This window comes from Bradyrhizobium forestalis, from assembly GCF_002795245.1.
Classification (GTDB): Bacteria; Pseudomonadota; Alphaproteobacteria; order Rhizobiales; family Xanthobacteraceae; genus Bradyrhizobium; species Bradyrhizobium forestalis.
The window spans coordinates 1-41,932 of record NZ_PGVG01000053.1 but is presented as its reverse complement, the minus strand read 5'-3'; the positions used below and the strand labels follow the sequence as shown (position 1 = coordinate 41,932).

Sequence of the window (41,932 nt, the reverse complement as noted above, 5' to 3'; positions counted from 1 at the left end):
CGGCGAGCTGAACCAGCTCGTGCTTCATATTGATGATTTGGTCCAGCCTGGCCCGAAACAGATCGCCCGATCCCGTCGTCCTGTGCTTCTTCGGTCGCATCGCCACCTCCGATGCGATCACGGAATCATGGTTGGCGATTCGACGGAATCTGGAAAATGAAATTGCAAGGTTCCGACGCCCGAAGCATCAAACCCCTGCAAACGCAAAACAGTCCCCAACGACAAATCCGATTCTAGCTCAATCGCTTAGCCACTCTTCACGGACGACTAAGTCGTCCAAAATTTGCAAGTACCGATGCCGTGGCGGTCCTGCGGAAATCGAAGGTTCGATCGCCTACCTGGAAACGGTCGCACCAAAATCCGACGAGGCGCGGCAGGCGCCTATCAGAGCTGCACTGGAACTGGCGCACCACAAGCTGCATCACCGGTTACAGTAACACGGTGCGAGTCATACGCATACGCCAGTTCACTCTGTTCACACTGAGCGCGATCACTGACCCAACTCGGGTCGCCTGCTCTCTTCGAAGACGGGGGCCTCACGAGGCTGATTCGCCGCTGCCGTAGCATGACGTGGAGGTCAGCGCCGGATTTCAGCTCGGCAAATACTCTCGGCTCCAGCTCTCGCTAATTTCACCCGCTGCAACAAGCTCGTCGATGTCGGTCTCGGTGTACCCCAGTGACCGGAGAACCTTGCGAGTCGACGCGCCATATTTTTCGGCCGGAGAAAGTGCATAAATTTTTGCGACTGCCGGTCGAACGGCGTACGGATCAAGTTGCACGACCGTATATCCGCTGGGATGGTCAGTATATCTGGAGAAAGAGAAGCTCCCTCGATCGATTCCCGGCTTCGCATCCGCTGGTCGGATGTTTTCCGCACGGATATCACTGATGTTCTTGCAGATTGCCACGCCAATATCGGCCGCCTTCAATTTCGACACCCAGTCCTCTGCGGAGAGCTTTCCGATGGCGGCGGCAAGGAACATGGCGCGGTCCCGCGCCGGTATTTCACAAAGCCCCTGCAAACCATCGACACGAGCGAGGCTGGGCAAGTCACTCTCGAGACCATTCAACATGATGCTGTGGCCACAGCCGGCTACGTACAGCTGCGCCAGAGCGTTGAAGCCCCTGGCATCGGGACCGGCGGGTTCATCAAAGGGCCCGCGCCCGGAATAGTCATAGCAGTAGGGAATCTGCAGCAGGCCCGAGAGTGCAGCCAGAGATGTCCTCGGTCGGCCCGCACGGCCACCTTTTGACTTTTGGTACAGCGCGGCAGCCACGCCCAGAGCGAGGCTGTATGCGCCCAAGGCGTCGATCGTCCCCGTATGAGCGTGCTCTTCGGGGGTCTCCGGGGAGCCGCCAAATCTCACCATGATTCCGCTCACCGCTTGCGCGACGTCGTCATAGCCGATGTCGTCGCTGCGCGGACCGCGACGCGCGCCGCCAAAGCAATCCACCTGACAGTAGATTGCATTCGGATTGAGCGCCCCCACGCTCTCCCGGTCGAGCCCCCTGCGCTTGGCATCCCTTTCGGTCGCGTTCCAGACAATGACATCGGCCGATTTGACCAATTTCTCGAACACCTCACGGCCGCCCGCAGAAGTGATGTCCACCAGAGTCGACTGCTTTCCCGCCATGTTAACGGTCGCCATGAACAGGTTGAATCCCGGGTGATACGCCGGAAACACCGGGTCGAGCTTGATCACCTCCGCGCCGAAGCGCGCGAGATAGAACGCTGTGTGCGGCCCCGCTATGACGTTCGCCATGTCGAGAACACGGACACCGTCGAGCCATCCTGACAGCTTTCGTGCCGTGCCGCGTGCCGGCCGCTGTGAAGGGATCGATGAAAGCGTAGCGAGTGCCTCGCCGAACGCGACCGATCGGCGGGGCGCGGGGTTCAACATCGCTTCCCCGCTCTCCTGCAGCCAGGTCATGGGTCCGGGCTGCGTCATAGGCCCATATTCCGAGTCATCGACCGTGACCATCAGGCCCGCAGACAAGGCGTGCTCATGCTGCATCCACTCTTGCAGGGAGTTCTGTCGCGTGCCCGCGATGCGGTGTTCCTGGAATATGCGTTCCCACTCCGCCGAGGTGCGAGTCAGGAATGCAGCCTTCATCCGCGCGAGGATCTTGTCGTGCCAGTGGCGCGGCAACGGGTACACGCTCAAAAGGTGATCCGACTTCCACTCCCGGATCGAGAGGTAGGGATCTCCTTCTTCAACCAACCCCTCGGCAATGAGACTGTCGTAGATGCCGAGGGCCTGCAGGCAACGCCTGGTGTGAACCTTGTGTCCGGCGCAAACGATCGCGAACATGCGTCCATCCTTGCACCTGTAGCCACCGGTGCGATAGAAAGGATCTTGCAAGTCCTGCACCGAGTGATAGGGCATATCCATCGGCAAGCTAGCTGCGAGTCGGCGCTTGATCTCGTCGCTGCGATAGTTTGTGTAGCGCCTGGGGAGGTTTTCGATCAGCTGCGAGTTATATGTAAGTCCCTCCATCAGGGCGCAGATGAGCGGTACCTCGATCTGGTCACCGATTCCCGTGCGCTCGCGGGCCTGGAGCGCCAGTACCGTGGCCGATGCAGCAATCATGGTCCCGTAGGCGGAAGCCAAGGGCAGCGCTGAAAAATAGGGAATCTTTCCCATCAACACGCGTGTCCGTCCCATATCGGTGAACACGCCCGCGGAAGCCGCGACGACCGACTCGAAGGCGCGCCACTCGCGGCGAAGCGCATCGTCCGAAGCAAAGCCCGGAATCGACACAGTCACCAGCTCGGGCTGCATCCTGCGCAAGGCAGAGAAGTCGATACCCAGGCGCGCCAACACACCGGGACGAAAATTTTCGATAACGATGTCGGCCTCGGCGATGAGCGCCTGTGCCTGTGCAAGCCCTTCTGCTGTCTTCAGGTTGATGCGGACGATCAGCTTGTTGCGATGGAGCGCTGCGTTGGCCGGGCTGGCCCACAGTGGACCGGAGGGAGGGTCGATGTGAACAACGGTGGCGCCCAGGTCGCCCAAAACCATCGCCGCGGCTGGGCCCGCGATGTACTGACCGAAGTCGATGACCTTAACGCCGTGAAGGGGCAGATTCGAGCTTTGCATAGTAAATCCCCAGAGGCCCGCCTATCCAACATACGAAGAAATGAATTGGTCGCAGCGTCCGCTCATGGCGGCAGATACTCCGTGGCCCAAGACTCGCTGACTTCTTGGCTGTCAAACATATCGCGCACTGTCTGTTCCGAGTATCCGAGTTCAGCCAGGACGGACCGGGTGTCCGCTGCCGGGTTGGGCGGTGCCGTTGACGACGTGATCCCCGCGCGCGCACACCGAACGGCGCACCGGCCGATCAATTCCACTGGGTGCCCGCTCGGATGGTGCTCGTCTCGCTCGAATACGAGGGTCATCGTCTCCTGCGTACCGTCTCCCATCGCCGTGGAGCGCGCGCACACCCGTTCAACGCTCTCCAGTCGCTGCGCCGCGACGCCGCGCGTGCGTAGTCGTGCCACGAGAGCGTCAACTCTCTCACCTGCAATCGCCCGCTCTATCGTTTGCTCGAGATGAGAATCCTCGAGAGTGACGTCTACACCTAGCGCGCTGGTCACTGCGCGCAGCTCATCAGCCTTGCAAGCCAGGAAAAGCCAACCGTCTGCTGCCTCATAACAGCGGTAAGCGGCCCCGTGCCGCGCGCGCCAGGGCCGCTAGGTTCGTTGAACGGTGCTCGCTCGGGGCCGTCGCACATGAATGGCAGCTGGATCAGCTGGGAAAAGTTCAGCACCTCCTCCTCGAAGATGTAGTGCTGCACGGGCGTCCACCCCGCGCCGCCGTACTCCTTGCGCCACGTGGGGATGCCCAGCTTGTTGAGAACGCGTGCGCCGATGCGCTTTTCCTCTTTGATCAGCTGCCTGTCTCCGGCCAGCTTGCGTGGAAGCTCCGTCGGCATGTTGTCGCGCAGGAATCTGCGCACTTTCTCGCGGAAGGCGCGCTCTTCTTTGGTAAACGAGAGGTCCATTCCAATATCCTCGGTACGGGCTTACTTGGCGGCCTGCGCGCGCAGCGCCTCTTCCCAGAGCGTGTAAGACCGCCCGGCGCCGAAGTCCGCGGCGCGCAGCGTCTGCAGGATCCCGACGAGGCATTCGTCGCGCTTGGCAAGAAGTTCGACGGAGGTTGACTTGTCCGTCCGCGCATCTTGCAGCGCGGCAAGCTTGTCGACGAACGCCTGGTCATGCTCGGGTGCGGGGAAATTCGTCCAGAGTCCACGGAGTTCGGGCGGCCAACTCTCCAGCCCCTTTCGCAACGCCTCCCCGCCGCCGCCGGAGTGGAAGGGTCCCTTGATCGCCAGCCGCAGCCCGAAGGAGTAGCTGATCGCGTCATCGCACTCCTCCGGCGTGGCGATGTCGTCTTTCACCAGCCAGAGGCACTCGCGCCAAATCGCTTCCTGGATGCGGTTGGCGATGAAGCCGCCGATTTCCTTGCGCATGATGAGCGTGTGCATGCCGATCGCGCGGAAAAACTCGGCCGCGCGCTGCAGCGCGCTGACGGGCGCGCGCGGCCCGCCGCAAAGTTCGACGAGCGGCAGCAGGTACACCGGGTTGAACGGATGCGCCACGATGACGCGCTCGGGATGCGCCACTCCGTCCTGCAGCTCCGAAGGCATGAAGCCCGAAGTCGAGGAGCAGATCAGGAGATCGGGCACGGCCGCGCGCGTAGCCTTCTGCAGCAGCTTGTGCTTCAGGTCGAGACGCTCCGGGATCGATTCTTGCACGAGGTCCACATCACGAACGGCTTCTTCGACCGTGTCGACAAGTGTCATAGTGCCTTCCCTGGCCGGCAGCGACATGCCCAGCTTCTTGTAGGCCCGCCTCGCGTCATTGACCATCTTGAGCACGGCATCGGCCGCGCCCGGTGCTGGGTCGTATAGCTTCACATTCACGCCGCTCAGGAGGAATCGTGCGGCCCAGGCGCCGCCTATCACGCCGCCGCCGAGCAGCCCGACGGCTTTCGGCAATTTCATGGAAGGCGGCATTGCATTCTTGGTCATTTTTTCTACTCCGTTGTCCTGATCAATTCCCGTGGCCCATCTCGCGCAGGTCACCATCCGATCGAGCCGCCCCGACCCAAGGCATTTTGATGCTTGCACCCGACTTCTCGGGTCGCGGAAGCTGCGCATGTAGACGTGCGAGCTCCATCAAGCGCTCGCGTATTGGGCTCTGCACCGGCGCGCTGCGCCTGGTTTTGGGATCGACGTGAATCAGCATCTGCTCTCCGGTCGCAGCCGGCTTGTCATCACCCTCGCGTTTGATGACATGGAAGAGATGTAGCCGCTTGTCGTCCGCGCCGAGCACCTGCGTGAGCACCTCGATACGTTCGCCGACCCGCAGTTCACCGAGGTGGCGCAGGTGCGTTTCGACCGTATAGTAGGTCGCGCTGTTCGCTATGTCCTCGCCGTTGCCGCGGATGTAACCCACCACCGTGCCGGTGCCGTCGCCGCAGAGCAGAAGATAGCTGCTTTCAGAGGCGTGTCCGTTGCCATCGATCCAGTTGTGCTGAACCTCTCGCAATGTACGTAGCGGGCGGGAATCCGGGGCGACCCGTTGTGGAGCCCGACTTCGGAGCCCTTGTTCCCAGCGAGCAAGGGTCTCGCCTGGTCCGTAACGCTGTGACCGCAGCGCCTGCAGAAGCGCCACGAGCAGGTCGTCGCGTTTCTCTGCGGGAGAAATGTCCAGCGGGTCGAGCTTGACCAGCGCATCCGCCTGCTCCGCCACCTTGTCCAGGAATGCCGGTCCCATGTCGGGCTTTTCGGTGAGCCTGGACCAAGGCCACTTGAATGACCATCGCAAGACGCTCTCTCGCATTCCGGCTCGGCCATTGGCCATTCGATAGGAGCCAATGGCCGCGCGGCGTAGTGCCCACGAGTAGCGCACCGCGTCATCGATCTCCTGCAGGCTCGCCACATCGTCGCGCGCCAGCCAAAGTGCCTCGCGGGCGACTGCTTCATGAAGGCGATTGGCGACAAATCCATCCACCTCCTTGCGAACGACGAGCGGGTGCATCCCGACGGCGCGGTAGATCGCGGCCGCACGCTCGAGCGCCTCCGGTGCCGTACGAGTCCCTGCGCAAAGTTCGACCAATGGCAGTAGGTACACGGGCTGAAACGGGTGCGCCACCAGCATGCACGCGGGGTCGTCCATTTCCGCCTGCATCAACGACGGCAGCAATCCCGAGGTCGAAGAACAGATCAGCGTGCAGGGCGCGGCCGCGCGACCAGCAGCCGCGAGCAGCTGTTGCTTGATCTCCAGATGCTCGGGCGCCGATTCCTGCACGAGGTCCACGTCGCGCACCGCATCCGCCAACGACTCGACCAGGTTCAACGAGCCTTCCGGCGGAAGCGTTACGAGCGTCAGCTGGCGATATGCCCGGCGCGCGTTCTTCAACGCCACCTCGACCTGCTCGAGCGCGTTCGGCGCGGGGTCGTACAGGCGCACGTTCACGCCATTGAGGATGAACCGCGCGGCCCAACCTCCTCCAATGACGCCTCCACCGACCAGGCCGACCGCTCGCGGGAGGTTCTCGGCGGGAGGCGATTTCTGCAGCATGAGGGTTGATGTGTCAGACATGAACTTTGAGCTTCAGCTTCTCGCGCATTTCATCCGGACTGAGCACGCGCACTCCGATGCGCTCGAGGATTTCGATTGCACGCTGGACAAGTTCGGCGTTCGTCGCCAAGCGGCTGCGGGAAAGGTACAGGTTGTCCTCAAGCCCGACGCGCACGTTCGCGCCGACCGAGGGGGCCAAAGCCGCGTACGGGAGCTGCTTCGAGCCGAGGGAGAAAGCGGAATAGATGGAGCCGGTGGGAAGCTGGTTCACCAACGCCATGAGCGTCGTCAGGTCGTCGGGCGCGCCATAGCTGAGGTTCATGCAAAGTTGGATCAGCGGCGCGTTGTCAATAAGTCCCTCCTTTACGAGATCGCGCACCATCATCAGGTGGCCCATGTCGAAAACCTCAAGCTCGGGCTTCACCCCGATCTCCTGCAGGCGCTTCGCCATCGCGCGCACGGCCCCATGGGTATTAGCCATGAGCCACTCGCCCCTGAAGCCCATCGATCCGCAATCCAGCGTGCAGATTTCGGGGCGCAGCTCCTCGATGTGCGCAAGACGATCGAGCGCGCCGAGCATATACGTCTCGGGGGAGAGCGGAAGCGGCTCGTTCGGGGACCCGAGGACGATGTAGCAGCCCTCTCCGCTGGTGAGGTTGATCACGGGATTGACATCGGAATCGCGGACGCGGTGCATAAGTTCCCGGTAAAGATCAAGATCGAGAACGCCTCTGCGGGTCTTGAGATCACGAACGTGGAGGTGAACTGCTGATGCACCGGCGCGCGCTGCCTCGATTGCGGAGTCAGCGATTTCCCGCGGGGTGATCGGAACGTTCTTATGCTTCGGCGCGCCGCCTCCGCCAGTCACTGCGCAGGTAATGAAGACCTCGGAAATCATTGCTGTTTGCCCTCTTTATGAAAGTCGATAGGAGTGATCGTCATGCTGTCGCGCCCAAGTCGATGGGGAGGCATACGCCGTTGATAGCGTAAGCGGCAGGGCTTGAAAGAAAGCCGATCGTTGCGGCGAATTCGCTTACGTCGACAAAGCGATCCCACGGCTGGTATGCGCGAACTGGGCAATGACCTCTTCGGTGCTGATCTCTTTTTTCGCCGCAACTTCGTCGAGCTGGCCGCGCATCAGGCCTGTGTCCATCCAGCCCGGCGGAACGGCATTGGCGGCGAGGCCATGCTGGACTCCTTCTTTCGCTGCGACGCGCACCAGGCCCATGACGCCGTGCTTTGCAGATGTATAGGCGACCTTCCCGACAGCCCCAGACACTGACGCTGTGACCGCGACGCGCCCGCCGGGTTGTTTCGTCAGCGACTCCCATGCTGCCTTCAAGGTATAGAAAGGACCGTCCAGCATGACCGACCGAAGCCGAACCCGGGCCTCGTCGGGAAATTGCGTGCAGGGGAGCGACAAATTGGCATCCTGCGTTTAACATCACGATGTCGAGTCGCCCGCTTGCCTCCAGGACGCGCGGAACCATTCGACGGCTTCCTTCCGAAGTGGAGGGTTCGACATGGAAAACGCCTCCTTTGCCCGCGATGTCCGCGCCATGGACGTCCGCATCGCCTGCACGCAGTTCGGTTGCGATCGCCGCACCTAGTCCGCCTGCCGCTCCCGTGACGAGTGCTACCCTACCATGCAGGGGCTCGTCAGCGGCAACGCTCATTGTGTCAACCACGCCAGCCACCGCTCTTCAATGTGTTCCGAGTTCATCTTGCCATCGGGGCGCCTTGCATTCATCCAGTCGTCATCCACGTAGACGACCTTCGATGCAGCCTCGGCACTTTGAAGCCCCCGCAACATCTCAGCAGCATCTGCTGTCAAGTACTTCAACTGATTTCGATTTTGTCCGACGTAGCCTAGAGCCGATGTGTATCTCGCAGTAACTTCGGCGCGGTTCTGGTACGCGATCAGCTTCTGCGCGTTGAGCGTGTTGGGCCCGCCTTTCAGAATTGCGTTGTAATTGGCATTGGAAGCCGCGACATCCCAAACAAATTTGAGCGGCGCGCCCTTTCGGATGGCCCTGATGGTGGCGCCGTCAAATGTGCTCGACACCGCGTATTCGCCTTGGATAAGGAGGTTATCCGGATTGGCAGACCACCACTTTGGAATGTGCGGTTTGAGTTCGTTCAGTTTCTTGAACGCGCGGTCGACTTTTTCGTCCGTCAGAGGAAACATATCCGCATGAGCGACGCCATCTGCGAGCAATGCGCTATAGAGGGATGTATAGGTCTGCCTGAGACCGCGTGGCCCAGGAAACTTCTTGATGTCCCAGAAATCCACCCAACTTGTCGGACCACCGTTCGGGAAGCTGCGTTCACCGTAAGTGAGCACAATGGAGGAACGGTACAAGACGACCCGGTCCTTGCCACGAGCCCGCGCCGGCACTCCTTCCAGCGATTCTTGATCCCAAAGAGTGTAATCGATCGGCAGAAGCATACCGTCGCCGCCCAACTCACTGTGTTCTGTGCCGTACAAGATAACAAGATCCCAATCGACGCGACCGGCTTTGAACATTGCTTTGGACTGAGGTCCAGCAACGTCCGCAGTCACTTCAACCACTTTGATTCCAGTCGCGTTCGTGAACGGATCGAAAATGTGTTCGCGTACTGCGGCGGCGTAGGAACCGCCGTAGCTAAAGACGACCACCTCGCCACTGCCGGCAAGCTTGTCCTGTCCAGCAGACTTGGCGCTTGTCGCGATCATCGGGAAGGTGAGTACAGCGGCTGCTGATTGCAGCAAGGAGCGGCGCGTCGGCCCGTCCGGCGCGGCAGTATTGAACTTCTGATCGGTCATACGGGTCTCCTCTCGCGAAAGGTGTTCGCTATGGGAGGATCAACATCGGTAATGCAGATCCCGTTATCGCTAATTCACTGGATGAATTTCTTTATTCATGCTGGCTGATATTATTTGACGCACTGCGCAGTTCCTCAGCTTTTATGAGGGTCTGGCGCAGACTATCTGCAGTGACGGCGATGAAGTGAGCGCATTTCGGCGCGCTCAGCCGGCAAGACGCTCGACCGCAGGTCGATCATCTTTCTTCGAACAGGAACCGGGTCCGGAATGCGACTGCAATCCTGTCCTGGAGCGGATTCGACAACGCAGACCCGAGTACCCTCGCGAGATCAATTAGGTTGGGTGCGATTTGGTTTTCGAATCGCACTGCGGAAAGCATTCCTCTACATTCCTCTAGGGCAGCTGCAACCGATGACAAGCACTTGGGCATGAGTGTCAGACACGATCGGCACAGCAAGTTGGGTGACGTCCCGGGTCATTCCGTATCCCATTACGAATCCCTTGCGCTCGTACTCCCGAATTGCCTCGCCGAGGCGGCGCTGGACTGCAGGCCATGTTCCGGGTTCCGCGCGCCTCAACGCCTTGAGTACGGCTTCTCTCGCAAGCGCGTAAAGTGCCGCGACATAGGCCCAGCCAAGCGCCGTCTGTACAATCGGCGGGAAGGATTCATGGAACTGAGAGAACCTGCCGTCCATCGCTCGAGGCAGACCATGTCAAGAGCGTCTCGACCGGCGATGGCGATTTCTGCGCCGTAGGTTCTCGCGATCTGCTTCATCCGTGGCTGCACTTCTTCAAGAATGTCGACCGTCGAAGGCACGATGAAACCCAGTTCGAGCACTGCCGCTCCGAGCCGAAACCGGAGCCCATCGGAAGCAGCTGAAAGAAAACCGGACTGCACCAGTGTCTGGCAAAGCCGCCAAACCGTCGGCTGCGGAAGGCACGTCAGCCGCGCAATCTCGGTGCTCCCCAGCTCGGGCCGGGTCCTGGTGAAGCAGCGAAGGATCGCAAGACCGCGCGCGAGCGCTGTGACTTGATTGCGCTCTGCGTTTGCTTCACGTGGCTGTTTCGCGACGCGCGTTGCAGGTATTTTCCGTTTTGCCATCTGAGCAGGACCATGCAACGCCCTGAGCGTACACCAGCATTACTGCCCCGGTCATCTCCGTGGGCAGGACGGCGCGTCACTCGGTGGTCGACTGCTGGTTTGGCCTTCTTCGGGCGGACGAAGCGGGTGCGTGCACCAGCCCGGCAGATACCGCAGACTCGAGCGTCAGCCTTCCGCAGGTCGTGATATCGTAGATCGGCAGCCCAAAGCGCGCGCGAATCGCTGGCGTTATCACCGGAAAGTTCGTGCACGTGAACAGCAGTGCGCGGATCTGCGGTTTTGCGGCAAGCATTCGCGCGATGAGGGCCGCCACGTCTTCTTCCAGCTGTTCGGGCGGTGTTGCCTTGCCCAGTGCGGCATTGCGCAAATTGTGGCCGCCCTCGATGCCACCCACAACCACCCGCTGGCGGTCTGCAGGATCGACGCCAACAAGCAGGTCTTCGGCGAAAGATGTCGAGTCGAACGTGCCGATGCCGATCATCGCGCTCTCCGGATACTGTCGCAGCATCGAAGGCAGCAATACCAGCGTCGAGAGGATCACGGGGACATTCACGGCCTCGGCCACCGGGGCCTGGAAGCGGACGGCAAAACCGCAGTTCGAAGTAATGGCGACCGCACCACGCTCGACGAGTTTGCGGGCCGACGCGACATAGGCCGGGAGCAGCGCGCGGTCGCCGCGCATGACGCGATCGACGGTCGCACCCGGAACCTCTTCGATGATGACCGGGAGGTTGTAGGTCTCCGAGCTCATCAGGGAACCGGGGCGCGGCGTAGACCGAACCCAGCTGGGCTCCTGCTGGAAATCGAGAATGCCTAAACAGGGGTTCAGAGCTGACATGGATGTGTCCTTCGGTTGGGAAGAATATGCGCCTAGTCGCGCATGCAGAGCGGCCGCGATGGCAGACCCAGCGGGTATTCTCAGAAATCATAAAGCGAGAGGTGATTCGAAGCCCCCGCAAAGTGGCCCCGAGTCGCCGAATTTATTCAATGAATGGCGAATTGTGGCGGTTTTCGGCTTTGCGCTCAATCTGCGACGCGACGTTGGTTTGCGCCCTTCGCTCGAGGTTCACTCGATCATCGCGCATGCTGTTGCTGTTCGAAAGTCTGGTCACCAGCGAGCTCGAACGGCAACATCGATTCGCCCAGCGTCGGCGTCGCGCCGCGCCCGAACTCCTGCAGCAGCACTGCATGCATTCTACGATCGAGTTTCCGGGTGCTGCTCAGACGGAACGCTCCAGACTCCGGAAGACCGCGAGGCAGAATTCTTCAGTGAGCAGCCTCCGTTCACGATTGCAAACGGGGCTTACCTTTTTTCCCGATCGTGATCTTCCCTATGTGCAACGTGTGGGCAGAGCTGGCGAGCACCGTCTAACTTATCACAATCCCGCGGAGTTGCAGGCCGTATTTTCCGTACTGCAATGCTGAAAGCCGCCACCAAAAAAACGGACGAACCGGTGACGAGGGCTGTTCTCTCTTCCTACAACGAGCAGGTCGAAGGCCTGGGGCGCGCGATCGAAGAGGCTCTGCGGGCCAAATTGAAGCTCATCATCGTTGGCAGCGTGGGATTCTTGCGCGTCCAGGGACGGCGATATCGGCGCCACAAGACAGACAACCGCAGCGTACCGGCATTCCTCGCGAAAATCTCGGAGGTGTTCGACCAGTCGGCGGAAGAAACGCTCCACGATGGGGCGACGCTGACGAGCTGGTACCGGTGGCCTGGCTCCTGACGGACACAAGATAATGAGCGGTCACAACGTGGTGCGTATTGCCGTGCCGGTCAAGCTTGCCCGCCTCAGGGTTTGCGTCGACAAAAGACGTCATTGGAGCGGGGTTGATCTCCTAATCCTGTGGGCATTGCCGGTCGACCCACCAACACCGGTGAACTGGCGAAGGTTGCGCGGATCCCGGCCCGCCTGATCAGTGAGACCAGCTGCGCATGATGCGGTTTGGGTGGGTCGAACTTACGGCCGCGCCAAAGGGCGCTTCATTCCGTACAACTGAGGCCGGCCGCGAGGTCGTCGAAACATTCGAAACGTTACCGCCCGTGACCCGGCGAGTGTCGCGCAGGGTATCGTTTTCGATGAAGCCTTTCGCGTGGCGCGCTTACGGTCTGCGCGATCTAAAGCCATATCGCCTCTCGGAGATCGAGGCGATCGAGCGCGAACATGACGTCCGCCGCCTCGTAGCGGCCGCAGATCAGATCCTGGCGGACGACGAGGAGCTTTCCCGCGTCGACTACAGCGCTTTCCGACACGGTGGATCAATTCGCCTATTCACAGAAAGCGGCAACAGCATCAAAGGATTACAGCCCGACCCTGCCGAGCAGCTTGTTGCCGCGATACGTCACGCGGCCAAACAGAGATCCGACGCCTCCCGTACAGGAGTGACCGCTGATCCAGGCTCATCGGCCAGAGTTCAGAAGGAGGTTGGCTAGGCCGAAACCGTCCCGCAGTCAAGGCCTTCAAAGTCTCATGACATCGCCCAGGCGACTGGAATCCCCAGGATGAGGGGCATGCGAGGGTTGGATGCTCGACCCGTATTTTCATTCTTCACCGGCGAAGAGTTCTGCCAGCATGCCCTCCCGCACGAAGCGACCCAAGCCATTGACGCAATCGACTCGGCGACAAGCGCTGGAGCTGTCTCCGGCCTAGAGCCCAAGGGTGTTACACGGGGCGCGCGGTTAGGACCTCATGAACACCAGTGTGCAGCCGAAGGCCGCCAACTTTCTGTTCGATACCAAGCTGTTGCATGCGGCCATCAAGGGCCTCGACAGAGCCCATCATCGTACATTTGAAGAGAAGGTCACCTCGGCAGCTGGCATCGGGATTGGTGGTCGAAGCATGGGTATCGTTCGAGCGTTTCTGGCCATGAAAGTCCGCTGGCATTGCGCCCGCCGCGTTGGGCCGGCGGCTCGCCACAGCCGTTCTTCGGTTTGACGTTCTTCATCGAGGCCCAAGCCTCGATCAGCTTGCCATCGACCGAAAAGTGATCGCTTGACAGCAGTTTCTTCACCTCGGGCCGCGCCAGTACCGCCGCCAGGAACTTGGCCGCGATGTCCCCTTCCAGTAGCCGGTCGGGGATTTTCGAGAACACCGAATGGTCTCAGACGGCCTCGTCGACGCCAATTCTGACGAACCAGCGGAACAGCATATCGTATACCAGCCGCTGCATCAGAAGTCGCTCCGAATCGATCGAATATAACGTGCATCGCCCGCAGCAGCTTCTCCGGCGGGATCTACGGCTGTCCCATCGGCGAATGGACCGCGGCAAACTCGCGCTCCAGCACCGACAGCACTTCCTTCACAATCGTCCGGATCGCTCGCAGCGGATGATCGCGGCGCATCCGCCCCTCCAGGTCTCGACGTAGCCGAAGAGCTCGCCTGTTCGATTGTCGCCGCGGCGCACGCCCCATGGCCGAATCTTGTCAGAGCCAATGAATCATCGTCGCTGGTCGGCGGCGCGCCCTTTTCAACAGCCTGCTACAGGTGCCGGCCGCCGACGGACGACACAGCTTTCTGCTTGCAGCCCCGTCTCCGGAGGTTACTGGCGGCCTTGGCTCGCCCGCCGCGCTTAGAGGTGGCGGGCTGGGCGGCCTTTTTAAAGATGCAGCGCTCAAGATTCGTTGGGCCCCAGCCCTCTGGCAACTTTTGCAAGGTCTCAATGTAGAAATGCCAACCGGAGCTCTTAGCGAAGTTTAGCAGCGACAATTTCGGGCTCACCACCGGTGGGGGATAATCCATCGGAAATGACATCTTCAACGGGAAGAGTCCTCCAAGACTCGCCAATCGCATTTCGGTGATGAGAGAGATCGTTATCATTCCGAAGATTTTAATGGCCGCGCTCATGAGTCATAGACATGGCCGTGAGCTTGTGTCGTAGAGCGATCTGAGCCGGCGATCCGCGGCCGAGTTCGGATTCAGATCCCGCAGACTTTCAGCTGATTTTCGGCGAGGACGCCGAACTTCTGCAAGAAAGGCCGATCCTAACTACAATTCGGCTGCAGAGCCCATGTAAGCTGCGCTTTCGTTGTCTTGCCTTCGTTGCTCGCCGGCCTTGGGCAGATGAATACTTTCGCAGGCGAACGAGCGCTTAAGTTCCAGCCAATTAAAGAAACGCCCTATGTCCGGTGTGCCCAGGCTTTCGCGCCGCCCCTTTCTTATCATCTTCTGTCTCTCCATGGCTACCGCGATGGGTAACAATGGTTTGCAGTCAGTACTTCCGTCGATCGGCCGCTCGATCGGCATCGCAGACTCGATGGTGGCGGCCATTTTCTCTTTATCCTCCCTGTTATGGGCTGTAACCTCGCCGTTCTGGGCTCGTCAATCGGATGTGCGGGGTCGTAAGCCGCTCATGATCGTCGGCCTGGCTGGATTCGCGGTTTCTATGATGCTCTGTGGCCTTGTGGTAAGCGCCGGCCTGGCCGATTTGGCAACTCCCACGATCGTCTTCGGATTATTTCTGGTCTGTCGCGCGCTCTATGGGCTCTTCGGCTCGGCCACCAGCCCTGCGAGTCAAACCTATATCGCGGAGCGCACCTGCCCCGCCGAGCGCACGCGTTGGATGTCGAGCATCGCTGGGGCAACCAGCTTTGGCACCGTGGTTGGCCCAGTGCTGGCGCCACTCTTCATCATTGGCTTTTTTGGATTGGCAGGACCGCTGTACGCCTTTGCTCTGATCGCCACGACAATACTGATCGTCGTCGCGCGCTATCTAGATGAGGAGCCGATCTTGCTGACGAAGCAGCCGCTCCTCAGTGACAAGGAGCCGCGTAAACAGCTGTGGCTCCATTCCAACTTTGCCTCCTTCATCGTTTACGGCTTCCTGCTCTTCGTTTGCCAGAATGCGCTGGCACAGACATTGGGTTTTCTGATTATCGACAAAACCAGCAAAGCGCTACCTGAGCTCCCCTCCCCCGCCTTGCTGCGCATAGCTCAAGGTCATATCGAGATTGCGATGGTCGCCGGCGCCGTCGCCAGTTTACTTGCGTTATGGGGCCTCATCCCAGTGTTCCGCATGACCCCGAAGGTCCTCCTGCGATGGGGTGCCGGATTGGCGTCGCTCGGCAGCGTCTTGATCGCTTTCTCGCCAAACTATGCCACCGCTATCATCGGCTATGCCCTTGCTAGCCTCGGCTTCGCCTTGGCCCGACCAGGCTTTATCGTCGGTGCGTCCCTTTCCGTTCCGATGAAGGACCAGGGGCGCGTAGCTGGAGCTATCGGGGCGGTCAATGGCGTGAATGTGCTTTTCGCGCCTTTCGCGGTGAGCCTCTACGAGGTTTTCGCTCCGGGTCCATTTCTCCTGGAGTCCGCTGTGCTCGCCGCCCTACTCGCCTATGCTTGTCTCAGTCCAACGCTACGCAATGTCGGCAGTATCAGGACCGAAGAGATCAATAAGGACTCTTCGCTCTAGCATCGTACCTGACTGAGCATGCGTGCTGAGATGACCTAAGAAGTCGCAACCAATGAAGGCAAGGTGGCCACGCCCAAATTGAGCCCATCGAAATGAACTGGGGACCGACGTACGTTTTCTAGTGGGACAGCGACGAGGCGTGCGTGCTTCAGCCGATTCTATGGTCACACGGAGCCGACGCCGCATATGATCGGTGCTGACCATTCGTGAACCTGCACTACCTGCAGGCCGGTCCAGGCGGCAGGCAAGGACGAGGTTAGTCCGTTATGAGCCTAATGCGTGAGATGCCGACCGACGACTTTTTCGCTGAGAGCGACCGAAACCGCGAGGACCGGTTCAAGAGTGTACGTGTGTCAAAGCAATTCCATGAGAATGGGGAATGGGATTGCTATAAGCCACCCGAAGTGACCCCGGCGATCAGGCATTCGTCCGCTCGAAGCGACAGCGCCTGCGCGTTGGTCGTGCAGGCCTAAGCAAGCAGTTTGCGCGGGCCCCGATGCCATCGCATCGCGGGCTCGCTTCATTGGAGATATTTCCTATGGACCAGAAAGTCGTCGCAGCCCGTTCGAGCACTCCGCCGGAGAATCCAATCCGATCCGGCGCGGAATACATCGAGAGCTTGAGGGCACGGAAGCTGACAGTTTATCTCATGGGCGAGGTGGTCGAAGAACCGGTCGACCACCCGATCATCCGCCCCTCGATAAACGCGGTCGCCCAGACCTACGATCTTGCCATTGACGACCCTGAATTGGCATTGGCCATCTCGCCTTTCACCGGTGATCGCGTAAATCGCTTCCTGCACATCTCGTCGCGAACCTCCGACCTTGTCATGCAGAACAAGATGCAGCGCCGTCTCGGCCAACTGACGGGCACCTGTTTCCAACGCTGCGTCGGCATGGATGCACTCAATTCGCTGCACTCGGTTACATACGATTTGGATGAAAAGTACGGCACCGACTATCACGCCCGCTTCACGAAATTTCTCGCGAGCATCCAGAGCGCGAACCTCGTCGTCGGTGGTGCCATGACCGACGTGAAAGGTGACCGCGCTAAATCCCCATCGGAGCAGGCGGATCCAGATCTGTTCGTTCACATCACGCGGCGGACCGCGGAAGGTGTTTATGTCAGCGGAGCGAAGGCGCACCAGACCGGCTGCCTCAACTCGCACTGGCTGATCGTGATGCCAACAATGCGACTAGACGCGGCGGACAGGGATTACGCCGTCGTTGGCGCGATACCTGTTGACGCCAAGGGAATCACCTATATCTACGGCCGGCAATCATGCGACACGCGCAGCGCCGAAGACGGCGATATTGACGCTGGCAACGCACGTTTTTCCGGTCAAGAAGCGATGATCGTATTCGAGGACGTCTTCATTCCGCGGGAACTCCTCTTCCTCGACGGAGAGTTTGAGTTTGCCTCTACACTGGTCGAACGTTTCACCTGCTATCATCGCCGCAGTTACGTCTGTAAGACGGGCGTGGGCGACGTGCTCATAGGCGCGGCGGCGACGATCGCAGATTACAACGGTGTCGAGCGCGCCTCCCATGTCCGCGACAAGTTGGTTGAGATGACCCACCTTAACGAGACGATCTACGGCGCCGGCATAGCGGCGAGCCATCAGGGCATTGCGATGAAGTCAGGAGCGTGTCTGCCGGACGAAATGCTCGCGAATGTCTGCAAACATCATGTGACGAAATTGCCGTACGAAATCGGGCGGCTGGCACAGGATCTCGCCGGGGGGCTGATGGTGACGCTGCCCTCAGAGCGGGAGCTGCGGCACGAGACCATCGGTCCGATCATCGAGAAGTATCTGAAGGGACGACCCGAAGTCGCGACCGAATCCCGGGTCCGCATCCTTCGGCTGCTGGAGAACATGACGCTCGGCAGGAACGCCGTTGGCTATCTGACCGAGTCCATGCATGGCGCCGGATCACCGCAGGCGCAGCGGATCCAGATCGCGCGGTCGATGCAGCTCGACTTCAAGAAGGAGCTTGCGAAGTCGTTGGCGGGGGTGACGTCCGCTTCGCGCGCGGAGATCGTGGACGATCTTTCAACCTATATGGCCAGAGTGTTTGCGCCGGTTCCGGGATGATCCGGCTCGGGCATTTCAAGCGTCCGAACAGGATTTCTTCGCCCTGATCTCTCCTCTGAAGTAGAGGCCCAGGTCCCGCCCCCAAGCCTCAGACGTCATTGCTCAACCTTTCTTTCACGAACTCGGACGCTTCGACGGCGATGACGAGCGAAATTCAGCTTGCCGCTCCACGCGAGATGGCCTCGGCGAAGCTCAACGAACCCGCCGTGTTGAAATCCTGCATTGCGGAATACGCGGAATTAGAACATACCGAACAGCAGAGCCGACGAGTTCCTCGCGAATTTGGCGCGAGCGCTCCAACTGCAGCCTAATTAGCGAAAGCTGGACTGCGCTAATTGGAGCTGAATACCGGCGTGCTGAATGGATTGACAAGGGACGGATCCAGAAAGGGGATGGGGCACCATGCAACACGACGGCGGTTGCAAGGGCTCAAAATCCATTAACAGCAATCCCAGCCTGCAATTCCATGATCACTCGGTGTGCGCGTGACAGGTCGCCGGTGAACACGCCAGCAGCCAGTCCGAATTGTGTTCGTTGGCGCGCCGGATGCCATCGTCTTCGTGCCGGAAAGAAAGTACCGTCATCACCAGCCCAAAACTCTCCTCTCGCGTTATTGTCATGCTGTCCATTGCATCGACGAACACAGTTGGTTCGACGAAAAGGGGATAATCGAACCCTTTGTGGCCGGGGATCCCGCCGCAGGGTATTGCCGATTCGAATTTTTTTGGTGCGCTCAGTCAGCCGTTTGAGCAACCGGTCCCGAATTCCCTCGTGTAGGCCCTGGTATTTCCGCGAAGTCGTTCCCAAAATCGTACGTAGTCGGCTTCCTGACAATCCGCGTAATCCTTAGCTTGGCTAAGTCTCCAGTCGCGTTCAGAACGCCCCCTGTCTTGACATCGTTTTGTCTAAAGATATCCCAGAGAGCCAAAAGAAGATCTTCCGCCCACTCAATCCGAGCGTAAATGACCTCCTCGAACTTGGCAGAGAGCTTTGGTACAACTGCAAACGCAAGCTCGGGCCATTAGCAGTGGTGCCGATTCAGCGGGTCATTACAGTCATAGGCGTGAACACCCGCAACCTACCGGCGAAAGACGTTACCCCTTAGGAAGAAGGTCAGACGCCGCGGTTGCGGATGCGGTCATTTCGAACTTGCACGGCAAACGCCAACTGCCGAGCCGGCGCTCTGGCGGCTAGCCCGCACGGACTACCAGGTTATTCTTCGCGAAGGTTGCGCCGCGCATTCCTCAAGCGATCGACTATGCGGCTACGACGTCGTGATAATAGCCCGACTTATCAAAGACCGCTTTCAGAACCACACCGGAAACTTTTGCGATCGCGACCGTGAAATGCTCGGGCACGTTACCCCGCCCGGTGATCTTGTCGACCTTGTCGGGAGCCGGCTTAGGGTGCAGATGTGAACCTTCCAAGAGGTGCCCACAAACTGTCTCCGAGTTATTCGAGACAACGATATGGACGTGGCAATAGGGAGTCTCGTGTCCTTCCCAGCCGCCGAAGCCGAAGCCTGTCCAGCCTTCACGCTTGAGCAGCGGCGGCACTGTTACCGACTTGTCCGGAACCCAGCCCGTCCCGATAACACCAGTAGCGGTCACCTCCAGCGGTCCCCGGATATTGACGACATCGATCCCAAGTCCTCCGTGGTCTTCGTGACCAAACCGCTGCATAACGCAGTTCGCCATCGAACCGGTACAGTCCATAAGAACGCCTGTCTTAATATCGTGTTCCTTGCAGATTTCCCAAAGGGCTCGAAGAAGGTCGTCGCCTGGCTCGAGTCGAGCGTAAACGACTTCCTCGATTTTTCCAGCAAATGATTTCCTCTTTGTCATGCCGTACCTCCGAAGATATAAAATGGGATTGTCGAAATCCTCGGTGCCAGCGGCTGAGGATTCGATAAGATAGTTACGGGATTTCCTCAGCCGGATTTCTGCAATAAGACCGTTCGCGGGGACGCAATTCTTCATCTAAGCTGGGGAACGCGGCGCTTTTCGTTCCTTAGGAGCCACGAGCGCAGCACTAAGTCGTATGGCCTCTGACCACTGACTCTATCGTCGGGATGAAAAAAACCGTCGCTGATGTGGCACAGGATGACGCTGGCGCAATGAAAACGCCCCCGCGTCCTTTGCGGGTTTTCGATCGCTCGATCGCTTCCTGGTATTGGCTCTGGCCGCCGCGACGAGGTAGTTCTCGTTCCCCGTTTCGGAGTGATGCGCAAGGCGATCGAGCAGCGATCACCGCAGCAGCTCGCGCAGCCAAGCCGTGCATTGACTGGTGGGCACCATCGGCCAACTCAGGCTCTCCACGAGTTCGCCGCGTTCGACATCCGCAGGATCGCATGTTGCCGCTGCGCCATTGCGCGCGCCGTAGTGGGCGTTGGCGCCTTCACTTGCTCGGGGTCGCCCTCGTTGCACACGAGGCGTGCGCGCCCTGTCGTCGCAATCGGCAAGGAACGGCCCTTTGGCGACTTGGACTTCTCGGAGCTGGCCCCCAGATCGCCACGGCCGTGCCCGAGGCGAGCGCGCTCGTCATGCGCGGTCGACGCCGCCATTGCCGGTTCCGATGGTCACGCGGCTGGCGAGGTCGAGGATTGGCAAACGCGGTGTTCCCTCGTCGATCTCGAGCACGCATCTTCGCGCATCCCTGGCTCTGCCTGTGAGGGACGCTAGTGTCCACTGCGGCGCATCGAGCGCGTCGCGGGCCTTCTGCGGAAGTTCATGACATGTTGCTGGGATCGACCGCGATCCGTCTTCGTCGCAGTGGGCCGGTTTGGTCAGACCCGTCGGGCGATGCCGAATCACCTCGCGAATGACACCATCAAAGTCGAGGCGGGCATCGATGCGTGCAACAGATCGGCATCAGGATTTTTCTGCGAGCGCCGCAGGTTTAAAAGCGCTTGAACGCCCACAAGGCAACCGACGATGCCGACGGTGGCGCGAGCTACTCAGCAGCTCAGAAATACAATCCTGGGTCTTCAGTTGGAGATGGCGGAAGAGCGAGCACATCACGTCCAACTCACCGACGCACAGAAATCCTCGCTCAAGTCGGCTTTTGATCGGCTCTGTGCAATGAAAGAAGAATCATTATTTTAGCGAGCAGATTGCGCAGTGGCCTCAAGCCAATAGGCGACGAAATGCAACAAGTGTTCGCGCGCATCCTTGCTCATCAACTGCTCAGCTATTCTGCGGCTCCCCGACGCTTTCGAGCGACCTGATAGCCGGGCGCGAGACCAAACACATATTGGCTATTCACGGTCGCGGCGCTTCAGCAGTTCGATCGATCTTGAAAGCCGGGCGCCGGCGTGGTCCCGCACATTAGTACGGATTCGCGATATCACCCGTCTCCACGTAGATACTCTTCAATTGCGAGTAATGCGAGAGCGCAGCAAGCGCGTTTTCGCGGCCGATGCCGGAGTGTTTATATCCCCCGAAGGGCAATTCGATCGGCGTTCGATTATAAGTATTGATCCAGCACGTCCCAGCCTGCAGTTCCGTGATCACTCGGTGTGCGCGCGACAGGTCGCGGGTGAACACGCCAGCAGCCAGTCCGAATTGTGTGTCGTTGGCGCGCCGGATGACATCGTCTTCATGCCGGAAAGAAAGTACGGTCATCACCGGCCCAAAAATCTCCTCTCGTGCTATCGTCATACTGTCCGTTGCATCGACGAACACAGTTGGTTCGACGAAAAGGCCACTATCGAACCCTTGTAGTCGTGGGACCCCGCCGCCGCAAAGGAGCGTTGCACCTTCGGTCTTGCCGATTGCGATATAGTCGAGCACCTTCTGATGCTGCGTCTTGTTGATTAGCGGTCCCATGTGCGTTTCCGGATCAAGGGGATCGCCGATTCGAATATTCTTTGTGCGCTCAGTCAGCCGTTTGAGAAACCGGTCTCGAATTCCCTCGTGCAGGAAGATGCGCGTTCCGTTCGTGCACACCTCGCCATTGGCGTAGAAGTTGGCCGCCAACGCACCGCTGACCGCATTTTCCACCTCGGCATCATCGAACACGATGACCGGCGACTTACCGCCGAGTTCCAGGGTAATATGTTTCAACTTTGAAGCAGCCACACCCGAGACCTTGCGCGCGGTCGGCACCGAGCCGGTAAGGGATACCTTTGCTACCGTTTCGTGAATTGCAAGAGCTTCGCCCACATCTCCGTAGCCTTGCACCACATTGAAAACACCATCAGGCAGACCGGCCTCCGTAAAGATCTCCGCCAGCGCGAGAGCCGATAGCGGCGTGTTTTCCGAGGGCTTAAACACCATCGCATTGCCCATCGCGAGCGCCGGAGCCGCTTTCATGGCAGCGATTTGGATTGGAAAGTTCCAGGCGCCGATACCGACGCACACGCCGAGCGGCTCGCGACGCGAATAGCCGAACGATTGGCCAAGGTCGATATAATCGCCATAAAAGGAAGCGATCGCACCGCCAAAGAATTCCATTGCGTTTGCGGCGACGCCAGGGTCGCCAAGCGTTTCCTGTATTACTCTGCCTGTATCGAGCGTTTCCAAACGGCCGAGTTGGGCGTGACGTTCTCGCAGGATATCGGCAGCTCGGCGCAGGATGCGACCGCGCGCGACAGGCTTCAACTTCGCCCACTTACCTTGAGCCGCGCGGGCGGCCCCGACCGCGCGTTCGACAATGTCCGATGTAGCAGAATAGAGGCGCGCGATGATCTCACCGGTCGCGGGGTAGATCACCTCGATGGATCGGCCATGATCATCCTCCACATAGGCCCCGTTGATGTAGTGCGATGCTAAGGGTTGTGCCTTCATGATGCCTCACTTCGTGTGATTGCCGCCATTTGCAAAAGGAGCGCCTCGCAATGAGGCGGTGACAGACCGATTACGATCCGGCTTTGACGCTTCGGTGGCCGTCGACTCTCGCCGAGAGCGTTACCGCACCTTCGCTTACTCTATGCGCGCCGATGGTTTCCTAGCACCGCTGTCGAAGGCCGGTATCGCTGGGGGCCAACACTTCTATGTCTCGCCCGCCAGCGGCATTGTGAAAAAATTCGCTCAATACACTTGTCGGCCAACGTTCGACCAATCCGACTCGGATTCTGAGCCAGACGATCGTTCAGGCGGCACGATTAGACAGATTGTGGTTCGGCTTCACGCGATTTTTGGATTCATCTAGTGAATCTCCGCCGAACGTTTCAGCGCTGCCTTCAGCTTCTCCAGCGAGAAGTCGGTCGAGCGCGCGACCTCCAACAGAGGCTGCTCCTGCCGGCCGCAGAGCTCGGCAGCAGCGGGCAATTTCTCGGCAACATCCATTGGGATCACGATTGCGCCATGGCGGTCGGCGTGGATTAGATCATCGGAACGCACAGTCATGCCGGCCACACGCACTTGCCCACCAAAGTTGTCGGCATGCACCCAGGCACGAGAGGGACCGATGGAGCCGGCCAGCGCCTGGAAACCGTGCGCCCATTGTGGCACATCGCGGATGGAGCCGTCCGTGACAACTCCGACACAGCCGAGCGCCTTGTGCAGGTTGCTGTGCACCTCGCCCCACCACGCGCCATAGCCGATGTCAGGCCCGTCAAGGTCTTGCATAACCACGATGCGAGGGCCGAAGCCCGTGCCGACGTACTTGTAGTATTCGACCAGGTTCTTGGACTTTTCGGCTGGCGGCAAGCTCGTTTGCACGACCGAGCGGATAGTGGCGGTACGCGCGTAGCCCACAATCGGCGGCAGATCGGGAAATGGACAGACCAACTGCTTGGTCGTGTAGCCGATCAGCCGTCGCTCCGGCGCGACCATCTCCATTGCGTTGCAAATTGTCGGGGTGTCGTAATGCGCAAGCGCTTCGAGGAGCGATGCAGGTAGGGGGGCGGTCAAAGGCTTATTCACAAGCGTCTCCTCGTGTGTAGGTAGTATGGCTGCTTCCGCCCCGGTATTGTTCTTCCGGGAGCTTGTTGAGGCTCGTAATGATGGTGTCATCCGTCGGCACGACTTCCAGACCGAGCAACAGCCCTCGGGTATGCCAGAGCGAATGACCTGGCTGCCGCCAGCATTCATGGAGTGATTGCCATCGATTGCATACCCACCAAGTTCCAAAGGGAAGAGCAAGCCGTTATCATCGGCCGCCTTCTGAATCGCCTCTAGCAGAGTGCCGGTTTTCGCTCTCATTATCGCGGAGGTGCGATCAACCTCCCCGCTACCAACCATCCGCTCGATCAAAATGGCGACCCAGCCCGGCTCAGGCGTAGCGCCGCGGCGCTGACCCGTCATCCCGCCCGGACGAACAAATGGCAACCGCTCCTTACGGAGGGCGCCAACCTTTTCCGCGACGCTGGCAGAATGCGAACCGATCTGGCGACGCAGCGCACCACATCCTTGTTTGGTTTCTTCGGGGTGCGCCGTCGTATCCACAAGCAGTCTCAGTTAGGGCCGAGCGCCTCGGGGGGCGCATTTGATCTGGAAAGAGCTCATCTGTCGCGCGAAGATTAGCAATCTGCAGAGCCAAAATTTTCTAATTTGCGGCTGATAATTGCGCAATTCTGCGCTTGCTCACGAAAGCATGCAGTTTTTCGTCGTCGTGAAGGACTCCGGCCCGAAACACTTAAACGTGGACGATGAGGGCAGCATCGGTCTGGCCAGGCGCCGGCAAGAATGGCTTGGTAGCATCGCTTTGGCGGAACAAAGATAACTGCGGCTCATACGGTGCTCGGCCTTGAGATGGCCGATGATCGGCTCGACGGCAGCCGGCGGCGCAGTTCACGATTGATCGTGGGCGCCCCCTCGCTTCTGGCCGGAGACGAACTGTGCTTGCGTGATCCCTTCTTCGGCGAAGAGACGCGCGAAGGTGTTGCCGACCAGCACGCCTTCCGTGTGCGGAATCACCGTGGCCAGCGTGTGACCGTCATACGGAAGCCGGGTAGTGCCTTCACGGGCAACGAACTGGCCGCGGGCTCCGGCCGATCGTGGCGACAACAGAGACTTTGACGCTGTTCGTAAGGCCGAAGCGCCTTGCCTTTGCCGATGCATCCGGCTTCAGCACGTGCGGGGAATAGAGCTTCTCGCGCCAATGGTGTTCTGCTTGCGCGCTCGCCGCGCCAGTGACAGCAGCATTGCGAACGCCCGCATCAACGGCGATCGATCTCAATCTTCGGAAGATACTTGCAAGCAGTGGCCAAGCCCATAGTTGGCTTGGCCGACGATAAAGCTAACGAAGACGTCGAACCACCGTCAGTAGCGGTGTTATTATTGTGCCCGCCATGCTAGCCAGCGCTCCTGTATGTGATCCGCGTTGGTCTTGCCATCCGGACGTTTTGCCAGAACCCAGGTAGCATCAAGCCGGACAGCCTTCGCGGCGTTGTCGGGGTTTATGCTGATCAGTGGCACCAGATCGGCTGGCAAATACTTTAGCTGATTTAGATTCGGCCCGGGATACCCGGCCGCTTGCGTAAAGGCGGCTGCCGTTTCGGCCCGATTCACAAATGCGATGAATTTCTGTGCATTCGCGCTGTTCGGCCCGCCCTTAAGAACTGTCCAGTCGGTTGCGCCTATAGTAGCGCCGTCCCATACCATGCGAATGGGTAACCCCCGCTTGATGGCCGCCAGGGCACGGCCATCAAACACACTCGACAGCGCATATTCACGGTTGATGAGAAGCTGTATGGGCTCGCCCCCCGCCGCCCACCACTTGGTGATGTGCGGTTTAATCTGATCGAGCTTCTTCAGCGCCCGGTCAATCTTATCATCGCTCAACGGCCAGAGATCCTTGTGCGCGACACCATCGGCCATCAAGGCAAACAGTATGGGAGCTGGACCACCGACACCATTGTACCCCCTCGGTCCCGGAAATTCCTTGACATTCCAGAATTCCGACCAGTTCTTCGGGCCGCCCTTCGGGAAAGCGCGTTCATCATAAACCAGCAGAGTCGCGTTTTGGAATGCGACGACAGCATCAGTACGGCGAGCAGATTCCGGCACACCCTTTAGGGCTTCGTCGTCCCAGAGGCTGTAGTCGATGGGCATAAACATGCCGGCCTCGCGCAGCAAGGCGTAGCCTGGCTCCACATCTGAGAGAAAAGCAACATCCCAATCGACGCGCCCAGCTTCGTGCATCGCCTTGAGCTGAGGCCCGGCCAAGTCAGCTATCACATCGACAACCCTGATGCCCGTCGCCTTCGTAAAGGGATCAAAGACATACTTACGCAAGTTTTGCGTAAATGAGCCGCCATAACCGTAAACGACCACTTCGCCAGTGCCAGCGAGTTTTTCCTGCCCGAAGGCTGCAGTGGCCTTTGCAACAAGCGGTGCACTCAGCATCGCCGCAGACGATTGGAGGACCGAGCGTCGGCTCACGCGACGGCACGGAAATTTACGAGACACCGGCATGATTCCCCCCTTTTTGTAAGCGCGCGCTTGGTCGTAACGACTCGGGGCGCACATCGAACTCAAACCTAAGCTGGAACCGTAGCTTCTCGACCGCGTCGAATTTCACCAATTGTCAGCGCCACCTCGATGAAATCCCGCATATGCGCGCTACGACTAGACGGCTTTGATATGGGACCGGCACACATTGGGAGCAGTAGAGAGCTCGCGAATAGAGGCAGCAACTCTTGGTCGAGCTAGTGAATTAGCGCAATCCTCGCCCGAAGAATAGCTGCCCGAACTGCCAACTTGTTGGGCCCGCGTAAAGTCGTGAGCGGAGGTAAGGGCGCGATCGACTGTGACGACACTTCAGCAGGAGACCGCCTATGGCAGGATCACAGCGTGGTCGCCTCCGGAATTCAAATCCAGGGCCTTATTAGCGACAGCGTCCTGATGTCTGTCGACGACTTAACAGCCGAGTGCAAAATCCTGGCTCGGCTCGTACTGAACGTGAGCCGCTGATGGCTGGATTGAACGCCAACACCCATTACATGGCAGCAATGCAGAATCCTGTCACGGTCCGTCGATTTTGTTGCGGTCAGGCGTTCCCTTGCTTTCACCCCATTAGAGTATCGAGCATACACCTCGGCTGGTGGACGACGTAGTGGATCAGGTCCAATCCACAGTCTACAAGATGCTCGCGATCTCAGAGGAAATCGCACAAAGGCTTTGGATTCTCCATTGCAGGCGAAGCATTTCGTCGCGGCGAAGCACCATATTGCGGCAATCCGGCAAATAAATCCCGGTATTTGTTTCTGCAGAACCCTCGGCGACCGTCCTGAGGTTGGACCGAGGGGTCAGGGTTTTACCTTCATCATTTGGAGATCTATGACATGCAAAGGCATATGCTCAAGGGGAAATTCGAAGAGGTCATCTACGCTCGAATTGAGGCGGGTGAAGATCTTCTTCCAGCGCTTTATGACATCTGCAGGCAGAACGATGTCAAGACAGGAGTCCTTCTGAACGCGACCGGCAACTTGGCTAAGCTCAGGTTGACGCGGATTTCCGCCGAGCCCACTACGTACAATTTCGGGGTTGATTTCATAGAGATTCCGGGGCCGCTTCAGATGACCATGACTGGCGTCATCGGGATGGGCTGGCTCCCGGACGAGTCGATGAGAACACCGCCGCCGGGGTTCTTGCGTCACCACGCCGACACAGGCTTTGGTTGTGGCGGCTTTGACGGACACGAGGACCCCTATTTCAAGGTTAATATTACGGCGATGAACGCTTCCGGGATGGCGGTCTGTGGGCACCTATTGCAAGGTTCACCGACCGGCAGCGTCAATTGGGATGGGGGAACGAGGGTGCCCTCGCACTTCACCGTCGCTATCGCCAAAGTGTCGGGAGTCGTTTTGAGGGCGGTCTGGGATAAGACCGGCTACTATCACGAACTCGTGCCGGCCTAGGCGCGTCGCTGGAAAAGAACACGGCGTAGTTTCCCGCGGTGAACCACACCGTACGGGGAACTTATGCCGTGACCAGCAGCATCGGCCGACGTGCGATCTTGACGCGATCGAGGCTTTTCCTCGGGCGAAGTTCAGTGATCGGCCTCGCAAAATTGGTAGAACCTGGTGACAGATCGTCTGGCGGAGATTTTCAGCCAAGAACGAAGAATATCCTCGTACCCGTGCTCCATGTGCGTGTACTTGAAATGTCGGCCGAGATAACTTTGGCGCAATTTCCAGCAACGAGGACGCGTGGCGAATACGCGGCCATGCGGGCAATCTACGATGACTGGCTTCCCCCATTTTATTTAACTACGAATGTGCGGACGGACGTCTCTTCTTCCTACGCGCCGGTCTTAACCGCTTGCATTTGGATCGGGCGACTCGCACCCTCGGGGTTGAGAGAATGCTCAATGATCTTTTTCGGCGCGACAATCTATACTCCTACCTTGGGCCCGAAGCTTGGACTAGCCTGCATAGCGTGTCGCACTGGAGCAAGGAAGATAAGATCTTCGTTCGGGATTACCACTTTCGCCGAACATTCGCCAAGCGGCCGGCCCAAGCTTGGGAGAAAGAATTGCGACGCAGGCGTGCCCTGCAAAGTCATAAGAAGTAATGAGGACTATGTCAGAGAGAATTTTGTCTGCGAGTCAGACGTGATGTGCGAGGTGACCACGTCGGAGCATGGAGATATGCGGCAGCCGAACCGCCGAGTCCCCGACGATGTGGACGCCGCACGCGATATCTCCCTTCCCTGAAGAGGCTAGACGAAGATCCCCGCGTATTCGGGGTGCGCTGGACTATGCCACGATCAGCAAAAAATACGCGCCCGAATCTCGGGTCAATGCCCCAGAATTACTGTTCTGGATCTCACGAACATGCTTTCGGGTTGACCTGTGGGCGGACGCTCGCATGCTAGCTAATCCTACTCTCATGGGCCGTCGGTATTAGATAACTTCCGGCACAGCAAGCTTGTGCCATCGCTATTGTCCTCTCTCGTTGGACGCCGCGCGCCAACCTCCCGACGGCGCGTTGGTCGTGCCGACTCCGCGATGTCCCTCCCCTATCTATCGATCAATACGGGATTTCACAGCATGCCGTCGACGTGATCGCTTTCATCGGAAGCTTCGAACGCTGCTCCATCGGTCTCGTGGGTCATTTCACGTGGGATCCGCATATGCTTTCGGAGTGGCTCACCCGCGCATGCTACAGGCGGCTGAAGTCCACCTCTTCGCAGATGACCTTAGCTGGCAGCGACAGAACGGCCATTCGACAATGTCGAAACGGCCGTTCACCGAAGGTTTAAACACCGCCGGCATCAATTGGCCCTTCAATCATCTACAAAGCGAAAGCGGACTTGGCCTCCTTCACTGACCACCCAGCCGGCGGTCGGTGCGGGAAAATGGGCCGACATCAGCCTTGTAGGCGTGTCTATACAGCGAGCAATGAGGTCCCTTAGAACTTTAGTCGCCATTGCATTGTCATAGCCAGCATTGAGCCAATCCGGCCGTGCAAGCTGAATCGGATGGTGGATGGCGTCACCGGTGAAGATCGCATCCTGAGAGTGCGAGCAAAGGTAGAGGCCGCAGTGGTGCTTCGTGTGGCCGTATAGGGGCATGAAGCGCACTTCGTCCGGCATCTCATTCTCGATGGCGTGATCATCCTCAACGAATGCAGCCAAACCACGATCCACAACGGGCAGGACGCTATCGTCCCACGCGAGTTTCCGGTACGGCTTAACACTCCCCGCCGAGATGGCGTCGCGCCACCAATCAAATTCGCCTTTGCTGATGAGGTACCGGGCGTTTGGAAAAGTAGGAACCCACTCGCCGTTCTCCAAGCGCGTATTCCAGCCGACATGGTCGGCGTGGAGATGCGAGCACATCACAAAGTCGACCTGTTCCGGACGCACGCCGACGCGCGCAAGCCGCTCAAGGAAGGGCGTTCGCAAGCGATGCCAATCCGGCATGTATTCACGTTCTTTGTCATTACCGCAGCAAGTGTCAAACAGAATTGTATGGTGGCGAGTGCGTATCAGATAGGCGTGCATGCTAAGCTTCAGATTGCGAGTCCCCGCCTCCACGTTACGAGGGCCCAACCAGTGCTCATGTTCCGCGACGTCCTCCTTCGTCACTCCCACTAATAAGTAGTCTGGCGCCATGACGAAATCGAACTCGGGGATCAAGTCAACGCGAATGTCGCCAAAGATTTGCGACTTCATGCTGCAGCCCCTTTCGCCCGAATCTCGGCAATTTCTTCGCTTCGAAATCCGAAGCTGGCTAGTACCTCATTTGTATGCTCTCCCATCAGCGGAGCGCGCCTCGTCGGCGAGTCGCCCACACCCATCTTAACGGCTCTGTCCATGGTCTTGTACTTACCGACCTTTGGGTGTTCGTGCTCGACAACGATGCCTTCTGCCAGGACTTGTGGGTGCTCAAACATCGCATCAACCGATCGGACTGCAATGCACGGAACCTTGCCGAGCATCAGCTCTTCCCATTCAAGGGCGGTGCGTTGCTTCAGAGCCTCCCTTATGCGCGGCTTAATCTCTTCTCGGAGCTCGGCACGCTTCTTGAGCGTGTCGTAACGAGGATCGTCCACCAACTCCGGGAAGCCGAGCGCTTCGCAAAGGTGCTTCCAGAAAGCTGGAGTCGTGGCTTGGAGGTAGACGTGTCCCTCCTTGGCAGGATAGATACCTGAGTAGCTCGCTCCCCACCACCTTTGGACATCCCGAGGCTCGCTTTCCGCCCAGATGAATTGGCCGGCTTGCAAAGCAATCGCGGAGCGCAAAAGCGAGGGTTTCACGTGTTGGCCTTGACCCGTCCGCAGCCTGTGTACGAGGGCTGACAAAATCCCGATTGTAACCATTGATGATGAATAGTAGTCGACAATCGAACCGTTTAGGATTTGCGGTTGTCCGGTATCAGACCCTTGCATTGAAGCTATGCCGGTGAACGCCTGCAGAACAGTGTCAAAGCCAGGGTGATCCCGAAGAGGACCATTTTGGTTTTCGCCGTAGGCCGTTAGCGAGCAGTAGATGAGATCGGGACGACGACTCCTTAGCGTCTCGTAGTCGATGCCAAGCCGGGCGGGCACCGAGGGGCGGAAGTTGTGAACCACGACATCAGCCTTCTCGACCAACCGGTAGAATGCCTGCAAGCCCTCAGCCTTCTTAAGATCAAGCACTATCGAGCGCTTATTCCTGTTGACCCCCATGAAGGTCCTATTGTCTTCGGCGAGCGTCGACGGATAATTTCGCAAAGCATCGCCAATTGGAGGCTCGATCTTGATAACGTCGGCGCCGGCATCGCCGAGCAGGGAGCACGCGTATGGCCCCGCCAGATACGCAGTGAGATCCAGTACTACAATCCCTTCCAAAGCTGCCGTCATGTCTACCTCTTAATTGGAGTAATCGCGAGTTGCGCCGTTCATCGGAACGACGGCGTTGAATACATCGTTGGCTATGCGGGCAACTCGAGCGCCGGCACGTCGCCAACATTCATTCCGGCCGCTCGAGCTCTCTTGAGCAGATCCATAGCCGCGCGAGCGCCGGCATAGTCCACCATGGAAGATTTGTAACGGACCGCGGCCTGGCCGGCCGCTAGGCCTGCAGCCATCGCTGCTACGAGTTCGCATGCCTCATCAACCTCATCCTGCGACGGCGAGTAGATCTCATTGATGATGGGGATGTGACTCGGGTGGATCGCTGACGCGAAGGACGCACCCATACGCTTTGATTTTTCACCGTTGCGGCGCACCAGATCAGGGTCATTCAATCGCGCGGTCATTGCGCCTTCAACATGCACGATCCCCGCGGCGCGCACCTGGAGCACCGAGTAGGCGGCGAACGCAGCTGCTTCAGGGGACTCGTCGCCCAACTGTATGCCAAGAGAACGGGCAGAATCACCACCCGGCTGCGGACCCGTCGCGGCCCCCGCTCTCTTCACGCGCTGGGAAGCCATGCAGATTTCGTAGAGTCGGTACATCGCAACGGCGGTTTCTGGATAAGGACAGATCTCAATTTCACCGTTCGGTAGCCCGCGAGACCGCTCCAACTCTCCAAGGACAAGATCCAGCGCCGCAACGTCCGCCGGATCCTCGGTTTTAGAGAGCATCACTCCATTTAGTCCATCCAGGACCACCGCATTTAAGTCATCAATTAGACATCCGGTTCGCCATCCGTTGATCCTGACGAACAGCCCAATACGCTTTGCGCGCAGCTCCTTGATCGCTTCGGCGACCGCGGCGCGCGCCGCCGGCTTCTCAGCCATACCGACCGAGTCTTCGAGATCGAGGATCAAGGCATCAGATCCATATTTCGGCGCCTTCAACATCCAGTCGAGCTTATGTCCAGGGACGAAGAGCATCGAGCGGTAAGACTTGGCATCTCGAAACGTCTGAGGCATGCGGGTCCTTTGGGATATCAACTTTGCTGCTACGCTTGTTTAGACGAACCCACCATATGATTTGATGAAATTGGTCCCGCCTCGAAGCCGAATTTCGGCGGCGACAAGGTAATTGTGAAGGATTTGCGCGTGCGGACCCCGACGATAAAGTCGCGCAGCAATTTGCCATCCCCCCCGCCCAGCCTCACCTAAGGTGAGCAGTGCAACCAGATGCATTCGGATGTCATGCAAGATACGTTTAGGTGAAGCGCCGCCATAGTCAGACCTTTGGAGCTGATGGGCACCGACCACTTCCTGGTTAGTCCCAAGTTGCGGCGTGCAGCATCAATCGCCGCAACAGTTCGGGAGACAGCAATGGTTAAGCTTCGGCAATCCGGTTGGAAGACCGCGGCGGCAATGGCGAGCGGCGACGATGATGTCGAACATTTTCGAGCGCCATCGGCGAAAGGACGAATGCGAGACCCGCTCGTTCGCGACAGGCCCATGTCTCTCATGAGGCGCAGTTGCCACGCGTTTTCCTAGGAACGCTCCAACGGCGACGGATGTACGAGGCCGAGTGAAGGCTTCGATCGTCGCAGTCCGTTCGGTTCCTAGCAGCCAGCTAGTGATTGGCACGCGCTCTTTTCTCGATGACGGATGAATGATCGCGTGCTTGAGAGATGCATCTATCGCATCGCTCATCAAGCACAAATCGAGTTGTCCTATGCTCGAAGTCGCCGTCGCGACTTGACACGAATGAAAGCATCGAGTCCGTCACTGCATAGCCGCGTTAGCTCAAACGCCTCATTGTTTGCTCTACGCACCCGACCGCTAGTAAACGCTTGCATTAATTTCTGGTTGATGCCCGTTATTCTACAGAACGACTCGGATTCAGCCGCAATGCCGCGCTCAGAATAGCTGCTCGAACCTTCACTTATTCATATGAGACAGCCTATTTGTTAGGTAAGGCGGACGGCTCTGCACTGCAGCCAGGAAGGAACGTGACTTCGCCCCGCTGTGGTAAGGGATTTGTCCCGCGCCTTGGGATCTGTTGTACATGAGTTGTCGGCGAACTCGTGAGTGATATGCACCACCGCTGCGGCAGGCATGAGCCCCTTGGGAGCAGATCGGCTATGCTCCAGCCTATTTGCCGAAGAGTTTGCGCGGCGTCGACGTCAGCGGCTCGTGCCCTGCGTCAGTAACAGCGAAAGACTGCGTTATGGTGATGCCTACGTTATCGAGCCATAGGCCCGGCATCATGTGAAAGACCATGCCGGCCCGCAGGACGGTGACATCTCCCTTGCGCAGACTGGCCGTACGCTCTCCAACCGCCGGCGGAAACCCCACACCGATCGAATAGCCAAGCCTTGCCTCCTTCTCAACTCCATGCCGAGCGAGCGTCTGCCGAAAAACGGCTGCAACATCCGAGCATGTCCGGCCCGGACGCACACTCTCCAGGCTGGCATTCAAAGCTTCGACGACTATTTCCGAGAGCTTTTGATAGCCCGAAGGCGGCTTGCCTACCGAAATCGAACGGCTGAGATTGACTTGATATCGATGCCTATTTCCAAAAAGTTCAAGATTGATTGTCGTCGAGGCTGGGAGCGGCTCGTCGGTCCAGGCCGCATGTGGGGCGATGGCTCGTTCGCCGATGCAGAGATAGGGGGGCGAGCAAGTATAGGCTCCGCCAAATTCGGGCGTGCCTGACATCATCTGGTGGTAGACAGCAGCGGCGATATCGCATTCGCGCACACCGGGCTCGATCGTATCGATGGCACGCTTCATCATTGCATCGGCGATCTGGCCAGCTTGGCGCATGATAGAAATTTCAGCCGGACTCTTCACAATGCGAATCCAGTTGACCAGTACGTCGGCGTCCACAAACTGTGCAAATGGCAAGGCCCGGACTAAATCCGCGTGAGCACGCGCGGAGTAGTAATAGCCTCCCATCTCGACACCAATTCTCGCCTTCTCGCCTCCCAGTTCTTTCACAAGCTCAGCCACGAAGTCATATGGCGACAAGGTCGACTGTACGTATCGGTCGGAGTAGGCTCTGATATTGTCTTCAGCAAGATAGGTGGTCATAGAGGCGGAGACGCGGTCCATGAACCGTCCCACCCAGATGGGTTCGTCGCGATTGAGCGCAACGATCACCATCTGCGGCGTATAGAATGAGTAAGCGTTGTAGCCAGTCAGGTAGTTATGATTGGCAGGCTCTGAGAGGAGCAGGATATCAATCCCACGTCTTCCCATCTCGCTTTTGACAGCAGTAACCCGTGCCGCGAATTCAGACCGATCGAAATGCAGTTCCTTTTTCATTGAAAGTCTCTCCAATCTCTTTTCCGAGCTGCTGATTTGAGAGTTGGCGCATTGCCCAGAAAGATCTCAACGGGCAGCGCGACAAACCAGACAGTGATCGTTGCGTAGTCTGGACCGTCTCACCACTCTTTGAGCTCGCTGAACAAGGCAACTCGATCGCGAAGCATCTATATAAGGAGGCGCAGCAAGCGGCGCCTTCGAAGGAGCGCGACGAGTTCTCAGGCCATGGACGCCATCGTCAACCGGCAGACATTCGTAATGTCGTAGACGGGCAGCTTGACTGTCCGGCGGATCGCGGGCGCGACGGCTGGAAACGCAGCACATTCGAAGAGGATCGCAGCGATATTCGGATGTTGGCCACTGAGCCGGGCAATGCAAGCAGCAACATCCTTTTCGATGGCTGCGGCGTCGGTAGGCGGTGCCGGGCGCTTCAACTCATCGTGCCAGAATTTACCACCCTCGATACCGCCGATCACAATTTTCGCGCGCTCGCTTGGATCATTAATCCCGAGCAAGTCCTCACTGCAATGCGCAGAATCGTAGGTTAGGACACCGATCTTGGACTGCGATGGAAGTTGCCGAAGTAGCGCGGGCAGCAGGAGCAAACTGGACGTTACGACAGGGACATTTACCGATGCAGCGATCGCGCTCTGATGCCTGATCGAAAAACCGCATGTCGAGCTAATCGCGACGGCCCCCCTCTCTACCAGCCGCCGAGCGGCTGCGATGAACGCCGGCTCGAGCGCCGGATCTCCCCGGACGACGTTCTCCACCCAAGCGCCCACAACGGTTTCGACGATAGTCGGGAAATCGAAGGTAGCCGGATTCAACATCGAGCCGGGGACGGGGGTCGGGGGCTTAGCCCCGGGTGGCAGCCCGCGTTCGAGGTGCAGAATTCCAAGAGAATGCGACATCATGAATCAGAGCATAGCTCCTCCCAAAGGGCGAATTTCTTTTATATATCGCTTTACTGCAGAATTTCTGCACGTATTGGCAGTTTGCAAGGGGTTCTGGGCCGAAGGCATCGATTTTCTGCAGGTCGCCCTAGGCGGCTCGGACCGAGTTTCGAAGAGCTCGAAAGGGACACTAAGCCCGGCATGGAATGTCAGCCTATTGGGTTCGGAACGGCATCCGTACTGCTGAAACTCCTAGAGCTCACGCCGTGTCGTCTAGCCAGACTTCTGCCTTTCGAGCGGCCAGTTGATGCTGCAGCGAAGGTGCATCAAGCTCACCCACATGCTGTATTGAGATCGCATGTTGGGTCCGAGACGCTTCCAAGACAGACTTTTCACGGGCTAAGCTAGACGCCGAAGAAGGCCAACACTCAGCCACAGATGGAAACGCACTCATCGCGTTCCGTTACGCGTCAAAAAGTCGAAGTCGCAGCCATCTGGCGCCTGAAGCACTGTACGGCCATAGAGCGACTTGTAGCCGCGAGCAGGTACCAACGGGGGACGATGATCCGCAAGACGGCGCTTGATCTCTGCATCGTCGACGAGAAGGTCCATGCTCTTATTGGCGATCGAGAGGCGGATGCGGTCGCCATTGCGAACGGCCGCCAGCGGTCCTCCCACCGCCGCCTCAGGCGCGACGTGTAGAACGATGGACCCAAAGGCTGTGCCAGACATGCGTGCGTCCGAGATCCGCACCATATCCTTAACACCTGCCCGGGCGAGCTTCTTCGGGATTGGTAGATAGCCAGCTTCCGGCATACCGGCGGCATAGGGGCCAGCGTTCTGGAGAACTAGGATGTCATCTGGCCTCACGTCTAGGTCGGGATCATCAATCCGCCTGCTCAAGTCCTCGAGCCCGGAGAACACCACGGCCCGTCCTTCCGACTCGAATAATGACGCAGTCGCAGCCGCTCGCTTGAAGATTGCCCCCTGAGGCGCAAGGTTTCCGGTCAGTGCAACGAGTCCTCCAACTCCCGCAACGGGGTTATCGAGCGAACGAATAACCGCACGATCAATCCAAGCAAGGGGCTCGGCCAAACGTTCGTCCAGGCGCCGTCCCTCGACATCGATCGTATCCAGATGAAGGAAGGGACGCAGTTCGCGCAGCAATGCGCCCATGCCCCCGGCGGCATGGAAATCCTCCATGTAGCCTTCCCCGGCTGGCTTTAGATCGACGAGGACAGGCGTCTCGTCAGAAAGTTGGTTGAAGCGCGAGAACGGGATCCTGATTCCCAAACGACCCGCAATTGCGGCAAGGTGCATCACGGCGTTGGTGGAGCCCCCCACTGACAGCAGAACGCGCAACGCGTTCTCAATTGATTTTAACGTGATGACGTCGCTTGGAGTGATTTTGCTGTGTGCTAAGCGTACCGCAGCCTTTCCGGTTTCTTCTGCTGCCACGAGGCGATCGGCGTGAACGGCTGGAATGGCCGCGGTCCCTGGTAGGGACATTCCAAGCGTTTCAGCAATGCAAGCCATCGTTGATGCTGTCCCCATCACCGCGCACGTGCCAGCTGTGACGGAGAGCTGGCCTTCCACAGCCTTGATCTCCCGAGAATCAATACTGCCGGCGCGATATTTGGCCCAAAATCCACGGCAGTCGGTGCAAGCGCCGAGCCTCTGCCCCTTGTATCGCCCGGTCGACATAGGTCCAGTGACGAGTTGGATGGTTGGCAGGTTTGCCGAGACCGCTCCCATCAATTGCGCCGGCACGGTCTTGTCACACCCGCCGATAAGTACAACGGAGTCCATCGGTTGAGCGCCGATCATCTCTTCCGTGTCCATCGCCATAAGGTTTCGATACATCATGCTCGTCGGGTTGAGAAAAACCTCGCCGAGCGAAACGGTCGGGAATGGCCGCGGCAGCGCGCCCGCTGCTAACACCCCACGGCAGACAGCGTCGACCAAATCCGGCATGTACCGATGGCAATTGTTGAAGCCCGACGGCGTCATCGCGATGCCGACGACTGGCTTATCGAGCATCTCGCGCGAGATTCCCATCGATCGCGCAAAAGAGCGGCGCAAAAATCGCGCGAAATCGAGATCGCCATAATTCGTTAGGCCATTGTTCATTCCGAGAGGCTTGTCAGACATCACTGCACTCCAGTCAGCTCAGGGATCGCCCGTTCCGGAGCGTGCCGGGTCGCAAGGCGCTTTACGCTCCGATTCGAGCACCGCGCGATATCAACACAGCGGCCGCCGCTTTGACCGTCGAGCCAGAAGCGGATTAAGCGACGGCATCACGCCGAATAGTCTGGGCTTAATACCCGCGGGCGATATTCACTACATTCTTCAGGTTTTGACCCTTGAGGAAGCGTTCGATGTTGTCTGCCAAAAATGAGGAGAATACCCGCTCAGTGTAATTTGACGGACTTCCTGCGACGTGCGGTGTTGCAATTACGTTTGGCATATCCCAGAGCGGGCTGTCTTGCGGCAGCGGTTCTCGCTCAAACACGTCTAGCATCGCTCCGGCGATACTTCCTACCTGCAGCGCCTTGATCAATTCGCCCTCGACAATAACGTTTCCGCGGGCGATGTTAATTAGGAAGGCGTCGCGCCGCATGCATGCGATTTCACCAGCGCCGATGAGGCCGACCGTTTCCGACGTTCCCGGCACGGCTACGACCACAAAATCACAGAGCGGCAGAAGATTCCGGAGCTCGTCGGACCCAAACAGCTTGTCAACGCCATCAACGGGAGCAGAGGTATCGCGCTTGGAGCCGACGACCGTCATACCGGCACTCTTCGCGCGGCGCGCAATCGTCGCCCCAATGGACCCCAACCCGATAACCCCGAGCGTCTTTTCGGCTAACGGCGTCACATTTCGCGGATTCCACTTCCGCTCCGCCTGCTCGCGCAGAAGCCTTCGGAAATCCCAATGCAGCATTGTCGCACCAGCCATCACGTAATCCGCGATGATATCTCCATGGATGCCGCGGCCATTGGTGATCGTGATGTGCCCCACTTTATCCCGGATCGGGAAGATAGAGTCGACGCCTGCTCCGGTGCATTGGAACCAACGTAGCTTCTTCGCCTTATCGAACACCTCGACAGGAAAACGGAACGCGAGCAGCGCCTCCGCCTCTCCTATGTGCTGCTCGAGCCGGGCAGGGTCTGGCGCCACGATCGTGCGGACTTGCGGGAAACGCTCTCCTATTAGTCGGGCATAAGCTTCCGCAGCGGGATGATTGAGGAGAATCGTAAGGGCTTGGCTTTCACCGGTCATGTTGCTCTCTCTGGTTTACCCGTTGCGATTGGAGGCGCGGGCAGGTTTGTACGAAAGGTGTAGACTGTGTCAGTAGGCGATTCTGTTAGAATCGCCGCGTCGGGTTCGGACCTCGAGAGGCGCCACGACGGCTGGTAGCGATTCAGCTGAGGTGTTCAGCAGCTACGTGAGCGGCAATCCAAAATCGCTATGAAATTCCTAGATGATTGCGTTTGCAACTAATGTCCCGCCCACGAACATTGAATACAACGTGAAGCCGCAGCGGTGCACCAGCAAGGCTCATGGCGCGGTCCCCATCGCCGCGCCCGCGGTGGCTTAGGCCGGGTGTTGATTCCCATGGAGCTCATTGCGTCCGCCATGCCAGCCACCGTTCCTGCAAATGATCTGCATTGGTCTTGCCGTCCGGACGTGTGGCCGCGAGCCAGGCACTTTCCTCAAAGACGGCCTTTGAGGCGTACTCGGGATTTATATTGAGCAGCGGGATCAAGTCGGGCGGCAGATGGTCGAGCTGATTCATATTCGGACCGGGATAGCCAGTGGCCTGTGTCCAACCAGCTGCGATCTGCGCACGGTTCAGAAAGGCAATCAGTCTTTGCGCGTTCGCTATGTTAGGTCCGCCCTTAAGAATAGTCGCGTAGTTGGGCCTTATATAAACCCCGTCCCACACCATCTTGATCGGCACGCCTTGACGGATTACGGCCAGTACACGACCGTCATAAGCGTTTGTCATCGCGTACTCTCGGTTTGTCAGAAGCTGAATCGGTTCTCCACCAGCGGTCCACCATTTGGTAATGTATGGCTTGATCTCAGTGAGCTTTTTCAATGCGCGATCGATCTTATCGTTCGTAAGCGGCCAGATCTCCTTAGACGCGGCACCATCTGCGAGGAGCGCAGATACCATATTCCGCGTCGCCTCGGAGGCATAGAGTCCTCGCGGTCCCGCAAACTTTTTGACGTTCCAAAAGTCTGCCCAGTTTTGCGGCCCGGCTTGCGAAAACGAGCGCTGATCGTATGCCAGCACCATCCCCACAGAAAATATCGCGACCGCGTCTTTGAGACGGCTGCGCGGCGGCGTACCGGTCAACGACTCTTCATCCCAGAGGCTATAGTCAATCGGCTCAAACATACCCGCCTCCTGCATCGGCGGATAGTTCTGCGGCTGCACATAGGCGATATCCCAGTCAATCCGGCCCGCTTGATGCATCGCCTTGACCTGCGGCTCGGACAGATCGGCCACCACATCTACGACTTTGATACCTGTCGCCTTGGTGAACGGCTCATAGACATATCGCCTAACGCCATCGGTGAAAGAGCCACCGTAGCTGTAAACGACAACTTGGCCACTGCCCGCGAGCTTCTCCTGCGCAAGCGCGCCGGTTGTTCGCATGACCGCAGGAACGGCCATTGAGGCGGCAGCGCCCCGCAGGAGCGTGCGGCGGCTCAACACCGATTGTTGCCATCGTCCGTTCATTAACAAATCAGTCATGGCAGCGTACCTCCCGGTTTCCTCTGCGATCAGCCCCCCGAGCACTTCGCCCAGCGCCCCTAAGGAAAAAGGCGCGGCGACCCTCGTCGCTTCGACCTAGTGCCGTCAGTGAATACCAAAAATCGTCGTTCAAAGCTCACTTCCCTCATGCGCGGAACAACAGCGCGTCCCTGCGCTAGCCGCAGCGCGCAGACAACCGTCTTGGCAAGGAACATTAGCCAACGGTCAACATAGGCCATATCTATAGGACACCGTATGCGCCACCACTCCCTCTTCCTTCCGTGGCGCTGCGGGAGCTTCCTGATCCATCGGGAAGACTCAGGAGCGCTTCTAAACCGGTTCAGAATGCCGCCACCGGGCGCCCGCCCTCGGCGGTTGTGCGGTGCATCAGGCGAACGGAGTGCGGGTCAAACTGATCTCGACGATGGAGAAGGCAACGGTTGTCCCAGATCATCAGATCACCCACTCTCCACTCCTGGTGCCAAACGTGATCCGGACTGGTAGCTTGTTGCCACAGGCGATCCAGCAACTCGTTCGCCTCGTCCTGCTTCATGCCGACAATCGTTTGCCGCTCTCGGCTGGCACCAAGATAGAGGCAGAGCTTCCTAGAAGCTGGGTGCCGCGTAACAATTGGGTGATCGACGCCTGACCAACTTGCGAAGTCCTTGGAGAAAGGCAGCTCTTTACTCCGACGTGGAGAACCGGAAATGTCGAGCACGTCCTGGTGATGAATGTACAACCCTCGTAATCGCGCCTTCATAGTCTCGGAAAGAGCAGCATAAGCCGTATACATATTGGCCCAGTAGGTGTTCCCACCTGTTGGCGGCACCTCCAGCGCACGGAGCAGGGCGGCCGACGGCGGTTCTTGGATCCACCAGTGGTCGGTGTGCCATTGGACCTCACCATCGCCGAGGTCCCCTGCCGGCGTGCCGTCTGGATTCTTCTTGTTCGCGATCACAAAGATCTCGGAGAAATCTTCGCGCTTGCCGTGTTGCACATTTGTTGTCTGGAAGATGCGGCCCAGCGCTTTAGTCATTGCGATCTGCTCGACATCACCGATCGGGACACCGCGAAATCGCAGTACCGGATATCGCGTCCAAGCCTCCCTCAAATCCCCGATCACCTGCTGGTCCATAGCATGGATCGGAAAATCGGTGATTTCTCCGACGAACTCTGGAACAAGCTCCTTGACCATCAAGCGTGCCATCCCGATGTCCTCCATTTTGTGAATTGCGTCGGCGCGAAGGACCCTGCGCAATTCCGTAAACCTAGCTCGCTTCGAAAGCGATTTACTGCGATGTCAACCCTGGGTATGCCGAAATCTAACGTTCAGTGCTCATTTTTTGGCGAGTTTCGGCGTGTCGACTGCGGGAGCCGAAGGTGCGCACCTCCGGTGTGGCTAGGATGTTTAGTCCCAGACTTTGATGGTGCATCCTTGTCGCACGATTCGAAGGAAGCGCTATGGGACAGATTTTACACGGCTGCGCCACCACGACGGAGGCAGTCCGTCGAGCAATACAAAATAGTCAAGAGAGCCTGAGAGGTCTCGCCAAGCGCTACGGGATCAACCAGAAGATTGTCGCGAAGTGGAAGCAGCGCGAGACCGTCACCGATCGTTCGACTGGCCCCAAGGAAGCCAAGTCGACTGTCCTTTCCATCGAGGAGGAGGCGATCATCGTTGCTTTCCGGCAGCATACGCTGCTGCCACTCGACGA

30 protein-coding genes and 4 pseudogenes are annotated in these 41,932 nt (G+C 58.6%); 6 read left to right on the top strand and 28 right to left on the bottom strand.

The window, feature by feature from the left end:
• Positions 1-590 precede the first annotated feature (590 nt).
• From CVM73_RS35125 to CVM73_RS35080, 10 genes are all read right to left on the bottom strand, one after another.
• Positions 591-3,101, bottom strand: coding sequence for a CoA transferase (locus CVM73_RS35125; protein ID WP_100236344.1), 2,511 nt, complete (start codon positions 3,099-3,101; stop codon positions 591-593).
• 62 nt (positions 3,102-3,163) lie between these two features.
• Positions 3,164-3,631 (bottom strand): CoA-transferase family III protein, encoded by a 468-nt coding sequence (locus CVM73_RS41870; RefSeq protein ID WP_430641328.1) that lies wholly within the window; start codon positions 3,629-3,631, stop codon positions 3,164-3,166.
• On the bottom strand, positions 3,598-4,008 hold the full coding sequence (locus tag CVM73_RS35115) for an acyl-CoA dehydrogenase family protein (protein ID WP_100236342.1): 411 nt from the start codon (positions 4,006-4,008) through the stop codon (positions 3,598-3,600). The genes CVM73_RS41870 and CVM73_RS35115 overlap by 34 nt, the downstream gene beginning before the upstream one ends.
• A 21-nt stretch (positions 4,009-4,029) precedes the next feature.
• On the bottom strand, positions 4,030-5,037 hold the full coding sequence (locus tag CVM73_RS35110) for a 3-hydroxyacyl-CoA dehydrogenase NAD-binding domain-containing protein (RefSeq protein WP_158237648.1): 1,008 nt from the start codon (positions 5,035-5,037) through the stop codon (positions 4,030-4,032).
• A 22-nt stretch (positions 5,038-5,059) separates the two neighbouring features.
• On the bottom strand, positions 5,060-6,613 hold the full coding sequence (locus CVM73_RS35105; protein WP_158237647.1) for a 3-hydroxyacyl-CoA dehydrogenase NAD-binding domain-containing protein: 1,554 nt from the start codon (positions 6,611-6,613) through the stop codon (positions 5,060-5,062).
• Positions 6,606-7,490, bottom strand: a complete 885-nt coding sequence (locus CVM73_RS35100) for a beta-keto acid cleavage family enzyme (protein ID WP_100236340.1) — start codon at positions 7,488-7,490, stop codon at positions 6,606-6,608. Before CVM73_RS35100 ends, CVM73_RS35105 begins: the two co-directional genes overlap by 8 nt.
• A gap of 135 nt (positions 7,491-7,625) precedes the next feature.
• Entirely contained in the window at positions 7,626-7,958 is a 333-nt protein-coding gene (locus CVM73_RS35095; RefSeq protein WP_100236339.1) for an SDR family NAD(P)-dependent oxidoreductase, read from the bottom strand.
• A gap of 306 nt (positions 7,959-8,264) precedes the next feature.
• Complete coding sequence (locus tag CVM73_RS35090) at positions 8,265-9,398, bottom strand: ABC transporter substrate-binding protein (RefSeq protein WP_100236338.1); 1,134 nt, start codon at positions 9,396-9,398, stop codon at positions 8,265-8,267.
• Between the two features lie 574 nt (positions 9,399-9,972).
• Positions 9,973-10,500 (bottom strand): helix-turn-helix domain-containing protein, encoded by a 528-nt coding sequence (locus CVM73_RS41865; protein ID WP_100236337.1) that lies wholly within the window; start codon positions 10,498-10,500, stop codon positions 9,973-9,975.
• A gap of 76 nt (positions 10,501-10,576) precedes the next feature.
• Positions 10,577-11,338, bottom strand: a complete 762-nt coding sequence (locus CVM73_RS35080) for an aspartate/glutamate racemase family protein (RefSeq protein WP_146006710.1) — start codon at positions 11,336-11,338, stop codon at positions 10,577-10,579.
• A gap of 580 nt (positions 11,339-11,918) precedes the next feature.
• Here CVM73_RS35080 and CVM73_RS35075 point away from each other — a divergent pair.
• Positions 11,919-12,227, top strand: a complete 309-nt coding sequence (locus tag CVM73_RS35075) for a hypothetical protein (protein WP_100236335.1) — start codon at positions 11,919-11,921, stop codon at positions 12,225-12,227.
• A 353-nt stretch (positions 12,228-12,580) separates the two neighbouring features.
• A complete protein-coding gene (locus tag CVM73_RS41290; protein ID WP_245452512.1) occupies positions 12,581-12,934 on the top strand; it encodes a hypothetical protein in 354 nt (117 codons plus the stop codon).
• A 382-nt stretch (positions 12,935-13,316) separates the two neighbouring features.
• Here the strand turns inward: CVM73_RS41290 and CVM73_RS35065 are convergent.
• A pseudogene (locus tag CVM73_RS35065) lies at positions 13,317-13,905 on the bottom strand (transposase); the annotation flags it as partial.
• Between the two features lie 581 nt (positions 13,906-14,486).
• Complete coding sequence (locus CVM73_RS41280; protein WP_245452514.1) at positions 14,487-14,768, bottom strand: hypothetical protein; 282 nt, start codon at positions 14,766-14,768, stop codon at positions 14,487-14,489.
• On the opposite strand from CVM73_RS41280, the gene CVM73_RS35055 reads away from it, so the two are divergent.
• Both CVM73_RS35055 and CVM73_RS35050 read left to right on the top strand, forming a co-directional pair.
• Entirely contained in the window at positions 14,677-15,909 is a 1,233-nt protein-coding gene (locus CVM73_RS35055) for an MFS transporter (RefSeq protein ID WP_347338476.1), read from the top strand. The genes CVM73_RS41280 and CVM73_RS35055 overlap by 92 nt on opposite strands.
• Positions 15,910-16,447: 538 nt before the next feature.
• The gene (locus CVM73_RS35050; RefSeq protein WP_100236332.1) at positions 16,448-18,004 is read left to right on the top strand and encodes a 4-hydroxyphenylacetate 3-hydroxylase family protein; all 1,557 of its coding nucleotides are present in this window, start codon (positions 16,448-16,450) and stop codon (positions 18,002-18,004) included.
• A gap of 450 nt (positions 18,005-18,454) precedes the next feature.
• Here CVM73_RS35050 and CVM73_RS35045 read toward each other — a convergent pair.
• The 7 genes and pseudogenes from CVM73_RS35045 to CVM73_RS35015 all read right to left on the bottom strand — a co-directional run.
• Positions 18,455-18,781 (bottom strand): annotated as a pseudogene (locus tag CVM73_RS35045) (aldehyde dehydrogenase family protein); the annotation flags it as partial.
• A gap of 479 nt (positions 18,782-19,260) precedes the next feature.
• Positions 19,261-19,848, bottom strand: a complete 588-nt coding sequence (locus CVM73_RS35040) for a PCC domain-containing protein (RefSeq protein WP_158237645.1) — start codon at positions 19,846-19,848, stop codon at positions 19,261-19,263.
• Between the two features lie 1,482 nt (positions 19,849-21,330).
• Positions 21,331-22,791 carry a betaine-aldehyde dehydrogenase gene (gene betB, locus CVM73_RS35030; RefSeq protein ID WP_100236329.1) on the bottom strand — a complete coding sequence of 487 codons (1,461 nt, stop codon included), beginning with the start codon at positions 22,789-22,791 and terminating at the stop codon, positions 21,331-21,333.
• Positions 22,792-23,151: 360 nt separating this feature from the next.
• Entirely contained in the window at positions 23,152-23,871 is a 720-nt protein-coding gene (locus tag CVM73_RS35025) for an RraA family protein (RefSeq protein ID WP_245452511.1), read from the bottom strand.
• A gap of 180 nt (positions 23,872-24,051) precedes the next feature.
• Positions 24,052-24,393 (bottom strand): annotated as a pseudogene (locus CVM73_RS40550) (hypothetical protein); the annotation flags it as partial.
• A 345-nt stretch (positions 24,394-24,738) separates the two neighbouring features.
• Complete coding sequence (locus tag CVM73_RS39460) at positions 24,739-24,954, bottom strand: hypothetical protein (RefSeq protein ID WP_146006708.1); 216 nt, start codon at positions 24,952-24,954, stop codon at positions 24,739-24,741.
• Between the two features lie 270 nt (positions 24,955-25,224).
• Entirely contained in the window at positions 25,225-26,364 is a 1,140-nt protein-coding gene (locus CVM73_RS35015; RefSeq protein ID WP_158237644.1) for an ABC transporter substrate-binding protein, read from the bottom strand.
• A gap of 869 nt (positions 26,365-27,233) precedes the next feature.
• Between CVM73_RS35015 and CVM73_RS35005 the strand changes: the two genes are divergently transcribed.
• Positions 27,234-27,809, top strand: a complete 576-nt coding sequence (locus tag CVM73_RS35005) for a PCC domain-containing protein (protein WP_146006707.1) — start codon at positions 27,234-27,236, stop codon at positions 27,807-27,809.
• Between the two features lie 1,369 nt (positions 27,810-29,178).
• Here the strand turns inward: CVM73_RS35005 and CVM73_RS35000 are convergent.
• The 9 genes from CVM73_RS35000 to CVM73_RS34960 all read right to left on the bottom strand — a co-directional run bounded on the left by CVM73_RS35000 (position 29,179) and on the right by CVM73_RS34960 (position 41,424).
• On the bottom strand, positions 29,179-30,069 hold the full coding sequence (locus tag CVM73_RS35000; RefSeq protein ID WP_100236324.1) for an MBL fold metallo-hydrolase: 891 nt from the start codon (positions 30,067-30,069) through the stop codon (positions 29,179-29,181).
• Positions 30,066-31,238, bottom strand: a complete 1,173-nt coding sequence (locus tag CVM73_RS34995) for a CaiB/BaiF CoA transferase family protein (RefSeq protein ID WP_100236323.1) — start codon at positions 31,236-31,238, stop codon at positions 30,066-30,068. Before CVM73_RS34995 ends, CVM73_RS35000 begins: the two co-directional genes overlap by 4 nt.
• 71 nt (positions 31,239-31,309) lie before the next feature.
• The gene (locus CVM73_RS34990) at positions 31,310-32,254 is read right to left on the bottom strand and encodes an HpcH/HpaI aldolase/citrate lyase family protein (protein WP_100236322.1); all 945 of its coding nucleotides are present in this window, start codon (positions 32,252-32,254) and stop codon (positions 31,310-31,312) included.
• A gap of 1,122 nt (positions 32,255-33,376) precedes the next feature.
• The gene (locus tag CVM73_RS34985) at positions 33,377-34,552 is read right to left on the bottom strand and encodes a M24 family metallopeptidase (RefSeq protein WP_100236321.1); all 1,176 of its coding nucleotides are present in this window, start codon (positions 34,550-34,552) and stop codon (positions 33,377-33,379) included.
• A 218-nt stretch (positions 34,553-34,770) separates the two neighbouring features.
• Positions 34,771-35,469 carry an aspartate/glutamate racemase family protein gene (locus tag CVM73_RS41275; protein ID WP_245452510.1) on the bottom strand — a complete coding sequence of 233 codons (699 nt, stop codon included), beginning with the start codon at positions 35,467-35,469 and terminating at the stop codon, positions 34,771-34,773.
• A gap of 429 nt (positions 35,470-35,898) precedes the next feature.
• Complete coding sequence (locus CVM73_RS34975; protein ID WP_100236320.1) at positions 35,899-37,599, bottom strand: dihydroxy-acid dehydratase; 1,701 nt, start codon at positions 37,597-37,599, stop codon at positions 35,899-35,901.
• A gap of 166 nt (positions 37,600-37,765) precedes the next feature.
• Positions 37,766-38,731 carry a D-2-hydroxyacid dehydrogenase gene (locus CVM73_RS34970; RefSeq protein ID WP_100236319.1) on the bottom strand — a complete coding sequence of 322 codons (966 nt, stop codon included), beginning with the start codon at positions 38,729-38,731 and terminating at the stop codon, positions 37,766-37,768.
• Between the two features lie 343 nt (positions 38,732-39,074).
• A complete protein-coding gene (locus tag CVM73_RS34965; RefSeq protein ID WP_146006706.1) occupies positions 39,075-40,217 on the bottom strand; it encodes an ABC transporter substrate-binding protein in 1,143 nt (380 codons plus the stop codon).
• Positions 40,218-40,557: 340 nt separating this feature from the next.
• Positions 40,558-41,424 (bottom strand): TauD/TfdA dioxygenase family protein, encoded by an 867-nt coding sequence (locus CVM73_RS34960; protein ID WP_208639278.1) that lies wholly within the window; start codon positions 41,422-41,424, stop codon positions 40,558-40,560.
• Positions 41,425-41,678: 254 nt separating this feature from the next.
• Between CVM73_RS34960 and CVM73_RS34955 the strand changes: the two are divergent.
• Positions 41,679-41,932, top strand: a pseudogene (locus tag CVM73_RS34955) (IS481 family transposase); the annotation flags it as partial.

What these genes read in the sequence shown, in the direction of transcription:
- CVM73_RS35125 (WP_100236344.1), bottom strand. Translation starts at nt 3,101, where the DNA reads ATGCAAAGCTCGAATCTGCCCCTTCACGGCGTTAAGGTCATCGACTTC.
- CVM73_RS35115 (WP_100236342.1), bottom strand. Translation starts at nt 4,008, where the DNA reads ATGGACCTCTCGTTTACCAAAGAAGAGCGCGCCTTCCGCGAGAAAGTG.
- CVM73_RS35110 (WP_158237648.1), bottom strand. Translation starts at nt 5,037, where the DNA reads ATGACCAAGAATGCAATGCCGCCTTCCATGAAATTGCCGAAAGCCGTC.
- CVM73_RS35105 (WP_158237647.1), bottom strand. Translation starts at nt 6,613, where the DNA reads ATGTCTGACACATCAACCCTCATGCTGCAGAAATCGCCTCCCGCCGAG.
- CVM73_RS35100 (WP_100236340.1), bottom strand. Translation starts at nt 7,490, where the DNA reads ATGATTTCCGAGGTCTTCATTACCTGCGCAGTGACTGGCGGAGGCGGC.
- CVM73_RS35095 (WP_100236339.1), bottom strand. Translation starts at nt 7,958, where the DNA reads ATGCTGGACGGTCCTTTCTATACCTTGAAGGCAGCATGGGAGTCGCTG.
- CVM73_RS35090 (WP_100236338.1), bottom strand. Translation starts at nt 9,398, where the DNA reads ATGACCGATCAGAAGTTCAATACTGCCGCGCCGGACGGGCCGACGCGC.
- CVM73_RS41865 (WP_100236337.1), bottom strand. Translation starts at nt 10,500, where the DNA reads ATGGCAAAACGGAAAATACCTGCAACGCGCGTCGCGAAACAGCCACGT.
- CVM73_RS35080 (WP_146006710.1), bottom strand. Translation starts at nt 11,338, where the DNA reads ATGTCAGCTCTGAACCCCTGTTTAGGCATTCTCGATTTCCAGCAGGAG.
- CVM73_RS35075 (WP_100236335.1), top strand. Translation starts at nt 11,919, where the DNA reads ATGCTGAAAGCCGCCACCAAAAAAACGGACGAACCGGTGACGAGGGCT.
- CVM73_RS41290 (WP_245452512.1), top strand. Translation starts at nt 12,581, where the DNA reads ATGAAGCCTTTCGCGTGGCGCGCTTACGGTCTGCGCGATCTAAAGCCA.
- CVM73_RS35055 (WP_347338476.1), top strand. Translation starts at nt 14,677, where the DNA reads ATGGCTACCGCGATGGGTAACAATGGTTTGCAGTCAGTACTTCCGTCG.
- CVM73_RS41280 (WP_245452514.1), bottom strand. Translation starts at nt 14,768, where the DNA reads ATGGCCGCCACCATCGAGTCTGCGATGCCGATCGAGCGGCCGATCGAC.
- CVM73_RS35050 (WP_100236332.1), top strand. Translation starts at nt 16,448, where the DNA reads ATGGACCAGAAAGTCGTCGCAGCCCGTTCGAGCACTCCGCCGGAGAAT.
- CVM73_RS35040 (WP_158237645.1), bottom strand. Translation starts at nt 19,848, where the DNA reads ATGACAAAGAGGAAATCATTTGCTGGAAAAATCGAGGAAGTCGTTTAC.
- betB (WP_100236329.1), bottom strand. Translation starts at nt 22,791, where the DNA reads ATGAAGGCACAACCCTTAGCATCGCACTACATCAACGGGGCCTATGTG.
- CVM73_RS35015 (WP_158237644.1), bottom strand. Translation starts at nt 26,364, where the DNA reads ATGCCGGTGTCTCGTAAATTTCCGTGCCGTCGCGTGAGCCGACGCTCG.
- CVM73_RS35005 (WP_146006707.1), top strand. Translation starts at nt 27,234, where the DNA reads ATGCAAAGGCATATGCTCAAGGGGAAATTCGAAGAGGTCATCTACGCT.
- CVM73_RS35000 (WP_100236324.1), bottom strand. Translation starts at nt 30,069, where the DNA reads ATGAAGTCGCAAATCTTTGGCGACATTCGCGTTGACTTGATCCCCGAG.
- CVM73_RS34995 (WP_100236323.1), bottom strand. Translation starts at nt 31,238, where the DNA reads ATGACGGCAGCTTTGGAAGGGATTGTAGTACTGGATCTCACTGCGTAT.
- CVM73_RS34990 (WP_100236322.1), bottom strand. Translation starts at nt 32,254, where the DNA reads ATGCCTCAGACGTTTCGAGATGCCAAGTCTTACCGCTCGATGCTCTTC.
- CVM73_RS34985 (WP_100236321.1), bottom strand. Translation starts at nt 34,552, where the DNA reads ATGAAAAAGGAACTGCATTTCGATCGGTCTGAATTCGCGGCACGGGTT.
- CVM73_RS41275 (WP_245452510.1), bottom strand. Translation starts at nt 35,469, where the DNA reads ATGATGTCGCATTCTCTTGGAATTCTGCACCTCGAACGCGGGCTGCCA.
- CVM73_RS34975 (WP_100236320.1), bottom strand. Translation starts at nt 37,599, where the DNA reads ATGTCTGACAAGCCTCTCGGAATGAACAATGGCCTAACGAATTATGGC.
- CVM73_RS34970 (WP_100236319.1), bottom strand. Translation starts at nt 38,731, where the DNA reads ATGACCGGTGAAAGCCAAGCCCTTACGATTCTCCTCAATCATCCCGCT.
- CVM73_RS34965 (WP_146006706.1), bottom strand. Translation starts at nt 40,217, where the DNA reads ATGACTGATTTGTTAATGAACGGACGATGGCAACAATCGGTGTTGAGC.
- CVM73_RS34960 (WP_208639278.1), bottom strand. Translation starts at nt 41,424, where the DNA reads ATGGCACGCTTGATGGTCAAGGAGCTTGTTCCAGAGTTCGTCGGAGAA.